Origin of the sequence: Allosphingosinicella sp., from assembly GCF_036403745.1 — a bacterium.
Taxonomy (GTDB): Bacteria; Pseudomonadota; Alphaproteobacteria; order Sphingomonadales; family Sphingomonadaceae; genus Allosphingosinicella.
In genome coordinates this window covers 1-52566 of record NZ_DASWQI010000054.1, presented here as the reverse complement: position 1 = coordinate 52566, position 52566 = coordinate 1, and the positions used below count along the sequence as shown (strand labels likewise).

Below are 52566 nucleotides of genomic sequence, written 5' to 3'. Positions count from 1 at the left end.
TGCTGCGCGCGATGGAGCCCGACGACCGCGCGGCGATCGAGGAAGCGCTCACTTACCCGGAGGAGTCCGCGGGCCGGCTGATGCAGCGCGACCTGATCGCGGTGCCCGAACATTGGTCCGTCGGCCAGGTCATCGACTATCTGCGCGCCGGCGACGACCTCACCAGCGATTTCTGGGAAGTGTTCGTCGTCGATCCGCAGCACCATCCGGTCGGCACCTGCATGCTGAGCTGGATCCTGCGCGCCCGCCGCAACGTCCGCGTCGCCGACGTGATGAAGCGCGAGCAGACCCTGATCCCGGTCGACATGGACCAGGAGGAAGTGGCGCTGCGCTTCCAGAAATATGCGCTGATCTCGGCCGCGGTGGTCGACCGGTCCGGCCGGCTGGTCGGCATGATCACCGTCGACGACGTCGTCCACATCATCCAGGAGGAAGCCAGCGAGGACATCCTCCGGCTCTCCGGCGCGGGCGAGGGCGACATCAACCAGCCGATCGGCATGACCGTCCGCACGCGGCTGCTGTGGCTCCTGGTCAACCTTCCGACGGCGATGCTCGCGGCCACGGTCGTAGGCCTGTTCGAGGGCGAGATCGCGCGCTTCGCATTGCTCGCCGCCCTCATGGGCATCGTCACCGGCATGGGCGGCAATGCCGGGACCCAGACGCTGGCGGTGATCGTGCGGGCGCTCGCCACCAACCAGCTGACAAGCTCGAACACGATGCGCATGATTGCGCGCGAGTTCCGGATCGCCGGCACCAACGGCCTCGCCCTCGGCCTGCTCATCGGCTGTGGCGCTTACCTGTTCTACGGACGGGCCGACCTCGCCTTGGTCTTCGGCCTCGCCATCCTGATCAACAACCTCGTCGCGGGCCTCGCCGGCATCCTCGTCCCGGTGACCCTGGAAAAGAGCGGGATCGATCCCGCCATCTCCTCGGCGGTGTTCGTGACGATGATGACGGACTGCTTCGGCTTCTTCTCGTTCCTGGGGCTCGCCACCCTGTTCCGGCTGCACGGCTAAACCGTTGATCCGGAGAGAAAGCTGCGGCATCGAGGGACCGCAATGTCCCGCCTCAGCATCTCAAAGGTCGCCGTCGGCTGCGCCAGCCTCGACGCGCTCGAGACCCGCCAGGCCGCCCGTGCCGCCGGGGGCGAGGTGCCGCTCGTCACACGGTTCATGCCCAAGCGCGCCGAAGAGCTGGTCGGCGGCTCGATCTACTGGATCCTGAAGCACCGCATCCAGGCCCGCCAGACCATCCTCGGCTTCACGGCGCGCGAGGAGGACCGCAAGACCATCATCCGCCTCGCGCCCGAACTGGTGCCGGTGCTCCCCGTCCCCCGCCGCGCCCACCAGGGCTGGCGCTATCTGGCGGCGGAGGATTGCCCGGTGGACCTTGGCGGCGTCGGCGGTTCAATGGTCCTACCGGCGAAGCTGCTTGGCGAGCTGACGGCGCTGCTCCTGATCTGACCTAGTGCCCCGCGCAGCGGACTTGGCCGGCGCCGGTGGCGGTGACGGTGCAGGCGGGGGATCCGCCGACCTCGACGTTGCCGGAGCCGCCGGACTTCACCTTGGCCGTCCGCCGCGCGGCGATGGCGATCGTGCCGGCCGTTTCCGCATTGAGCACCAGATCCTCGGCAACGAGGCCTGCGGCGGCGAGGTCCGCGCTGCCCTGGACGGTGGCCCTGACCTGCTTGGCGGCACCCGCGGCGGCGATGCGACCGGAGCCGATCACGCCGACATTCAACACGTCCGCATCGATGCGGCCGATTTCGATCCGGCCGCTGCCGGACAGCGAAACGTCTGCGCGCAGGCCGCGCAGGCGGTCGATCCGGAGCGTGCTGGCGCCGATCACCGTCGCCAGGCGAAGATCTCGGGTCGAGACGGCGATCTTCACCGGCCCCGCATTGCCGCCCGGATAGCCGCCCCAGGCGGAGCGGTTGGGATGGATGCGTAAGAGGCCGCTCTGGACCTCCACCGTCACCCGTTCCAGCGCCGCCTCCGAGCCGATGCCGCGCGCCGCCGATGCGCCGCCGGTGACCAAGGTGACCTCATAGGGGCCCTCGATCTGGACGCGGTCGAAATCGGTGACGGGATAGCTCCGCTCGGCGGCGGCGGCGGGCGCCGCGGCGGTGAGGAGGAGGGCGAAGAGGGCGATCCGGGTCATGGCGCCACCATGCCCGGACAAGGTTAACGCGCCCTCAAGGCCCATCCGCCTCGGGACGCTCAGCCGCAGTGGACGTCGCCGGAGCCCGCCTTGTGGATCTGGCAATTGGTGGTGCCGGCAACGTGGACGTCGCCCGATCCCATGATGGTGATGTCGGCGCTCTGCGTCACGCGGAGCTGGGCGCCGCCGGAGCCCATGATGGAGATGCTGGCGGTGCCGGCCTCCAAGCCGCCGGTGCGCATGTCGCCCGAGCCGGCGGTCGAGAGGTTCGCCTTGCCGACCTTGCCGGCCGCTTTGACGTCGCCGGAGCCTGCGATCGAGAAGCGCGCCTCGCCGACTTCGAGATGATCGACGGCGATGTCGCCCGATCCGGCGATCGACCCCTCGAAGCTGGGCCCGCCGACCTTGTCGATGTGGATGTCGCCGGAGCCGGCGAGCGACGCACCGGCGAGCGACGGCACCGTGACGGTGATGCGGATGCGGCGGTGGTGGCCCCAGCCGAAGCTCCAGCCGGAGCTCTTGCGGCCGATGTTGAGCGAGCCGTTGACGACCTGGATGTCGAGATCGTCCAGCGCCTTCTTGTCGCCCTCGGCATGAACCGAAGGCGCGCCGCCGACCCGGACGACCACTTCGGAGGAGCCGGCGGCATTGATCTTCTGGAAGGCGCCGACCTGAAAGTCGCGCGCGGCCTGCTGGCCGGAGCCCTGCCCGAAGGCGACATTGCAGCCGCCGAGCAGCAGCACCGGCAGCAGGATCATGGCCTTGTGCATCACGTCTCTCCCAAGTGTGTTGGAGAGATAATACAGTGGTTGTAACGGGTGCGCAAGGGGGTGGTGCTAGGGAGGTGCAGGCGCTCCCTCCGTCATCCCGGCCAAAGCCGGGATCTCGTGGGGTGAAGGGCGCCGGCTCGGGTTCCGCGCCTCCTTCGCGTGGAGATCCCGGCTTTCGCCGGGATGACGGGGAGGAGGAATCCTCGCTCTCGGGTCCCCGGCGCGGGGCACGCAACGAAAAGGGCGGCCCCGTTTCCGGGAGCCGCCCTCGTTCAAACCGCCACGCCAAAGGCGAAGGGGTCAGGCCGTCGCCTTTTCCCTATTGTAGATGGCGGCGGCCTTGTTGAGGATCTCGAGAATCTTGACCAGCGCGGTGGGCTCGTCGACCTGCTCCATCGCGGCAAGCTCGCGGGCGAGCCGGCTCGAGGCGGCTTCGAAGATCTGACGCTCCGAGTAGCTCTGCTCGGGCTGGTCGTCGGCGCGGAACAGGTCGCGGGTCACCTCGGCAATCGACACGAGGTCGCCCGAATTGATCTTCGCCTCATATTCCTGGGCGCGGCGCGACCACATGGTGCGCTTCACCTTCGGCTTGCCCTTCAGGCAGGCGAGCGCCTCCTGCATCGTCTTGTCGGACGACAGCTTGCGCATGCCGACGCTCTCGGCCTTGTTGGTCGGGACGCGGAGAGTCATCTTCTCCTTCTCGAACCGCAGGACGTAAAGTTCGAGCTGCATGCCCGCAATGTCGGTGCTCTGGAGTTCGATGACACGGCCGACGCCGTGCTTGGGGTAAACGACATAATCGCCAACGTCGAAGCTCAACGCTTTCGCTGCCATGTAATTTAGACCTTCCTATGGAGTCAGCCGCCCAACGCGCCCGCTCAGCCGCCCCCGATACGGCGTGAGCTGCGGCGATGTGCGGCGAGTCTTCGTGGACCACCTGATGGCGGATGCGCGACGCATCCGCTGCGATGGGTCTCATATAACCGAAAAAGTCCGGAAATGCTACCCTTTCGGATGAAGTGGGGCGTCATGGCGGCAAAAGGGAGTGGGATGGCCCGGACTCACCTCAGCCAAGACTAGTCTTCACCCCGGACTTGATCCGGGGTCCATGAACACGGACGGTTCGAGATTCCACAGGAGGTGTTCATGGACGCCGGACCTAGTCCCGGCTACGTCTGCTCGACCGCTGCGGCCACGGGGAGAGGCTAGGCCCTTAGTCCCCCTGGCCGGGCTCCGCCGAGAAATATTTGTCGAACTTGCCATCCTCGCCCTTGTGCTCGTCGGCATCGGCGGGGGATTCGCGCTTGCGGGTGATGTTCGGCCACTCCGCCGAGTAAGTGGCGTTGACCTCCAGCCACCTTTCGAGGCCGTTCTCGGTGTCGGGCAGGATCGCCTCGGCCGGGCATTCGGGCTCGCAGACGCCGCAGTCGATGCACTCGCTGGGGTTGATGACGAGCATGTTGTCGCCCTCGTAGAAGCAATCGACCGGGCACACTTCCACGCAGTCCATATATTTGCAGCGGATGCAGGCTTCGGTGACGACGTAGGTCATGGGCTTCTCCCTGGGCGCACGATTCCCTAGTCGCCGCTCTCGCCGCTCGTCAACACGCCGCGGCGCGCCGGGCTCCCGCGGGGGGTCAGGGGGCGAGGGTCGGCGCGGTGTTGGGCGCCCCCGCTTCTTCCGCGCCGCCGTCCTCCGGGAGGATCTCGCCGTCGAGCGCCAGCGGCGTGCCGATCCACATCCCGTCGTCGAGATGGTCGCGGCGCATGTTGCGTGTGTTGGGGTGGATCAGCACCGACAGGCCGCCGGCGTTCAGCATCAGCCAGGGCACGAAGCTTGCGAACAGCCCCGTTTCGAACGCGACCTGGTACATGGCGCGGCTGTGCGGGCCGACGGGCCGGTCCCACACGGTCCCGAGGCGGACGGCGAAGCGGTCGGCGATGGCGGCGCGAAGGGCGAGCGCTTGGCTCCGCTCAGAGTCCGCCTCGAAATAGATGTGGGCGTGGTAGCTCGCGATCTCGGCGACGGGCCTGACCGCGACGGCGTTCACTTGATCCAGCTCGCCCAGAAGGCCGAGGCGATCGTCGCGAGGCTGCCCAGCAGCACGAAGATTCCAACGTAGATCGGCCATCGCGGCCTGTCCTGCCTGTGCTCCGGTCTCTGCTCGTCCATATGTCGGCTCCTCGCTCAGACGGCCGGGTAGCGCAGCCGCCCGAGGAAGCGGCTGAGGGAGGGAAGGCGCTCGCGATTGCCGCGCCACTGCGCCTTGGTCTTCTCGAAGCGCATCACCTCGTCGATGCGGCGGTTGAGGAAGGCGCGGGTCAAAGCGAGGTCGTCGCTGTCGTCGTCGAGGAAGACGAGCGTGCTGGCGCCGTAGACGCCCATCAGGATGGCGCGCTTGGAATAATGGTTGAAGTCGGTGGCGCGGTCGCCGGCGAGGCGCCACATCCGGTCGGCGGCGCGCCAGGCCAAGCGGGCGGCGAGCGGCAGATTCTGCGGCTGGGCGAGGATCGCCAGCGCCCGGCGCAGCGCCTCGCGGTCCGGCTTCATCGCCTCGATCCGGTGCATGACGAGGCTGCGGATGCGGTCGCGGATCTTCATCGCCTCGATCCGCTCGAGCGGGAAGGCGAGCGCCATGTCGCGGTCGATCGCGTCGAACCATGCGTCGATCATCTCCGGCGCGCCGCGCGGGAAGCAGAGCCGGGCGCGGGGCGCGGGGACGCCGACCTCAGCCGCCGCTATCGCCAGCGCGGCATCGCTCCAGCCGTCGAACGCCGCATTGGGGGCGATATGGGGCGCGAGGGCGAGGCGGAGCTCGTCCAAAGTCATGTCCTGGGGCGTCGACACCGGCATCGCCCTCACAAATGATCCTCTGGGGGTATGGATGCAAGCGCGGCCTTCCGTTCCGGGAGGCGGATCAGCACCAGGGCGACCCCGATGAGGGCGGCGCCGGCCCAGTCGGCGGGGCTCAGGCGCTCGCCATAGACGAGGCTGCCGATCAGCGCCCCCGCCGCCGGCTGGGCCAGGAGGCCGAGGCCGACCACCACCGGCGAGAGATAGCCGACCGCGTAGACGAGCAGCCCCTGGCCGATCACCTGGCTGCCGAAGGAGAGGATGAGCAGGGGCGTCCAGTCGTCCGGCATGACCTGCTGCCCCAGCAGATTGGCGAAGACCAGGAGGGGGATGGCGCCCGAGGCGGTGGCGACGGCGAGAACCGGCATCGGCGCCATCGTCCGCCGCGCCTTGTCCACGACGACGAGATAGCCGGTGTAGAGCAGGCCGGCGAGGAGAGTGAAGAGGTCGCCGGTGAAGTTCTTGGGCGACATTTCGTAGCTCGATCCCATCAGCAGCCCGGTCCCTGCCGCGGCGCAGGCGAGAGCCAGCGCCTGCACCTTGCGCGGCAGGCGGCGGAGCAGGACGAACCCGTAGATCACCAGGATGAAGCTCGAGGCATTGCCGAACAGGCTGGCGTTGGCGAGCTTGGTCATGCCTATGCCGACATGCCAGGCGGCGAGGTCCGAGGCGAAGAACAGGCCGCCGATGGCGAGGCTGGCGAGCAGCGCGCCCGAGGGCGCCGGCTGCCCCCGCTGCTGGCGCCAGGCGAAAAGGGCGAGGAACGGGATCGCCAGCGCCAGCCGCCAAAAGCCGGAGGCGACCGGCCCGACGTCGGCGAGCCGCACCATCCACGGCCCGACCGCAAGGATTAGGTTGCCGATGATCAGGGCGGGAAAGGCGAAGCGGCCGGAGGTGCTGGGGGAGACGGCGGACATGGCCGCGCCCGTGCGGGAGGCACGGTCCCTCGTCAAGCGAGGCATGCGGCTGGACGCCGCCGCCTCGAGCCCCCATCTGGCGCGCTTATGAGTTTCGCTTTCCTTGCCGCCCTCGCGGCCGTCGCACAGCACCAGGACCATGGCGGCATGCAGATGCCCATGCCGCCCCCGGCGCCTGCCCAGCCGGCGCCTGCGACCACCGCCCCGCCTGCCCCTCCCGCGCCCGCGACCCCCGCTCCGTCTGCCCCTCCGGTCGCACCAGACCATCGCGGCATGGACATGGCCGGCATGGACCATGGCGCCGGGGCGCAGCCGATGCCCGCCGCGCTCGGGTCTTACCCCATGACGCGCGAGGCCTCGGGAACGGCGTGGCAGCCGGACGTGTCGGAGCACCAGGGCCTCCACGTCATGACCGGCCGCTGGATGCTGATGGCTCACGCCGTGCTGAACGGCGTCTGGGACCGCCAGGAGGGGCCGCGCGGGGACGACAAGGTCTTCGTCTCCGGCATGGCGATGGGTTCGGCGCGGCGCGTGCTGGGGCCCGGCACCATCCAGTTCCGGGCCATGCTGAGCCCCGACCCGCTGATGGGCGCGCGCGGCTATCCGCTGCTGCTCGCCTCGGGGGAAACGGCGAACGGCGTCACCCCGCTGATCGACCGGCAGCATCCGCACGATTCTTTCATGGAGCTGTCGGCGAGCTATTCCGTCGCGCTTTCCGATCGAGCCAGCGCCTTCGTCTACGGAGGGCTCCCCGGCGAGCCTGCCTTCGGGCCGCCGGCCTTCATGCACCGCCTCTCGATCCTCGATTCGCCCGAAGCGCCGATCAGCCATCACTGGCTCGATTCGACCCACATCAGTTTCGGCGTCGTCACCGGCGGCCTCGTGCTCGGAAACGTGAAGGTCGAAGGCTCCCGCTTCAACGGCCGGGAGCCCGACCAGCATCGCTGGAACATCGAGACCGGGCCGCTCGACTCCACCGCCCTGCGCGTCTCCTGGAACCCCGCCCCCACTCTTTCCCTGCAGGCAAGCTGGGGGCATTTCGTCAGCCCGGAGCAGCTGGAGCCGGGCGCGAACCAGGAGCGCTGGTCCGCCAGCGCGATCTACACACACCCGCTCGCCAACGGCTGGTGGTCGACCACCCTCGCCTGGGGCCGCCGCACGTCGGAAGGCCGCAGCCTCGACGCCTATGTCCTCGAAAGCGCCGTCCGGCAGGGCCTGTGGACCCTCTTCGCCCGCGCCGAGCGGACGGACAATGACGAGCTCGTCCCGGCCCTCGGCCATCACGGCCCGGCCTACACCGTCGGCAAGGCCTCGATCGGCGCCGTCCGCGATTTCCGGGTCGCGCCGCACCTTGCCCTCGGCCTCGGCGGCCTCGCCGCGCTGAACTTCGTGCCGCGGCCGCTCGATGCCTCCTACGGCGGCGGCGCCAAGGGGTTCATGGCGTTCGTCCGCCTGAAGCTGGACTGAGGAACCGCCGCCGCGCGGGAGCGGTTGAAGCCTCGAATACGCGACACGAGGCCCATCATGAGCAAGAACCAGCACAATCCCGATACGGACGATCGTCCGCTCAACCAGAACAACCAGATGTCCGACGATCCGCGCGACGGCAGCCGCAACTCCTCCACCCTCGGCCGCGACGGCGGCGCAACGGCGGCGGAGAAGAAGCCGAAGCACGACCGCCAGGACCAGTCCGCCATCGAAGCCTTCGGCCAGGAAGGCGCCGGCATCGCCCCTAAGGAGTGAGCGAGATGAGCGACACCGACACCCGCACCGACGCCCCCGCCCCGGAAGCACAGGTCGACGGCGATCCGCTGATCACCCAGGTCCATCTCGACGACCAGCCCGGCCACGAATCGCAGCTCGAGCCGAAGCCCGAATGGGCGCCGCGCTACCCCGGCTCGGGCCGCCTCCAGGGCAAGGTCGCTCTGATCACCGGCGCCGACAGCGGCATCGGCCGCGCCGTCGCCGCCCTCTTCGCGCGCGAAGGGGCGGACGTCGCCATCCTCTACCTTTGCGAGCATGACGACGCCCGCAAGACGCAGGAGATCGTCGAGGCCGAGGGCCGCCGCGCCATCGCCATCGCAGGCGACGTCGGCGACAAAGCGTTCTGCGAGCGCGCGGTCGAGGAGGCGGTTCAGCGGCTTGGGGGGCTCAACGTGCTCGTCAACAACGCCGGCGAGCAGCATTGGGCGAAGGAGATCGGCGACATTTCCGAGGAGCAGCTCCGCCGCACCTTCCAGACCAACTTCTTCGGCTATTTCTTCATGGTCCAGGCCGCCCGCCCGCACCTCAAGAAAGGCGATGCGATCGTCAACACGACGTCGGTGACCATGTACCAGGGCGCCGGCATCCTCCTCGATTACGCCTCGACCAAGGGCGCCATCACCGCCTTCACCCGCTCCCTCTCCGAAAATCTGATCGAAGACGGCATCCGCGTGAACGCCGTGGCGCCGGGTCCGATCTGGACGCCGCTCAACCCGTCCGGCGGCCAGCCCAAGGAGAAGCTGCCGGACTTCGGCAAGGACGTCTCGATGGGCCGCCCAGGCCAACCGAACGAGGTCGCGCCGTCCTTCCTGTTCCTGGCGTGCGAGGATTCGAGCTACATGTCCGGCCAGGTCCTCCACCCGAACGGCGGCGAGGTGGTGAACGGCTGAAGGGGCTCAGAGCCCTTTCGACATTGCCTTGATCGTCTTGGCGTTGGCCCGCGGCGCGGCGAGCACGGCGTCGAGCACCGCGATGCGGGCGGCGCAGCGCTCCTCCGCGCCGCCCTTGCCGACGATCGCCGCGCGGAAGGCGGCAAGGGAGAGGCCGGAGCGGCTCCGCGCCGCCGTCACGACCGGGGCGGACAGCATGTAGCGGATGGTGGACGGCCCCGGCGGGGCCTCGGTGGTTGCCGAGAGCATGGCGTCGGCGCGTAAGTGCGTGTCGCGGGCGTAGAGGTCTTCCGGAAACTTGGGGTGGGAGCCGCCAGCCTCATAGTCGCCGCAGGCGACCGGCGAGCGCGTTCGCAGCCAGCGCAATTTGTCGGCCTCCAGCGCCCAGTAGCGCGTCTGCAATTCCATCGTGCCGGTGCTCAGCCCCGCGCGCATGCGGGAGAGGAGGAAGTCCCGCTCGCGCTCGCGCAGCCCGTCGCTGTCGTCGCCGCGCGCCCTGGCGTCGGACCAGTCGGCGCGCAGGCGGTCCGCCAGATTGGGATTGTCCCGCTCCACCTCTTCGAAGGTCATGCCGGGAACCACCGCCTGGATCGCCGGGCGCAGGTCCGCGGCAGGGTCCGAATAAGCGGCGGGATAGGGCATCGTCACGGGCGCGGGATCGTGGGTGCCGAAGACCGGCGTCAGGATCCTCAGCGCGAGGAAGGCGATCCACAGCAGGCTGATGCCGCCGGCAATCGGCCAGCCGCGATTGTGGCGCTCTTCCCACAACGCGACACGGTAGGGGTCGAGCGACTGCTCCGCCGTCGGCGCCTGGGTGCGGATGTGGCCGAGGAGGGCACGGACCGTGCTCGACAGTGTGAATCGTTCGAGACCCAGCTTCGGCTTGCCGGATTCCAGATCGCGCCAGGCCTTGTGATAGGGATGGCTCGGGCTCTGCACCTGGTCGATGAAGCGCAGCGCCCCGAGCCGCTGGACGATGGCGACGATTTCGGCCGGCTGGTCATATTCGGTCCACCGCTCCTCCCAGTGGAAAGCGGCGGCGAGCGGCACAAGCATCGGGTCCGAGCGCGGAATGGCGGCGGCGGCGGTGCCCGCGAGCCACCGCTCGATGCCCGCCGCAGCGTCGATCTGCTCGAGGATCGGATCCGCGAGAATTTCCTCCGTCAATTGGAACAGGCGGTCCGGCGCGTCGGCGGCATCGCCTTCCTCGGAGAAGAGCAGCCGTTCGACCTCCTGGAAACGGCCGGCGCGTTCGGCGGCCTCCTCATCCACGGCTGAGTCGGGGAGCGGCTCCGGCAGAGGTAAAGGCGCCGACGCGTCGAGCATGTCGAAGTCGTCCCAGTCGGAGTCCGGCGTCCATTCCTCTCCCGCGCCGCCCTTATGGGCGACAGGTTCGGCTGGGGTCTCGTCGGCCTCTCCACCGCCCGACGCCGCGGCGTAAGCGGCGTGGGCGAGGGCGGCGTCGCGGGCGGCGCGCAGGGCGGCGAACGCCTGGGCATCGCCGTCGGCATCGGTGGCGCGGAGCTTATCGGCGTAGGCGCGGCGGATGACGCCGACATCGTCGGTCGGCTCGATGCCCAGCCGCTGCCAGATGGTGTGGCCCCTCACAGGAAGCGCTCGCCTTCGATCTCGTCGAGGGCGCGCTCCAATTCGGCGCGATAGGTTTCGATGCCGCGCGGGTCCTGGCGCTGGAGGACGGTCTCGAAACTGTCGATCAGCCGCCCGACGAAATCGCGCCGGTCGCCGAGCAAAGATTCGTAGCAGCGCTCGGCGCGGGCGAGGGCGGCGGCGTTCGGGGCCGCCTCGCGCGGGTGGACTTTGAGCGCGGCGAGCACCTCGCGCCGATTCGCGACGTCGGCGTCGGACGGGGCATCCTTGTCGTCGCAGATCAGCAGCTGCTTGGCGACGCCGGTCGAGGGGATGGTGACGTCGACCTCGAGCAAGCCGCTGACATCGTAGCTGAAGCGGCAATCGACCTGCACCTCGCCCGCCGGGCGCGGCGGCACCGGCACGGTCATTTCGCCGAGCTTCACATTCCCCGCCACGTGCCGCGCCTCGCCCTGGTAGATGCCGAAGCGGACGCGGCGCTGGTTGTCGGCCATGGTCGAGAAGCTGTGGATGCGGCTGGCGGGAATGACCGTGTTGCGCTCGATGATCGGCGCGAACAGGCCGGTGTGGAGAACGCCGAACTGGTCGCGCTCGGCGACATCGACGCCCAGCGTGAAGGGGCAGACGTCGGTGAGGCGGATCTCGTCGAGCGCGGCGTCGCGCATCTTCAGCCCCGCCTGGATCGCGGCGCCCAGCGCAACGGCATGGTCGGGGTGGACGGTCCCGGCCGGGAAGCGGCCGAACATGCGGGTGACGGCGCGGCGGACGACCGGCATGCGGGTGGCGCCGCCGACAAGGACGATCTCGCTCAGATCCTCGCTGCGGATGCCGCTGTCGCGCAGCGAGCGCAGGACAGGATCGCGGAGGCGCGCGACCAGCGGCGCGGCGGCCTCCTCGAACTCAGCGGCACTGATTTCGAGCCGGTGTTCTTCGCCTTCCCAGACGAAGGCGAGATCGGCGGCGCCGGCGTCGCTGAGGGCGCGGCGGGTGCGCTCGGCCGCCGCGCGCATCACCTCGCGCAGGCGGCTGTCGCTGCCCTTTTCGGCGACGGCCGGGAGGCGGCGGCGGACCAGCTCCACCAAGGCGTCGTTGAAATCCTCGCCGCCGAGCCGGTTGTCGCCGGCCGAAGCGCGGACCTCGACGATGCCCGAGAAAATCTCGACGATCGACACGTCGAAGGTGCCGCCGCCGAGGTCGAAGACCAGGAAGGGGTGCTTGTCCTCGCGCTCGTGGATGCCGTGGGCGAGGGCGGCGGCGGTCGGCTCGTTGATCAGCCGCTCCACCCGCAGCCCGGCAAGCTCGCCGGCACGGCGGGTCGCCTTGCGCTGGCGGTCGTTGAAGTAAGCGGGGACGGTGACGATCGCCGCTTCGACCTTCTCGCCCAGCCACGCCTCGGCATCGGCGACGAGGCTGCGCAGGACGAGGGCGGAGAGATCCTCGGCCGAGAAGCTCTTGCGGCCGAGCTGGACCTTCTTCTGGGTGCCCATCAGCCGCTTGAAGGCGGTGGCGGTGCGGTCGGGGTGGGTGGGCTGCCTGTCGCGCGCCGCCGCGCCGACCAGCAGGCGGCCGTCGTCGGCGAGGCTGACGGCGGAGGGGGTCAGGAGATCGCCGAGGCTGTTGGGAATCAGCACCGCTTCGCCGTCGCGCCAGATTGCGACGGCGCTGTTCGTCGTGCCGAGATCGATCCCCACCATCATACTTGGTCGCCCCTGTCGTGGGAGACTTTGTAACGCGGCTTAGCCGGTGGGAAAGAGGCGATTTTACGGGGCCTGCTGTGCCCCCAGCGCCGGAGCGTCAGCGCGAAGGCCGCCGCTCCGCCGCGGATGCGGCGGGAGCGACGGCCTTGCAATGGCCCATGGGACCGGGACCCCCGCCCTCAGGCGCGGGGTCCCAGGTGCCGTCGCGTCAGCGGCAGACGCGGACGCGGCGATGGTGGCGGTAGATCACCCGGCAATGGTTGCCGCGGCCGTTGCGCCAGCCATAATGATGGCCGCGGTTCCAGCCGGCGGCGTGGCCCCGGCCCCAGCGGCCCCGGTCGCCGCGCATGCCGTGGCCGTCGCGCATGCCGTGATCGCCATGCCGCGCGCCGCGGTCGCCATGATGCTCGCGCCCGTCGGGCCCGCCGCCATGCCCGCCGCGGTCGCCATGTTCGCCGTGCCGGTCGCCCTGGGGCGGCTGCGCGGAGGCGGTGCCTGCGGCCAGCCCGATGACGAGAAGGGCGGCGGCGGCAAGGGTTGGAATCTTCATATGTCTCTCCTGATGCAGGTTAAGTACGCTCCTGCTGAGGAGCGGAACCGTTGCGGAGGCGGAAGGTTCCGAAGACTAAAGGCCGGCGCGGCGACCACCCGCGCGCCGCACCGCCCACGCGATGGCGAGGACGACGCTCAGCGAGACGGTATCGGCGACCCAGTCCATGATGTCGCAATCGCGGTGGAGGGCGGGAATGGCCTGCACGATCTCGATAATGGCGCCGAAATAGGAGAGGGCGAGCCCGATGGCGGCATAGCGGCGCTCCGGCCACGCCAGCGCGGCGAGGGTGGCGAGGGAGGCGAAGGCGGCTATGTGCTCGACCTTGTCGCCCGGCGCGCCGGGGATTTCCGGCGGGTGCGGGTTGATCGCCATCGCAAAGGCAAAGGCGGCGGCGGCCCAGAAGAAGAGGCGCAGCCCGCGGCGGTGGCGGGCGAGGAAGGCGGCGGGTGCGCTCATGCGCTCGGCCCGCCGGAGCAGGCGGATTGGCGGGATGTCATCGCCGGACCCTGGCGGGTCGCGGTGCGCTGCGCAATGGCGGGGCGGTCAGGCGGCGAGGAGGCGGCGGCGCTCGAGCAGGCCGAGCCGCTCCTCGAAGAAGCGGCCGACGGTCGCAGCCTCGCTGCGGTAGAGCGCTTCGACGGCCTCGCAGCCGCCGCCCTCGACGAGACGGCGGGCGAAGGCGCGGTGGAAGTCGCGCCGCCGCCACAGCGCCGCCGCTTCGTCTTCGAACGCGTCGTGGAGCGCGGCGCCGGTGAAGTCGCGGCGGGCGGCGAGCGCGACCGCGGTGGCCGCGGCGTCCGCGGCATGCGAGCCGATGCCCAGGCCGAAGAAGCCGCCGCGGGCGCCGAGCTTGGCGACGCGGGCGCCGCCGATCCGCCAATAGCCGGCGAAGTCGCCGCCGAGTGGGACGGCGGTCGAGAAATTGTCCTCCGCCTCGGTCTCGGCGGCGGACCAGCCGCGGGCGGCGAGCCAGGCGTCGATGGAAGCGCTGCCCTCCGCGGCGTTGGTCTCGACCGCGCGGGCGTAGCGCACGTGCTCGACGACGAGGCGCTGCGGATCGAGCGGTACGCAGGTGAAGAGGGCGCAGCCGGCGGCGCTGCCGAGGCTGGTGTCGGCGGCAACGGGCAGATCGAGCCGGTGCGGCGCGGCGAAGCGCAAGGTGCGGCTGACGCCATGGCGCCAGCCGAGCTCCAGCGTCGTCTGGTGCGCCCAGCCGCGCGCATCGAGGACGCCGATGCCGCCGAGCACGTCGCCGCCGGCGATGAGGATATTGTCGTCGCGCACGGCGACGATCTTTGTGTCGAGCCGGAGTTGCTCGGGCCGCAGCGCCTCGCGCAGCGCCGCGTCGATCGCGCTTGCTTCGATCGCATGGCAGCGCAGCTTGAGCTTGCGGGGACGGCCGGGGAGGAGCGCGTAAAAGGCGTCCCAGCTGTGGCTGGCGAGCGGCGCCAGCAGGTTGCGCTCCGCCTCGCCGAGCGCGGCGTCGAGGACGAGGAAGGTGCCGCGGCCGCCCAGCATATCCCCCTCCGCGACGAGCAGCATCGGCACGTCGGGCCGCAGCCGCGCCATGGCGAGCGCGGCGAGGCTGCCGGCGAGGCCGCCGCCGGCGATGAGCAGTCCGTGATTGCGCCCCTTCGGCATGGCGGCTTCTCTAGCCCCGTGCGGCGGGCGAGGCCATAAGCGGCGCGCAAGCGCTCGGAAGAGCCCCATTTCGGCACCCTTTTCAACGGGTTTCGTAACGGAGGCGGAACCCTTGCCGGCCCCCGCGGCTTTAGCGGCAGCAATCGAAACTGGTCTGGTGCCCCATGAAAGCCGTTCACGCCGCGGCCGCCGCGCTCGCCGTCCTCGCCGCCGCGCCGGCCGCCGCCCAGAGCGCGACCGACGCCGGTCCCGCGCCTGTGGACGATGGCGCGCAATATCGCCGCAACACCGTGACGGTGGCGCTCGGGGGCGCGTGGCTGCCGGATTACGAAGGTTCGAACGATTATGCGCTGACGCCGATCGGGTTCACCTTCGGCCGGCTCGGCGGCCACGCCTTCGGCACGCGCGGCACGTCGCTTTACTTCAGCCTGCTGGCGAACGACCCGCGCGCGTCGCTGGATGTCGACTTCGGACCGGTCGCGAACCTCCGGCTCGACCGCAGCCGAGAGATCGATGACCGACGGGTGGCGGCGCTCGGCAAGATCGGGCCGGCGGTGGAGCTGGGCGGCTTCGTCGGCGTGACCAAGAACCGAGTGCTGCACGCGTATGACAGCCTCGGCGTCCGCGTCGCGGTGACGCAGGATGTCACCGACACCCACGACAGCATGATCGTCGCGCCGTCCGTCGATTACACGACGCCGCTGTCGCTGCGCACCGCGCTCAACCTTTCGTTCAACGCCGAGCATGTCGCGCGCCGCTATGCCCAGACCTATTTCGGAGTCGATGCGGCGGGGTCGCTGCGCAGCGGCCTTCCCGTCTATGCCGGGCGGGGCGGGTGGAAGAATTGGCGGGCGACGATGCTGCTCGCGCAGGTGCTGACAGGGGATCTGCGGAAACCCCGGCTCTCGGCCTATTTAGGCCTCAGCTACTCGCGGGAGCTCGGCGCGTTCGCACGCAGCCCGGTGGTGGCGATCGCCGGCAATGCCAACCAATATGTCGCGACCGGCGGCCTCGCCTACACCTTCTGATTTCCCTTCCGCCGCAGCGCCCGGCGGGTTAAGAACAACGTGTGAACGCGGTGCGCAAGATCATCCACGTCGACATGGACGCTTTCTACGCGTCGGTGGAGCAGCGGGACAATCCTGCGCTCAGGGGCAAGCCGCTCGCCGTGGGCGGCGGCGTGCGCGGCGTCGTGGCGGCGGCGAGTTATGAAGCGCGCATATTCGGCGTGCGGTCGGCGATGCCGGCGGTGACGGCGAAGCGGCGCTGCCCGGAGCTGATCTTCGTCAAGCCGCGTTTCGACGCCTATCGCGCCGTCAGCCAGCAGATCCGCGCCATCTTCCTCGACTACACGCCGCACGTCGAGCCGCTGTCGCTCGACGAGGCCTATCTCGACGTCACCGAGGATCTGAAGGGGATCGGCGTCGCGACGACGATCGCCGAGGAGATACGGGCGCGGATTCGCGCCGAGACCGGCCTCACCGCGTCGGCGGGCGTCTCGTACAACAAGTTCATCGCCAAGCTCGCCTCCGACCAGAACAAGCCGGACGGCCTCTGCGTGGTGACCCCGGCGCGGGGGCCCGCCTTCGTCGAGGCGCTGCCGGTGGCGCGCTTCCACGGCGTCGGGCCGAAGACGGCGGAGAAGATGGCGCGGCTCGGCATCGAGACGGGGGCGGATTTGAAGGCGCGCAGCCTCGAATTCCTCGCCGCCCATTTCGGCAGCTCCGCGCTCTACTATCACGACCTCGCCCGCGGCATCTGCCACCGGCAGGTGAAGGCGGACCGGCCGTACAAATCGGTGAGCGCCGAGGACACGTTCCTGACCGACCTCGCCGAACCGGAGGCGCTGCTCGCCGAGCTGGAGCGGATCGGCCGGCACGTGTGGACGCGCATTGAGGCGAAGCAATTGTCGGGGCGGACGGTGAACCTCAAGGTCAAATATGGCGACTTCCAGATCGTCACCCGCGCCAAGTCCCTCGACCGGCCGGTAAGCGGGGTGGCGGAGTTCCTGGAGATGGGCGCGGGCCTGCTGCGCTCGCTGCTCCCGCCGGTGAAGGCGATCCGGCTGCTCGGGCTGGGCCTCTCCGGCCTCGGCGAAGCGGAGCGGCCCCGCGACGAACGCGAGCTGGCGCTGCCACTTTGACATGGTTGAACGGGTGGGAGCGCCGGCGCGGCTGAACGAGCATTTCATGGACCGGCTCCTGGTCGACTGCCCCGCCTGCGGGGGGCTTGCCGTCATCGTGGCGGAGGAGGATGCCGGGACAGAGGCGATCGGCTGGGGCAGCGCCCGTCACCATGCGCCGCGCCGGCTGACCTGCACCGCCTGCTTCCACCAGCGGCGCGCCGCCCGGCAGGCGCTGGCCGATCCCACGATGGGCCTCCCGCTTCGCCTGCGCGGCGAAACGCGCCATGGCACCCTCTTCGCGATCAACGAGGCGCATCTCGGCTACATCGAAGACTATGTCCGCGATCCGCTTCGCCGCGAGACGGTGGAGCCCGGCGGGATCCGCAACCGGTCCGTCGCGTCGCGCCTGCCGCGGTGGGTGAAGGCGGCCAAGCATCGCGACGAAGTGCTGAAGCTCATCGAGCGCATGCGGGCGCGGCTCCGCTAGGCGGATCGACAATCGGTTTTGGTTGAGGAGCTCCCTCCTACCTCCCCATCGCCAGATGGGGAGGGGGACCAGCGAAGCTGGTGGAGGGGTAGCTGCCGCGGGATCAGAGTTTCCGGCGCGAGACGGCGACGGCAGCGTCCGCTCACCCCTCCACCACCCTTCGGGTGGTCCCCCTCTCCACCGCTGTGCGGCAGGGAGGCAGAGGGCCCCCGCGGGCCCTTCACCTGAGCGTGTCTCGATACCGCCGGGAGCCGTACCACTGCCTAGAGACGCAGGAGCCAGCTCACTCCGCCGCCTCGGCTTGGGCCTCCGCTTCGGCTTGCTGGCGGGTCCACATTTCGGCGTAGAGGCCGTTCCTGCGCAGGAGCTGCGCGTGGGTGCCGCGTTCGGCGACGCGGCCTTCGTCCAGAACGACGATCTGGTCGGCGTCGACCACGGTCGAGAGGCGGTGGGCGATGACGATGGCTGTGCGGCGCGAGGAGACTTGGCGCAAAGTCTCCTGGATCGCGGCTTCGGTGCGGCTGTCGAGGGCCGAGGTGGCCTCGTCGAAGATCAAAAGCGGCGGGTTCTTCAAGAGCGTGCGGGCGATAGCCACGCGCTGCTTCTCGCCCCCCGACAGTTTGAGGCCGCGCTCGCCGACCATCGCGCCATAGCCGTCGGGGAGGCTGAGGATGAAATCGTGGATCGCCGCGCCGCGCGCCGCGCCTTCCACGTCGTCCTGCGTCGAGCCGTTCTTGCCGTAGCCGATATTGTAGCCGATCGTGTCGTTGAACAGCACCGTGTCCTGCGGGACGATGCCGATCGCGGCGCGCAGGCTTGCCTGCGTCACATGGGCGATGTCCTGCCCGTCGATGCTGATCCGGCCCGAGGTCGGATCGTAGAAGCGGAACAGGAGGCGCGACAAGGTCGACTTGCCGGCGCCCGAGGGGCCGACGATGGCGAGGGTGGTGCCGGCGGGAACCTCGAAGGAGACGCCCTTAAGGATCTCGCGCTCGGGATCGTAGGCGAAGTGGACGTCCTCGAACCGGACGCTGGCCGCGCCGACGCGGAGCGGGACGGCGTCGGGCGCGTCGGTCACTTCGGCGGGCGTGTCGACGAGGGTGAACATCGCCTCCATGTCGATCAGGCCCTGGCGGATAGTGCGGTAGACCCAGCCGAGCATGTCCAGCGGCCGGAAGAGCTGGGCGAGGAAGGTGTTGACGAACACCACGTCGCCGGTGGTGAACCTGCCCCGGCTCCAGCCCCAGACGGTGTAGCCCATCGCGCCCGCCATCATCAAATTGGTGATGAGCGACTGGCCGATGTTGAGCCAGGCGAGCGACACCTCGTTGCGCACCGCGGCGTCGGCGAAGGTGCGCATGGCGGTGCCGTAGCGGGCGGCCTCGCGGTCCTCCGCGTTGAAATATTTCACCGTCTCGTAGTTGAGGAGCGAATCGACGGCGCGGGCGATCGCCTGGTTGTCCACCTCGTTCATCTTGCGCTGAAGGTGGGTGCGCCATTCGGTGACGACCCGCGTGAAGGCGATGTACGCGACGACCATCGCCAAAGTCGCGGCGACGATGCCGGCCCCGAACTTGACGCCGAAGATGATGCAGACGGCGGCGAGCTCGATCACCGTCGGCGCGATGTTGAAGAGGAGGAAATAGAGCATCATGTCGATGCTCTTGGTGCCGCGCTCGACGATCTTGGTGAGCGCGCCGGTGCGCCGCTCGAGGTGGAAGCGCAGCGACAGCTCGTGGATGTGGCGGAACACCGTCTCGGCGAGGCGGCGGGCGGCGTCCTGGCCGACCCGCTCGAAGATCGCGTTGCGCAGGTTCTCGAAGAGGACGCCGGCGAAGCGCGCGCCGGCATAGGCGACGACCAATGCGATCGCGAGGCCCGCGGCGGGGGTGACGCCGTGCGACATCCGGTCGATCGCGCTCTTGTAGGCGAACGGCATGACGAGCGTCGCCGCCTTGGCCGTGAACACCAACAAGACGGCGATCACGACGCGCGCCCTCAGCGCCGGCGCGTTGGCCGGCCAGAGGTAGGGCAGGAAGCGCCGCAGCGCCTTCCAGCCGCCGCCCTTCTTCCGCTCGTCATTTTCGAGGACTCGCATCGCCTCCCCATTTAGGCATGCGCGGGCCATTCCCCAAGAAACGCAGGCGAAACATTTGGAACAGGGCGGCTTGACATAGGTTTAGCAGCCCATGGGACCGGGCATCTTCCTCATCGCGATCATGGGCTGCAGCGACGGCGACGGGCCGTGCCGCACCGTGCGCACCCTCGACACGCCGTATCAGAGCCAGGCGGCCTGCACCGCGGCGACGACCGAAGCGCTTTCGAAGAGCACCGACGTCGAGGCGCCGGTGGTGGTCGCGCAATGCGTCGCGGCGGGGACGAAAGCCAGCCTCCGCACCGTCGACGTGAAGCTGCCGGGCGCCGGGCGTGCCAATCTGCGCGTGAGCCCGCTGAGGAGCTGAGCCTCGGCGCGCGGCGATCCGCTAACCTGTTTTCTGTGCGGGCGTCCGATCGGCCATCGCGTCGAGTGGCACCATCCTGTCCCGAAGAGCCGGGGCGGTCGCGAGACGGTGCCTATCCATCCGATCTGCCACCGCGTAATTCACCGTACCCTGACCAACAAGGAGCTGGAGCGAGGGTTCGCCACGGCGGAGGCGCTGCGCGCCCAGCCGGAGCTCGCGCGCTTCATCGCCTGGGTGGCGGATAAACCGCCCGACTTCCACGCCCCGACGCGGCGGCCGAAGCGCTAGACGAGGTGGAGGGCGTTCACGAGGACGACACCGCCTGCGATCAGGAAGACGGGGCCGAAGACGAGGCGGAGCGGCTTCAAAGGCGCGGCGCGGGTGAAGGCCGCGCCTCCGACGGCGGCGGGCATCGTCACCGCCAGGGTGCCCACGAAGGCGCCGGCGGCGACCAGCGGGACGTTGCCGTAATAGGCGGCCAGGGCGGCGACGAGATATTGGGTCTTGTCGCCCCATCCGGCGGCGAACAGCGACACGAGGGACGTGAGAAACGCGCCGGCGCGTTGGGTGGGCTGCTTCGCCCGCTCGCCGATCAGGCCGGCGACGCCGGCAAAGGCCAAGGCCACGGCGAGGAGCAGGGCGGCGGCGTGGGCGCTGATCTCGAGGCGGAGCAGCGACCCTCCGACGGCGGACGCGATGCTGTTGGCCGCGACGGCGAGGGTCAGGGCCGGGAGCAGGACGCGGCCGCGGTATCTCTCCGCCAGCATCGCCGCGACGGCCTGCGTCTTGTCGGCCCAGCCGCCGAGGAGGGCGGCGGCGAAGGCGGTGAGGAGCGGCTCCAACTCAGCCGCAGAGGCGCACGGAGACGGAGGCGAGCATCGCCTGGCTGGCTTCCTCGTCTAGCCGCTCGCAGCCGATCGCGTCCTTGAGCCGCGCCAGATAGAGCGACGGCGGGCAGGCGCCGGTGTCGCGCGAGGCCCGCGCCAAAGCCTCGGCGAGGCGCGCGACGGGGGTGAGGCCGTAGGCGCTGGCCAGCATGCGGATGGCTTCGGCCTGGGCGTCGACGTCCCGGCTGCGGCAGCGGGCGACGCTGCCCTGCAGGGTGGCGAACCGCTCGCACAGCTCGGCGCGCACCAGCAACATTCCTTCGTCCAGCGGCTGCATCGGCCGTCTCCAATGGGTTCACGGTGCGACGATGCGCGCTTATGGTTACCGGAAGGTTAAAGTGGTTGCGGCTTGACAGGCCGGCCGGTTCGCGGCAGAGGCGGCGGCGCATTTGAGCGGCGGGAACGCCGCTTTATTTTTTCGCGAAACCCCGATCCCGAGAGGCTGTCATGGCCAAGCCGACCACCGTCAAGATCAAGCTCGTCAGCAGCGCCGACACCGGCTTCTACTACGTGACGAAGAAGAATCCGCGCAACATCACCGAGAAGATGACCTTCCGGAAATACGATCCGGTGGTGCGCAAGCACGTCGACTTCAAGGAAGCCAAGATCAAGTAAGCCGACGCGCGGCTGCGGCCGCGCCTCGCTTCCACTGGAAGCGCCCCGCCGCGGAGGTTGGGGCGCTTTCTTGCGTGGTCAGGCCGCCGCGGGGGGCGCATTCTCGGCGAACGGGCGGAGCTGGTCGGCGAGCGCTTTCTGGAACGCCGGCCGCGATTCGCAGCGGGCGACGTAGGCCGACAAAGTGGGGCGCCGGTCGAGCAGGCCGCAGCTGTTGCCGATGCGCAGCACGCTGGTCATCATCAAGTCGCCGACCGTGAAGCCGCCCTCCTCCAGAAACGGCTTGTCGCCAAGGCGCTCGGCGAGCTGGTCGAGGCGGCGCTCGGCAATCTCCAGCGCGCTCGGCCGGCGCAGCTTCGCCCATTCCTCGTCCTTGTAGAAGCCGAGGATGAAGGCCATCTGCTGGACGTGCGGCTCGATGCTGTTGATCGCGGCGAACACCCATTGCATCGCCTTCGCCCGGGCCGCGCCGTCGTGCGGCATCAAAGCTTCCGAGCGGGCGGCGATGCGCAGCACGATGGCCCCGGATTCGAACAGGGCTAAGCCGTCTTCCTCATAGGCCGGAACCTGGCCGAAAGGCTGGAGCTCGCGATATTCGGGGCTGGCCTGGTCCGCTCCGAAGCCGATCAGCACCTCCTCATAAGGCTGCCCCGCTTCCTCCAGCGCCCAGCGAACGCGAAGGTCTCGGACCAGGCCCTGCGCGAAGGACGGCACCCATTTGAAGGCGTAGACGCGGATCATGGCTGGTCTCCCTGCGGTCCGAGGCGGGCGGCGAGCGCGTCGAGCAGCTGCGACCATCCGCGCGCGATCTGCTCCACGCCCGCCGGGGCGTCGTCGGCGCGCGTCTGGGTAAGGGTCAGCGTGCAGCCGTCCTCGCCGGGCGCGATGGCGATGTCGACCCGCTCCTCACCCTCGGCGTAGAGCGGCACCGCGAGCGTGAAGGCGAGCCGCTCCGGCCGTTCGATCGCCTCGTAAAGGCCGGTGTGGAGGACCTCCTCCTCGCCCCGCCGCTCGACCATCTCGTAGCGGCCGCCGACGATGGGATCGATCTCGCAGCGCATCAACTCGCCGTCGGCGGTGCGGAACAGCCACTCGCCCGCCGTCTCCGGATCGAGCCAGGCGTCGAAGACACGTTCGGGCGTGGCCGCGAAGGCGCGCTCGACCCGGACCTCCTCCTGCTCCTGCTCCTGCTCCTGCTGCTCCGGTTCGGGCGCGGGCTCCGGCGCTTGCGGCTCCGGCCGCGGGGCCGCCAGCAGGGCCCGCACTGCCTCGACGAAGCGGATCACCGAGATGGGTTTGGAGACATAGCCCTCCGCTCCCGCGTCGCGGATTCGCTCCTCGTCCCCCTTGGCGGCGTAGGCGGTGACGGCCATGATCGGGATCGGACGGAGCTCGGCGTCGGCCTTCAGCTGCTCGATCAGCTCGAGGCCGCTGATGTAGGGCATCTGAATGTCCATGACGACCAGATCGGGCTGGAAGGCGCGGGCGCGCGCCACCGCCTCGCGCCCGTCGCGCACCGGCTCGGCAGCGTAGCCGTGGGCGCGGAGCAGCTCGCAAAACAGCTTCAGGTTGAGCTCGTTGTCCTCGACAACCAGGATTTTTTGTCCCACGCGCCATCCTGTAGAAGATGCTCAAGGATCGCACAAACCCGCACGACCCGGAAGCTTTGGCGCTCTCCGCTCTGGGCTGGGTGCTGAGCGACGGCGAGCGCGCCCAGCGCCTCCTCTCGCTTACCGGACTCACCCCCGACGACCTGCGCGAGCGGCTCGGCAACCCCAGCGTGCTGGCGGCGATCCTCGGCTTTCTGGAGGCGCATGAGCCGGATTTGGTGGGATGCGCGGAGGCTCTGGAGGTGCGACCGGCAGACCTGGTGGACGCGCGGCGGAGGTTGGAGGCGTGAACCGCCCGCTGCTCATCACCGATTGCGACGAGGTGCTGCTGCATATGGTTGCGCATTTCGCCGATTGGGTGGCGGAGGTGCATGGCTTCAGCTTCGACCTCTCCGCGCCGGGCTTCCGCAACGCGCTGCTGCAGAAGGACGGGGAGCCGGTCCCGGCGGAGCGGATATGGCCGCTGCTCGACGACTTCTTCACCACCGAAATGCACCGGCAGAACATCGTCCCGGGCGCGGCGGAGGCGCTGCGGCAAATCGGCGAGATGGCGGAGATCGTCATCCTCACCAATATCGGCGACGAGTTCGAGGCGGGGCGGGTCGAGCAGCTGGAGCGGTTCGAAATCCGCCACCGCGTGCTGTGCAACCGCGGCGGCAAGGGGCCGCCGGTGGCCGAGCTGGTGGCGGACATGCAGCCGTCGGCGGTGGTGTTCGTCGACGATCTGCCGGTGCATCACCAGTCGGTGGCCGAGCATGCGCCGGAGGTCTGGCGACTGCACATGATCGCCGAGCCGCGCCTTGCCGCCCACACGCCGCCGGCGCCCGACGCGCATGCGCGGATCGACGACTGGGGTGCGGCGGTCGGCTGGATACGGGAGCGGCTGGCGCAAGGGCCGGCACCGGCGTGACCGCCCAGCTGTTCGTCCCGGACGCGCCGACGCTCGACGATCGGGCGGCGATCCTTGCCCCGCTCGCCGCCTACAACCGCGCGCAGGTGCCGGAGACGGTGCGGGAGCAGGTCGCGATCCTCTTGAAGGACGCGGCGGGGGCGACGACCGGCGGCCTCTGGGCCACGGTGGCGTTCGACTGGCTGGTGATCGAGCTGCTGGTGGTGCCAGAGGCCCTGCGCGGCCGCGACCTCGGCACTGCCATCCTCGCCCGCGCCGAGGAGATCGGCCGCGCGAAGGGCTGCGTCGGCGCCTGGCTCGACACGTTCAGCTTCCAGGCCCGCGGCTTCTACGAGAAGCAGGGCTACCGGATGGTCGGCGAGATACCGGACCACCCGGTGGGCGGCGCGCGCTACTTTCTCAGCAAGCGGTTCGGATAGGCTCCAATCCTTCCCGTGAGGCGCAGCCTCATGGGGAGGGGGACCCCCGTGAAACGCGGTGGAGGGGCCGTCCCGGAGTCCGCAAGGCCCCTTCACCATGTTTCGCATGGTCCCCCTCCCCATCCGGTGCGCGGCCGGGGAGGACTAACTACGCCCCGCCGATCTCGCGCCACACATTGGGCTTGATGCGGTGCTCGCCCCAGCGGAAGCCGTCGCCGCCGCCCCATTGGCCGTCGGCGAAGATGCGGACCGCGGCGAGGCTGCCGTAGCCGGGCGTCTGGCGGGGGTTGATCCACCAGCCGGCACTGGAGTCCCACAGCTTCACCTCGTCGTCGCCGACCAGCAGGGCATTGCCTTCATGGTAGATGACGTCGTCGCCGAGCCAATGGTCGGAGACCTTCTCGGCGCCCCATTTGGTCCGCCATTGCGCCATCGCATCGGCATCGTAGCGCTGAACGAACTGGGCGCGGAAGGCGGTGAGGCCGCGGGCCGTGAAGGCCTCGTGGGCGAGGGCGGAATGGGCGCCACAATCGATCACCTTGCGCTCGACCAGTTCGCACCAGTGCATCGGCCAGGCGGACGGGCCCCATTCGTAGCGCTTGCGCAGCCAGCGTGGTCCGGTCAGCAGCTCGCCGCCCGTCAGTTGCGACTGGTCCATCGCCACGATCCACTCTCGCGCGGTTTCGCAGCAGGTATCGCCGTGATGGCTGAGGCCGCTCGCGGGGAAATCCTGCCAGCGGGCGTGGCACGGTGCGGCGGGGACGCCGTCTTCAAGCGCCGCGGCGCTCTTCGGCTCAGCCGCAACCAAATACATAGGACATGCTCCTGTCATAACCGCCGGCATCGCAGAAGATGAGGAGGTCGCCGGCGCGGGTCCCCTCGGGCAGGTCGACATTGGCGGCGACGATGTCGTGCTCCATGCACAGCCGGCCCATCAAATGGGTCTTGCCGCGGCCGACCGGCTGCAGCGCCCCCGTCTCGCCGCAGCGGCGCAGCATGCGGTGGGGGTAGTGGAAATACATCGGCAGCTCGGCGATCGAGGCATCGACCACCGCCTCGACATAATCCTCCTCATGCTCCTGGATTTCGAGGATGCGCATGGCCAGCGCCATCGACGGCTGCGCCATCGCTTTGCCGGGTTCCGAGACGATCTGGCGGACGCCTGGGAGCATCGCCGCAATGGTCTGGACGGCGCGGGCGAAGGCGGTCTCGTCCTTATTATGCCAATCGTCGGGGAACCAGCCGCCGCCCATGTCGAGAATCTCGACGGTGCGGCCGGAGAGGCGCTCGATCGACTGGCACCAGCGCAGCATCGATTCGAACAGGCTCCACCAGCCGGCGACGCCGATGTTGGAGCTCGCCATGTGGAAGTGGATGCCGAAGGCGGTGTCGCCAGGCAGCGTCTTCACCGCCGCGATCAGCTTGCGGAAGGTGGCGGGGCTGTCGAGCGGGATGCCGAAGCGGGAGACGACGTTGGGGGTGCGGATGCGGACGCCGACATGCTTCGACGCCATCTCGCCAGCCTTCATCGCCGCAACGGCGCGGTCGAGATCGGCGACGCTGTCGCAGAAGACGGCGTGGAGCCGCTCCTTGGGCATCATGCCTTCGGGCCACCATTTGCCGGGGCCGTTCAGGACCACCTGGTCCGGGCGGAAGCCGACCTCCAGCGCCTTCTGCACCTCCGCGAGGCTGATCGCCTCGGCCAGAAAGCCATTGTCGAGCGCCAGCTTGATCAGCCGCGCGTCCGGGTTGGTCTTGATCGAATAGCCGCTCACCACCTGCACTGCATTGGTGCTGAGCCGGCGCGCGCGGTCGGCGGCGCGCTGGAAGAGGCCGGAAGCGGTCTTGTCCATGAACAGGAATTGCGGCGTCTGCACGCCGGCGAGGTCGATGCCGGCCAGATCGGCCTTGAAGCTCTCCGGGATGGTGGGGAGCCCGTCGCTCGTCGGCTCCAGCGCCTCCACCTCCAGCATGGCCGGGTTGGCCTTGTGCAGCTTCTTGGCGAGCGAGGTAAGTCCCGACGGGTGCTTCATCGAATGGCCGACGGCGCCGGCGAACGGCTCGGGGAGCGGGGGCAGCGGGAATTCGGCGCGGACGGGCACTTCGAGGACGATGCGGGTGAATTCCTCCGACTGCACCGGCGCCGGGCGGGCGCGGCGGCCGGTCGCGCCTTCGACGAGCAAGCCGGGGAGGTTATGCCCGGCGATGGTGGCGCCGTGCACCCAGGCCGGGAAGCGCGGGTTCATCTCGAGCAGCCAGAGCTGGCCGCTGGAATCGCGCACCATCTCGAGCTCGCCGCCGCCCGACCAGTTGAGGTCGCGGACCATATCGCGGAGCGGCGCGAGGAAGTCCGCCGGGACTTCGGAAATGTCGCCGGCCCAGGTCTTGCCCTCGGGCGTGATGTCGCGCTTGCGCATGCTGACGGCGCCGAGCAGTTCGCCCTGCCAGGCGCTCAGCATCACCGATTCCTCATAGCCGCCGACATGCTTCTGCAAATAGAGCCGCTCCGTCGACCAGACCTTCGAGAGAGCCGCGCGGATCGCCTCGAAGCTGTCCCAGGTCGGGGTGCGCGAGGCGTCGTAATAAGGGCCCTTCAGCCACACCCGCCAGTCGTTGGCGCGGCAGAAGGCGTGGAGATCCCAGTCGCTGCGGTCGGTGGCGATGAAATCGGGGATTTTGACCGGGAGCCCCTTGGCGCCTTCGACGGCCGGCTTCGTGATCCGCTTCAGCGCGCCCATCGGCGGCGCGAGCAGATTGCCGTGGCCTTCGGGGAAGAGGTCGGCGAGCCACATCGCCTCGAGGTCGCTCCCCGAGATCCACACTCCGCCGGCGTCGAGCGCCTCGCGCACCCGCTCGCCGTAGCTGGCAAGGTCGAGCTCGTCCCACGGGCGCTGCATCCACAGCTCGTCGATCTCGTCGAAATGGATGCCGGAGACGCGGTTGGAATATTCGACGCCCACAAGGGTGGCGTCGGGATAGGCCTGGCGCAGCGAGCGGACGATACCGACGCCGGGCTGCGGATTGCCTCCGCAGTAAAGGCCGCTGACGAATATCTTCATGGAACTCCAAGGTCGCAAAGAGGGCCGGCGCGGCGAGATGCCGCGCAGGAGGGGTAGGGAAGCTTCGAGATCCAAGGCCGGGCCACGGCGTGGGAAAGCCGCTGAAATTCGATGCCGGACCTGAAACTTAATCTGTGTTAAGTTGTTGAAGGCATTAATTTTATTTTGCCTTTAACGGCGAAATCCCGCGGTGGTTCCGTCCGTGTCACAAAGCGTTTTTTGGGTGATCCGAATGCCGTCTTGCGAGTTGCAGCGGCGTGAGCGCGATCCGCTATCCGAGCTACAAGAACCTCGATCCTTATTTGGACACCGCGCGCCTCGCCGCGCTCGACGACTATGTTCGCGCGCGGCTGGAGCGGCGGCTGGCGCGGGACCGAGACCTGTCTTTCTACACCGGCCCGTTCCTGCTCGACGCGGCGCAGCCGTCGTTGCCGGGTTCGCGAATGGTGGCCCTGTCGCGGTCGCGGGAGCCGGAGGATTATTACGACCTTGACCGCACCGATCTGTGGGAGCCGACGGAGGAAGCGCAGGAGTTCGCAGGCCTGATGGACTTCATCGCCACCCTGCCCTTCGCCGCGACCGGCCGGATCATCATCATGTACGACAACAGCGGCCGCGCCGTCTCCGCGCACCGCGACCATGACAGCACCGACCTGTGTCACGAATTCATCTGGTTCCGGACCAGCTTCGCCAAGCCCTTCTACATGCTGAACCCCGGCACGGGGGAGAAGCTCTACGTCCGCTCCCACGCCGCGTGGTTCGACACGGTGAACCAGTATCACGGCGCCGACGCCAGCCACGGCCTCGCCTTCAGCATCCGCGTCGACGGCCGGTTCACCGACGAATTCCGGCGGCAGATACCGTTTCCGACCGAGAATGCCGCCGCCGCGCCGTCGCTCTGGGCGCAGGCTTGACGCGCCGCCTCGCCCGCTCCACCGGCAGGGCGAGGGCGCGCAATGCGCCGTCAGGATGAGGGGCGGACGAGATGGGTAAGAGCTGGCGGATCGGACTTGCGGCGGCGCTCATGCTGAGCGGCGCGGCGCGGGCGGCTCTGCCGCAGGACCAGAAGGCGCATGAGGCCGCGCTCGACGCGCAGGTGAGCAGCGACGAGCAGATGGCGTGGCTGAAGACGATGACGTCGGAGCCCAACAATGTCGGCTCGCCCCACGACAAGGCCAATGCCGAATTCATCCTCGCCCGCTTCAAGGAATTCGGCTGGGACGCACATATCGAGAGCTTCCAGGTGCTCTACCCGACGCCGATCTCCACGACCGTCGAGCTGGTGACGCCGGAGCGCATCCGCCTCGGCGGCCAGGAGCCGCCGGTGGCCGGCGACGCCACCTCCGGCAATACAGCCACGGCGCTGCCGCCGTACGTCGCCTACCAGGGCGACGGCGACGTCACGGCGCCGGTCGTCTACGTCAATTACGGCATGCCGGCCGACTATGACGCGCTCGCCCGCCGCGGCATCGACGTCAAAGGCAAGATCGCGATCGCCCGCTACGGCGTCGGCTGGCGGGGCCTCAAGCCCAAGCTCGCGCAGGACCATGGCGCGATCGGCTGCATCATCTATTCAGATCCCGCCGACGACGGCTACGGCGCCGGCGACCCCTGGCCCAAAGGCCCGACGCGGCCGCCGCACGGCGTCCAGCGCGGCTCGGTGCAGGAGCTTCCGATCCGCCCCGGCGACCCGCTGACGCCGGATGTCGGCGCCACGGCGGCGGCAAAGCGCCTGACGCGGGCCCAGGCTGAGACCATCCTCAAGATCCCGGTGCTGCCGATGGCCTATGCCGACGCGCAGCAGATCCTCTCCCGCCTCGACGGTCCCGTCGCGCCCGGCAACTGGCGCGGGGGGCTGCCGATCACCTACCATATCGGCGGCGGCAGCGCGGTGCGGCTTCACCTTGCCGTCAAGTCCGACTGGTCGATGAAGACGGTCTACGACGTCATCGCGATGCTGCACGGCAGCCGCTATCCGGACGAATGGGTGATCCGCGGCAACCACCATGACGGGTGGGTATTCGGCGCCGAGGACCCGCTGTCGGGCAACGTCGCCATGCTGTCGGAGGCCAAGGGGCTCGGCGCGCTCTATCGCTCCGGCTGGCGCCCCCTTCGCACCATCGTCTACGCGAGCTGGGACGGCGAGGAGCCGGGCCTGCTCGGCTCCACCGAATGGGCCGAGGAGCATGCCGCTGAGCTCAAGCGCAAAGGCGTCATCTACATCAACACCGACGGCAACGGCCGCGGCAACTTGCAGGCCGAGGGCATCCAGACCTTCCAGCACCTGATCAACGCCGTCGCCGCCGACGTCCAGGACCCCGAGACCGGCGTCACCGCGGCGAAGCGGGTCCGTGCCAAGGTGCTCAGCCGCGCCTACGAATATGGCGACCGCGATCCCGAAGTGGCGTCGGCCGAAGGCGGGGCCGATTTCCCCATCGGCCCGCTCGGCTCGGGCTCCGACTACACGGCGTTCCTCCACCATCTCGGCGTGCCAGCGCTCAACATCGGCTATGGCGGCGAGGCGGAGAGCGGCGGCGTCTACCATTCGATCTACGACAGCTACGACCATTTCACCCGCTTCGACGATCCGGGCCTGAAGTACGGCGCGGCGCTGTCGAAGACGGTCGGGCGGCTCGTGCTCCGCATCGCCGACGCCGACACGGTGCCGCAGCGCTTCGGCGACTTCGCGACCACCGTCGAGCGCTATTTGCGCGAGGTGAAGCAGCTCGAGGAAACCCGCCGCACCCAGGATCGCCTTCGCGAGAAGATGATGCGCGAGGGCGACTTCCGCGCCGCTATGGACCCGCTGAAGCCGATCGGGCCGCCGGAAGCGCTGGCGCCCACCCCCTATGTCGAGCTCGCGGTGCTGGAGAACGCCGTCGACCGGCTGAAGGCGAGCGCCAACGGCTATGACGCGGCCTATTCCGACAAGTCGTCGGGCCTGACGCCGGAGCGGCGGGACCGGCTGAACGCGATGCTGCGTGACATCGACCAGCTGCTCATCCTGCCGCAGGGCCTGCCGTTCCGGCCCTGGTACCGCTATCTGGTGACGGCGCCGGGCCGCTTCACCGGCTACGGCGCCAAGACACTGCCGGGCGTGCGCGAGGCGATCGAGGAGCGCCGCTTCGCCGACGCCGCCACCTTCGCCCGCCTTACCGCCGCCGCGCTCGACGCCTATTCGGGCCGCCTCGACGCCGCCCGCCGCCTGCTGGAGGAAAAATGACACAGAAGACCGCTTTCATCACCGGAACCACCGCCGGCATCGGCGCCGCCGCCGCCCGCCGCTTCACGAGCGAAGGCTGGCGGGTGATCGGCACCGGCCGCCGCCGCGAGCGCCTCGACGCGCTGGCGGGGGAGCTCGGCGAGGCCTTCCACCCGCTGGAGCTCGATGTGCGGGACCTGAAGGCGATGGAGGCCGCGGTCGATGCTCTGCCCGAGGGTTTCCGGGACATCGACCTGCTCCTCAACAATGCCGGTCTCGCGCCGCCGCTGGCGACGGTCCAGGAATCGGAGCTGCCCGCTTCGCTCCAGGCGATCGACACCAACATCACTGCCCTCGTCGCCCTCACCCGCAAGCTCCTGCCGGGGCTGATCGCGCGCAAGGGCGCGGTCATCAACCTGAGCTCGGTGGCGGCGACCTACCCCTATCGCGGCGGCGCGGTCTACGGCGGCACCAAGGCATTCGTCCGCCAATTCTCGCTCGACCTGCGCGCCGACCTCCACGGCACCGGCGTGCGCGTCACCTCGATCGAGCCCGGCATGATCGAGACCGAATTCACCCTGGTCCGCAACGGCGGCGATCAGGCCGCATCGGACGCGCTCTATGCCGGCATCGATGCGATGACGGCAGAGGACACGGCGGAGGTGCTCCACTGGGTCGCCACGCTGCCTTCCCACGTCAACGTCAACGCGCTCGAGCTGATGCCGGTCAATCAGAGCTTCGCCGGCTTCGCGGTGGCGCGGCCAAGCTAGCGCCCGCCGCGAAACGATCCGGCTCTAGAAGCCCCCGGAGAAGCGGAGCGCCCCGCCGAGGTCGGGCGCCAGCGCCGCGATGTTGCCCGGCTGGCGGCGGGCGAAGGCGTTGGCGCTCACCTCCCCGCCGAACAGCGCCAGGCCGTAGGCGGCTTCCAGGTCGATCTCGCGGCCGGTCGGCGCCAGGTTGAAGAAGCGGTTGTCGTAGCCCGCCTTCATAGTCCCGTAATCGTAGGAGACCGGCACCGCGAGGTTGAGGCCGCCCGAGGCGACGCGGAGCGGCTGCATCAGGCGGAGCGCGAAGCGGTCGCCGGCGAACAAGGTCCCGCGCTTCGCCACGTCGAACGTCCAGGCCTCCGTGGCGAGCCGACCCTGCTGGGCGAGGCCGCCGCCGCCGGCGCGGATGGTCCAGCCGCGGCGGTAGGCGGCCGAGGCGCTCCAGCCGCGGCCGAGCCGCAAGGCGGCGCTGGCGTCGGCGAACCAGCTGGTCGCGCCGCCGCCGCCGAGGCTGTCGGAGAAGCGGGCGCCGAGCAAGGTCCGCTCCTCGGCGAGGCGCGTGCCCGTGACGGTGAGGAGGACGCGGCCGACCTGCCGATCGACGCTGAGGCTGCCGACATTGTAGCCCGGCTCGAGGATCGCGCGGTTGAACACCGGCTGGTAGACACGCCCACGCTCCGCCGTGGCGGTAAGGCCGAAGCGCCCGACCTGCTGGCGAACGCCGAGGCTTCCGGCCGAATCGCCATAGAAGCCCATCCGCGTCATCGGATCGCGGGCGACGAGGAATGCGCTGCCTTCGGCGCCGGCCAGCCGCTGCTGCAGTGTCTTGCCGCCCTCGGAAATGCCGAGCCCCACCGCGGTGCGCTTCGACAACCGGCTGATCGCGAGGCCCGACAGCACCCGTGCCTTGTGCGCATCCTCATAGGTGAGGCCGAGCTGAGCGAAGCCGACCTGCGGCTGGCCCACCATGTTGCAGTCGACGGTGATCGAAACGGCCATGCCGCCGCGCGCGGCCGTCCGCGTGTCCAGGCCGATCTGCAGGCCGGCCGAGAGCGGCTGCTCCTGCGCCGCGCGGCGCAGCATCTGCTCGTAGGTGAGGGCGTAGGCGCGGCCGTAGCCATCCAGCGCCACCATGCCGGCGACCTTGGGCGAAGCATCCCCCATGGGCGTCGAGGTCTGGCCGTTGATCGCCGCCACCGGCACCTTGCTGTCCGGCAGAGCGAGGGTGCCGACCGGCGCGAAGGCGCGGGTGATGTTGAGGATGCCGTGGCCGAACGTCGCATCGACGCCGCTCGCGCCGGCATCGTCGGCGGTGCGGAACAGGAGGTCGATGATCTGCTGCCCGGTGAGGTTCGGGAAGGCGCTGGCGAGCAAAGCCACGGCACCGCTGATCACCGGTGCCGAGAAGGACGTGCCGGACCAGAAGAAGTAGGTACCGCTATTGTCCGGCGCGAGGACGCGGTAGCCAGTCGCGGCCAGATAATATTGGGCCCCGGTGCCGGCCCGGTTCGAGAAGGTCGAGATCTGCTTGTAGTCCGCGTTCGCCGGATCGGACCCGACCTGCACGCCGACCGAGCCGGCGATGATGACGTTGCCGGCCGCCGCGGCGCCGAGCGCGAAGCCTTCGACATTAACGCCGTCCGCCGTCGCGCCGTCATTGCCCGCGGACATCACCACGACGATGCCGGCGGTGGCGGCGCGCGCGATCGCCTGGTTGACGGAGGTGCTCGAATCCTGGCCGCCGAGCGAGATGTTGATCACCTTCGCGCCGTTCTGCCGCGCGATGTCGATCGCCTTGGCGATGTCGGTGCTGCTGTGGGTGCAGCCGTCGGCGTCGGTGCAGTCGTTGGGGTCTGAGGTGTTGAGGGCGATGATCGTCGAGCTGAAGGCGACGCCCTCCATCTTGCCGCCGTCGCGATTGGCGGCGGCGACGGCGGCCGTGGCGGTGCCGTGGCCGTCGCTGTCGGCGATGCCGCGGTTGGCGACGAGGTCCTGGCTCGCCGAATCCACCTTGCCCGTAAATTCGTGGAGGGCCGGGTTCAGGCCGGTGTCGATGACGGCGATCTTGATGCCCTGGCCGGTCGCGCCCGCATCGTAGGCGGTGATGGCGCCGTGCACGCTGCCCGCCGAACGTTGATATTCGGCGTCGTTGTAGATGCTCCCGGCGGGGGGCGGCGGCGGCGGAGGTGCCGGGGGCGGAGGAGGGGGCGGTGGCGGCGTCGGCACTGTCGCGATCGGATCGGGCGTGGACGGACGCGACGTCGCACTGTCGCCGCCGCAGCCGCCCAGCGCCAGCGCGAGCGTGCAGACCGAGAGGACCAGCGCGGTCCTGCGATGCATGGGCTTCATCCGGACCATCCCGCCTAAACGTTTCTGCTTCTTAGGGAATTTTGGCAAGCCTAGCCCGCCAAAGCTTTCGTTTTGCTGAAGAAAACCGTTTCCGCTAGGGCCATTCAATGCTGCCCCCGGCCCTCCGTCATATCGACTGCTGGATCTTCGACCTCGACAACAGCCTCTACCCTGCCTCCGCCGACCTGTTCGCGCTGATCGACCGGCGCATGACCTTGTTCATCCAGCAGCTCGTCGGCTGCGATCCCGTCGCGGCGCGCAAGGTGCAGAAGGACTATTTCCGCGACCACGGTACCACGCTCGCGGGCCTGATGCGCGAGCACGGCACCGATCCGCACCACTTCCTCGACTTCGTCCACGACATCGATCTCGCCCGCATCGCCGCCGATCCGCGCCTCGTCGCCGCGCTCGACCGGCTGCCGGGACGCAAGCTGGTCTTCACCAACGGCGACGAAGCCTATGCCCGCCGCGTGCTGGAGAAGCTCGGTCTCGGCAACGCCTTCGACGGGCTCCACGACATCCACGCCATGGATTATGTGCCCAAGCCCGATCCGGGGGCCTACGCCCGCATGTGCGAACGCTGGCAGATCGATCCCGCCCGCGCCCTCTTCGTCGAGGACATGGCGCGCAACCTCGCGCCGGCGAAAGCGCTCGGCATGATGACGGTGTGGATCGACAACGGCTCCGAACAGGCCGAGGCGGAGGCGGATCCGGCCTTTATCGACTATCGCATCGCCGATATCGGCGACTGGCTCACCCAGATCACCGGCGGGGAACGATCATGACCGAGGCGCTGCAGCAGAGGATCGACGAAGCCTGGGAGCGGCGCGATTCGCTCGGCAGCGGCGACCGAGATGTGGCGGAGGCGGTGGCGAGCGCCATCGCCCTGCTCGATGCGGGCGAAGCGCGGGTGGCGGAAAAGGACCCCGACGGCTGGCACGTCAACCAGTGGCTGAAGAAGGCGGTGCTGCTCTCCTTCCGCCTGACGCCGATGGAAGCCATTCCCGGCGGCCCGGGCGGCGCGCATTGGTGGGACAAGGTGCCGTCCAAGTTCGCCGGCTGGGATGCGGAGCGCTTCGCCGCTGCGGGTTTCCGCGCGGTGCCGGGCGCCATCGTCCGCCGCGGCGCCTTCATCGCGCCCGGCGCCGTGCTGATGCCGAGCTTCGTCAACATCGGCGCCTGGGTGGGCGATGGGACGATGATAGACACCTGGGCGACGGTCGGGAGCTGCGCCCAGATCGGCCGCAACGTCCACATTTCGGGCGGTACCGGCATCGGCGGCGTGCTGGAGCCGCTGCAGGCGGGGCCCGTCATCATAGAGGACGATTGCTTCATCGGCGCCCGCTCCGAAGTCGCCGAGGGCGTGGTGGTCGAGCAGGGCGCGGTGCTGTCGATGGGCGTCTTCATCGGCGCCTCCACCAAGATCGTCGACCGCGCCACGGGCGAGACCTTCGTCGGCCACGTGCCGGCTTATTCGGTGGTCGTCCCGGGCACCCTGCCGGCCAAGGACGGCGGCCCGAGCCTCGCCTGCGCCGTCATCGTCAAACGCGTCGACGCCCGCACCCGCTCCAAGACCAGCATCAACGAGCTGCTGCGCGACTAGCGAAACGCCTCGGCGACCAGTGCCTTCGCCTGCGCGCTTTTCCAGTCGAGTTCGCCGCGCACCCGCCAGACCTCGTTGCCCTTCGCATCGAACAGAATGGTGGTGGGCAGATCGGTGACCTTCAGCGTATCCATCAGGCCGAGCTTCGGATCGGCCCAGCCTTCCAGCTTCGCGAACTTGGCGCTGGCGAGATAGGTCGCGGCCTTGCCGGCCTCGTCTTCGGCGATCGTCACCACCTGCAGCGTGTCGCCCTGCTCGGCCGCCAGCGCGTCGAGGGTCGGCAGCTCCTTCTTGCAGGGCGCGCACCAGGTCGCCCAGAAATTGACCAGCGCCGGCTTGCCGCCGAGTTCGGCCAGCGACGTCGGGTCGCCGTCCGGATCCTGGAAATCCGTGTCCGGCGCCGGCTGGCCGGCATGGCTGCGGTCGACCTTTCCGGCGACGCTCGCGGGCGCGGGGGTCGCGGCCGACCGGTTCTGCGCCGCAGGCTCCTTCTGGCAGGCGGCGAGGGCGAGCAGGGCGACGAGGCAGAGGGAAGCGCGCATGCGGCCGGGGTAGGAGCCGCCCCGCGCCTGCGCAAGCGCGGCTTTTTGCGCGTGACCCGTGCGGCGCCGCTGGGCTATGGCGCCGGCGATGAGATGCGTCCTTGCTCTCGCCTTTGTGCTCCTGCTCGCCGCCTGCGGCAGCCGGGAGGCGCTGCGCCCGGTCTCGGCCGATCGCGCACCGGCCAAGCCTGCGCTTGCTGCGCGGGCGCCGACCACCGAAGAGCTGCTCAAGCCCGCGCCGATCACGCGGCCGATCCGCCAGGACGAGGGGCTGCAGAAATCGGCGCCGCGCAAGGACGATCCGTTCGACCTTCCGCCGACCCGCTGATGCGCCGGCCGGCCTCGCTTTCGGAGACATGATGCAGAAAGTACGCAAGGCGGTTTTCCCCGTCGCCGGCCTCGGCACCCGCTTCCTCCCCGCCACCAAGGCGATGCCCAAGGAAATGCTGACCGTCGTCGACCGGCCGCTCATCCAGTACGCCGTCGAGGAGGCGCTGGAGGCGGGGATCGAGCAGATGATCTTCGTCACCGGCCGGGGCAAGACCGCGCTAGAGGACCATTTCGACATCGCCTACGAACTCGAGGCGGTGATGCGCGGCCGCGGCAAGTCGCTCGACATCCTCGATTCCACCCGCATCCCGGCGGGCGGCATCGCCTCGGTGCGACAGCAGGAGCCCTTGGGGCTCGGCCACGCTGTCTGGTGCGCGCGCGAGATCGTCGGGGACGAGCCCTTCGCCGTGCTCCTTCCCGACGACCTGATGGTCGGTACGCCGGGGTGCCTCGCCCAGATGGTCGCCGCCTATGACAAGGTCGGCGGCAATATCGTCTGTACCGAGGAGGTGCCGCACGAGCGCACCGCCAGCTACGGCATCGTCACGCCGGGCGCCCGCGACGGCCGCCTCACCGAGGTGAAAGGGCTTGTCGAGAAGCCGAAGCCGGAGGAGGCGCCGTCGAACCTCGGGATCGTCGGCCGGTACATCCTCCAGCCCGAGGTGATGCGAATCCTCGAATCGAAGGAAACCGGCGCCGGCGGCGAGATCCAGCTGACCGACGCGATGGCGAAGCTGATCGGCACCCAGCCCTTCCACGGTCTCACCGTCGATGCCGAGCGGCACGATTGCGGCGATAAAATCGGCTTCGTGAAGGCAAACGTGGCGCTCGCCCTCAAGCGCGACGACGTGGGGCCGGCGATCCGCGCCTACCTGCAAGGGCTCGCATGACCTGCGACGCCGTCCTCGTCGGCGACGGGCCTCCCCGGCACGTCACGGCGGAGGAGGCGTCCGCCTATCACGGCCCCGGCTTCGTCTGGATCCACGTCGACAGCGTCGACGACCCGGAGCTCGCGATGCTGGCCGGGAGCGACATGCCCGACGTCGCCGCCAACGCGCTCGTCGCCACCGAGACCCGGCCGCGCTGCGACCGCATCGAGCAGGGCGCGATCCTCAATTTGCGCGGGCCCGCGGCCGGCGAGGTCGATACCACCGACCGGCTGGTGTCGATCCGCATGTGGGTGCGGCGCGGCAAGGTCAATTCGCTGACCCGCCGCCCCCTGCTCGCCACCCAGGCCGTCCTCGCCGACATGAAGACGGGCAAGATCGTCGACCCGGGCGACCTCGTCGCCGCCTTCGCCCGCGAGATCAGCGCCGAGCTCGACCCCCAAGTCGCCGAACTGGGCGACATATTGGACGATTGCGAGACGGATCTGGAAGGCCGCAACGTCTATCGCCTGCGCAGCAACATCGCCCGCATCCGCGCCGAGGCGATCGCCTTCCGCCGCTTCGTCGCGCCGGACCGCGATGCGCTGCAGACGCTGGCGCTGCAGGATTTCGACTGGCTGGCGGAGGACGACCGCCTCCACATCCGCGAGGCCGCCGACCGCTTCGCGCGCATGGCCGAGGAGCTCGAGGCGGTGCGCGAGCGCTCGGCCCTCCTCCATGAGCAGCTCACCGATCTGCGCGGCGAGGAGATCGACCAGCGCTCGCTGCTCATCTCGATGGTCGCCTTCATCTTCCTGCCGCTGACTTTCATCACGGGCCTGCTCGGGATGAACGTCAAGGGCATCCCGTTCGCGGACGAACCGTGGGCGTTCTGGGGGGTGTGCGCCTTGTGCGTGGCGCTCGCGGTGGCCGTGATGGCCTGGTTCGCCCGCCGCCACTGGCTGCGGCGCTAAAGCCCCTCCCCTTCAGGGGAGGGGTTGGGGTGGGGACTGTTCGGAAACGCGGCGGTGCTCGGACATGCCCCACCCCCGGCCCCTCCCCTGAAGGGGAGGGGAGCTAAGCCCCGAACCGCTCCCGGAGCGCCAGCATGGCCAGCGCCGCCTTGGCCGCCTCGCCGCCTTTGTCCTTCTCGTCCGGGCGGGCGCGGGCGAGGGCCTGGGCTTCGTTCTCCACGGTGAGGATGCCGTTGCCGATGGCGAGGCCGTCCAGGGTCAGCGCCATGATGCCGCGGGCGCTTTCGCCTGCGACGATCTCGAAATGATAGGTCTCGCCGCGGATGACGACGCCAAGGGCGACGAAGGCGTCATAGTCTCCGGATTCAGACGCCATCGAGATCGCCGCCGGCACTTCCAGCGCGCCCGGCACCGTCACCGTCTCGTGGGCGTGGCCCGCCGCTTCGATCGCGGCACGGGCGCCGGCGAGCAGGAGGTCGTTCAGATGCTCGTAGAAACGCGCCTCGACGATCAGCACCCGCGCCATGTCAATTCTCCGAGGGGATCGGCCGCTCGCCGACGATCTTCAGCCCATAGCCTTCGAGCGCCACCGGCGTGTGGTGGGTGTTGGTCAGGAGCACCATGTCGTGGATGCCGAGCGCGGAGAGGATCTGCGCGCCGCCGCCATAATCGCGCAACTGGTCCATGTCCTTGGGCGTCTTGCCGGAGCGGGCGTTCAAGATGTCCGAGAAGGGCGCCTGGCGATCGAGGCAGACGATGACGCCCGAGCCTTCCGCGGCGATCGCCTTCATCGCGCCTTCCAGCAAGCCGCTGCGGGCGTTCGCCTCCGCAAGGGCGTCGGAGAAGAGGCTGAGCTGGTGCATGCGCACCAGTGTCGGATTCGACGGATCGATTGGCCCTTTGACCAGCGCCACAGTCTCCGTCCCCAACGCCTTGTTGAGGAACGCCTTGGCCGTCCAGGTCCCGCCCCAGCGGCTCTCGAACTGCGCTTCGGCGCGCTGGACGACGAGATGGTCCTTCTTCAACCGGTAGGCGATGAGGTCGCGGATCGTGCCGATCTTGAGGCCGTGGCGCTGTGCGAAGGCGACGAGGTCGTCCATCCGCGCCATCGTCCCGTCCTCGCGCATGATCTCGCAGATCACGCCCGACGGGTTGAGGCCGGCCAGCCGAGACACGTCGACCGCCGCCTCGGTGTGGCCGGCGCGGATCAGCACGCCGCCGTCGCGCGCCACCAGCGGGAAGACATGGCCGGGGGTGACGATGTCCTCGCGGCCCTTCGAGGCGTCGATCGCCACCGAGACGGTGCGGGCGCGATCCGCCGCGGAGATGCCGGTGGTGACCCCCTCCTTGGCCTCGATCGAGATGGTGAAGGCGGTCTCGTGGCGGGTGCCGTTGTGGCGGCTCATCAGCGGCAGGCCGAGCTGCTCGATCCGGCCCTTGGTCATGGCGAGGCAGATCAGGCCCTTGCCGTGGGTGGCCATGAAGTTGATCGCCTGGGGCGTCGCCATCTGCGCGGGGATGACGAGGTCGCCCTCATTCTCCCGGTCCTCGTCGTCGACGAGGATGAACATGCGGCCGTTGCGCGCCTCGTCGATCAGCTCCTCGGGCGAGGAGAGGAAGCCGCGTTCCAGGCTCGACGTCGCCATCAGCCGCGCATCTCGATCATGCGGCCGATGTAGCGGGCGAGGATGTCGATCTCGATGTTCACGCGGCTCCCCAATGCGAGGTCGGCGAAGCTGGTCTGCTGCGCGGTGTGCGGGATGATGTTAAGTTCGAAGCGCGCACCGTCGACGCCGTTCACCGTCAGGGAAACGCCGTCGACCGCGACCGAGCCCTTGCCCGCAATGTACGGCGCGAGGGCCTGGGGCGCTTCGATGACGACGCGCGTCGAATCCCCACTGGGCTCCAGAACCACGACCTCGCCGACGCCGTCGACATGGCCGGTGACGATGTGGCCGCCAAGCTCGTCGCCCAGCTTCAGCGAACGCTCGAGGTTGAGGCGCCGGTCTTCGCGCCACATGCCGGGCGCACTGCGGGAGACCGTCTCCGCCGAAAGGTCGACGTCGAACCAATCAGGCCCCTTGTCCACCACGGTCAGGCAGATGCCCGAGCAGGCGATCGAGGCGCCGAGGTCGACGCTCGCCATGTCGTAGCCGCAGGCGATGCGCAGGCGCAGGTCGCCCCGCTGCTCGGTCGCGACGATCCGTCCGACGTCCGTGATGATCCCGGTGAACATTAGCTCCGATCGCGCTCGTAGACTTCGAGCCGGTCGATTCCAAGCCGCCGCTCGTCGATCAGCGCCCAGCGGCGGTGGGCGTCGGCAAGGGCGGTCAGGCCGATATAGCCGATGGACGACTTGCCCTCGCCGATCAGGATCGGCGCGCGGTAGATGAGCAGGCGATCGACGAGGTCGGCCTGAAGGAAGGCCGAGGCGGTCGCCGACCCGCCCTCCACCAGCAGATCGTTGACGCCGGCGAGGCCGTGCACCTCCTCCGGGCTGCCGAGCCGGGTCCAGCCTTCGACCGCCTCGCCCCGGGTGAGGAGGGCGCGGCGCGGGCTCCATTCCTCGATACCGGGCAGGCGAACGTCCAGGCCGGGCTTGTCGGCTTCGTAGGTGCCGCGCCCGACGAGGATCATGTCCGCCCGGGCGCGCTCGAGATGGACGTGGGCGCGGGCGTCCTCGCCGGTGATCCAGCGGCTCTCGCCGGACGGGAGGGCGATCTTGCCGTCGAGCGACATGGCGAGCTTGAGCGTAACATAGGGCCGGCCAAGGCGCTGGCGGGTGAGGAACCCGGCCATCGACCGCCCAGCAGCCTCGGCGCCGGGGCCGATGTCCACGGCAATACCACACGCACGCAGGCGGGCGATGCCGCGGCCGTTCGTGCGCGGGTCCGGGTCGGTGAGCGCGACCGTCACAGCGGCGACACCGGCCTCGATCAGGAGGTCCGTGCAGGCGGCGCCGCGCGGGCTTTCGTGGGCGCAGGGCTCGAGCGTCACGAACGCGTGGGCGCCGCGCGCGGCCTCGCCGGCGTCGGCGAGCGCCATGGCCTCGGCATGGGGACGGCCGCCGGGCTGGGTCCAGCCTCGGCCGATGATTCGTCCCTCCCGGACGATGACGCAGCCGACATTGGGATTGGGCGCCGTCCGGCCACGGACCCGGGCGCCGAGTACAATCGCCGCCTCCATCCAGCCGGCGGCTGCCTCGCTCAAAGGCCGACCTTCTTCAGCCCCTGGTCGAGCTTCTTGAACTGGCGCTGGCGCTCCTTCTGCGCCGCCTCGCGCTTCGCCTGGTCGATCTTCTGTTGGACCTTGATCTCCTCGTCCGTCCGCGTCGCCGGCCAGGAATGTGCGTAGATGAGCTGCGGCCCCGGCTGGATGCCGTGCGACGCGTCGTGGGCGAAGCCGGCGATGAGCAGGACCGGCATGATGAGGGCGACGGCGAGGCCGCCCCATTGATAGGGGCTGCGCTGCGACGCGAACAGCCGCAGGTCGGCCAGGAGGGCCTTGGGTGAAGCGGGGCGCGGGAACCAGGACATGCCTTGCAAGATAAGGCCTGCCCGGCCCCCGCGCCACCCCTTCAGCCGTTGGGCAGCCGCCAGAGGATGCTGCTCGACACCATGTCGGTCGTCGGGTTGCCGCTCGTGTCGCGGGCCGGGGCGAAGCGGGCGCGGCTCTTCATCAGCCGGCACGTCGCCATATCCAGCGCCGCCGAGCCCGACGAGGCGGTGACGGTGCAACTGCTGACCCGGCCATCGGGGCCGACCGCCAGCTTGAACCGCGTCGCCCCCTGCTCCTCGCGACGGATCGCATCGGAGGGATAGTCCGCGTCCGAGACATAGGTGCCGAGATTGGCCTTGGCCCGCGCCGGCTCGATCCTGACCGCGGGCGGAGGCGGCGGCGGAGGCGCGGGGGTCGGCGGCGGGTCGATCGCCTTCGGTCCCGGCAGCGGATCCAGCTTCGGCGGATCGAGGAGCACCGGCCCCGGCGGGAGCGGGTCGGAAATGACGACCTTGATGAGCGGGTCCGTCCGCGTCAGCGCCTCGGGTTGCTGCGGGTGCGGCTTCGGCGGCTTGGGATCGGTGGGCGGCGGTTTGTCGAGAGGGACGTCGACCACGGTCGTATGGGTCAGGCGGTCGTGGGTGAAGGCACCCTCCTTCGCCATCACCAGCGCCGTGATCGCGGCGCCGTGGAGGAGGACGACGACGGCGACTGCGCCGGGGCTCATCCTCTTCCGCTCGTAAAAGCCTGTCTGCATCATGGCTCTTCTCCTTCTCGCTGCGGCCGCTGCTGCGACTCTGATACGTTACCTCATAACAGAAATGATACAACATATCGTAAAGCAGGAGAAGAGACTTTGTTCCACCCTCGCGAGACACGGGGCCTATCCTGCTGCGGGCCGCCTCTGCCTGGGCGCTAGAAGTCGGCGGCGAGGGTGAGAGCGGGGCCTGAGCCCGGGCGCGCATTGCCGGCGATCCGGAAACGCCAGTCGACGGAGAGGGAGGCGTTAGCGGGCCGCAAGGGGAGACGCAGCTCAGCGTGGGGGCCGAGATCGACTCGCGACAGCTGCGGCTGGGCCGCAGCCCAGACCCCTCCGCCGACGCGGACGGCCCCACCATGCAGTATCGGCAGCGCCAGGCGGACCGCACCGTCCGCGAACAGATCGCGCCGCTTCAACCCGACGATGCCCGCCTGCCCGTAGCCGTCGAGACGGAGCGGCCCGAGCTTCATCTCGCTGGCCCCGCCATAGAGCGTCGCCCCGAAAGCGGAGCGCCCGTTGGGGCCGAGCTTCTGCCGCCGCTCGACGAGGAGGTGGACCGGCAGGCGGGCGAGTGGCTTCCAGTCGAGACCTGCCGCGGCTTCCGCACCGCGCGCCTGCGCCAGCGGCGACGAGAGCCGCAGGCTGACGGCGAGCGGCGCCTGGCGCCCCAACAGGCGATAGGTCGCGCGCACGCCGGCCTGGCTCCCACCCAGCATCCCGCCGGGCGCCAAAGCGGCGTTGCCGCCGGCGCGCGCAAAGGCCCAGGCCGAGACACTCCACGCGCGCCCAGCGGGCGGCGGAATCAGCGCGGCGGGGACCGCAGCCCTCATTGCAGGCGTGGCCACGGCGGCAGTGCGCAAGAGACTCGGTATGACGGAGGGAGCCGAGGCAGTCGCCGGAGGTATCGTCTGCGGGGGTGGGGCAGCCAATGCCGACCGCGGCACGGCCATGCCCGCGAGGCGGCCTGCCAATTGGTCGACGCTCGCGGCCGCCGCTGATCGGGCCGCCCCAGGCTCGGATCCCACAGGCGCGATCACATTGGCCGGCGCGACTGCAGCGGTCGGAGGGGCGCCGAGGGGGATCGGGCCCACGGCCGCTGCAGCCGGCCCGACGCGCGCGAGGGGTCGCGGCGCCGAAGCAAGGGAGGTGTCGCCGCCCGCGCTAGCCTGCGCGAGCCACAGCAGGCCTGCGCGAGCGCAGGTCCAGCCGGCGCAGATGCCGACGAGGAAGCGCAAAGGGGGCGGGAGGCGCTTCACCGGGAATCATGCCCGGTGGGGAAACGGTGGTGGGTCTTGTCCCAGCGGGGGCGGCCGGTACGGCGCTGCGTGCGGTAGAGGCTGAGCGCCCGTACCGCCGCCAGCATCGCCACGACATTGCCGATTGCCGCGCGCGGCAGGGCGCGCAGGCCCTCGCGCCAGCCGTAGAGGGCAGCCGTGAAGGCGAAGCGCATCGCCAGCCGCCATCCGAGCAGGACCATGTTGGCGGCGATCAGCCAGCGCAGCACCGGCGGGAGCGGGGCGGGCGCCGCACCGCCGAGCACGCCCCGCGCCGCGAGCAGCAGCCAGAGCAGGAAGCCGAGATACCCCATGGCGAGCAGCAAGGCGGCGAGCGGCGCCTGGCGGTCGCGAAGGCGCATCCAGCGCTCCGCCACACCGCCGCGCCAGCCGAGCCGGTCCCAGCCCAGCAGCGCGATGCCGGCCATCCATCGCGCCTTCTGGCGGACGGCGGCGGAGAGGGTGGCGGGGAAATATTCGCGGGTGGCGACGACGGGTCCGCCCGGCCGCTCGACGATGCGGACGAAGCGGGCGTTGCAGCCATGCTCGCCGAGCCGCAGGCCCATCTCATAATCCTCGGTGAGGCTGTCTTCGACGAACGGGCGGTCGTCTTCATAGGCGATGAGCTCGAGCGCGACTCGTTCGAAGGCGCAGCCGACGCCGGCGCCGGGCAAGGAGGCGCGGAGCGACTGGCGGACGAGCAGCTCCTTGCCGTGGGATTCGGCGAACTCGTCCGCATAGTGCCCGCCGATCCAGCGCGACTGACGGTCGACAAGGGGCACGACTGGAAGCTGGACGAAATCCCAGCGCTCGCAGAGGGTGGCGAAGATGCGCAGGGCGAGCGGATGGACGACGTCCTCGGCGTCGTGGAGCACCACCGCCTTGGCCTGCCGCCCGTCCGTCCTTTCCGCCTCGACCATGGCCCGCCACATGGAGTTGAGGCAGTGGGCCTTGGTCGTCGGACCGTCGCGATCCCCCACGACGAGGCGGACGCGCGGGTCGGCGACGGCAGCGACCTCGGCGATCGTCGCCGGATCGTTGGGATAACAGCCGACATAGAGGTGCACGTCCTCGTCGGCCCAGGCCGCGAGCGTGCGCCGAAGCATCGGCCCGATCACCCCCGCTTCGTCCCAGGCGGGAATGAGTACCGCTATCGGCCCGGGCGCGAGCGGCGGCGGCAGATCGGAGACGGCAAGCGGCGGCTCGCCGCGCTCGCGCAGCTTGATGCGGACCCAGAGGAGATCGACGACAAGGTCGCTGAGCCCGAGCAGCAGGAATCCCGCCGCCGCGAACAAGGCCGCCTCGCGCATCACGACTTCAAGGACGCCGAACAGCGACCCAACCACGTTCATTCGATTCGCCCCCGAATCGGAGACTCTATCATCCATTTCGGATGAACGGAGCGCAAGGGCTTTTCGAAAGCGGTGAGCGTCCTCCGTTTCGGATCAGAAACATAGGCCGCCGGAGCCGCTTCGCTCCGAAGCGGACGAGCCTCTCCACCACCTGCCCCTCTTAGGCGCGCAGCCTCCCCGCGAGGGGGACTCAACCATGCGCAAACTCATGCTCTTCGCGGAAGGCGCGTCAGACCGGCTGGGGATGGGGGCGCGGCGCTTCGTCGTTCTCCTGCTGGCGCCGGTGCTCTGTCTGGCGCCCTCTGCGCCGGCCTTAGCGGCGCCGAGGGCCCATCATGGCGCCGCCCTGGCCGTGCACGCAAAAGAGAAGCCCTGCTCAAAGGCCGAGGCCAAGGCCGCGGACAAGGTGCTCCTCGCACTCGACCACGATCCGGCGGCACTGAGCGCGGCGGCCGCACGGCACCTCCCGTGGGGCGCGCCCGACGCCGGGCCCAACGAACGGCGGCTCGTCCAGCCCGATTACGTCGTCGATTACGACAGTGCGCTCAAGGTGCCGATCTGGACATCGGAGCAGATCGTCGCCTCGAACCTCAATGACAAGATCAAGCGGCAGGACTGCTTCCGCGCCGATCCGCGCCTCGATGCCGACGCGTCTTCGAACCCGGCCGATTATAAGGAGCCGATCTACGACCAGGGGCACATGACCCCGTTCGCCGACCAGCGCTACTCGAAGGTCGCGGGCATGAACTCGTTCGTCATGACCAACATGGCGCCGCAGAACTGCCAGCTGAACCGCGGCATCTGGCAGATCCTCGAGCAGATCAGCCGCCGCTGGGCCGCCGCCCACGAACCGCTCTACATCTTCAACGGCAGCGTGTTCGACCGGGACGGCGACGGCACCAGGGACCCCGACGCGGCCGCGATGCGGATGCAATCGGCCAACCACCAGGCGCGGGTCGCCGTCCCCTCCGCCTTCTACAAGATCGCGGCCTATGTGCGTCCCGACGGCGGGGTGGAGACGGTGACCGTGCTCCTCCCCCATGATACGGCCAATCCCGCGGGGTCGGCGGCGCTCGACTATTTGAACGCCCACGTCACCGGCCTCGCGACGGTCCAGAAGCTGACCGGCCTGCGGATCTTCCCGCAGGCCACGAACCTGCATGAGAGCAAGACGCTGTGGGCGTTCGAGGGATACAAGCCGCAATCCCTCTGCCACGCGAAAGCCCCGGCGCCGACGGGGCACCGCTGAGATGCGCGCACTGGCCCTCCTCGCCGCCGCCGCGACGCTGGCGCTTGGCCCGTCGGCTTATGACAGCTGCGCCGCCCGCGGAGGCTGCTGCCGGATCTGCTCGGCCGGGAAGGCGTGCGGCAACAGCTGCATCGCCCGCTCGAAGACATGCCACAAGGGCAAGGGCTGCGCCTGCAACGGCTGAGCTTGGAGTGGGTGAAGGGGCGGACTAGGTTGCGGCATGCCCGTGCCGTCACCGAATGAAGAGCTCGCCGCGGCGCTCGCTCACGCGGCGGCGGCGGCGGGCGGGGCGCGTGATCCCTGGTGGATCATCGGCAGCGCGGCGGCCTTTCTGCACGGCGCACGGACACCCGTTGCCGACATCGACCTTCTGATGAGCCCCTGCGACGCGCTGGCCGTCCTGGATCCGGAGGATATCGCCGCGTCGGGTGGCCGAGGGTCGGACCTGTTCCGCTCCGAAGTGTTCGGCACAATCTGCGGCACCGACCTGCGGATCGAGGTCTTCGGCGGGTTTCACCTTCGTGCCGGCGAGCACTGGCGCCCGGTCGTGCTCGAGACGCGCGTGGCGGTGATGGTCGGCGGCTGCACGGTCTGGGTCCCGGCGCGGGACGAACTCGCCGCCCTCTTCCGGAGCTTCGGCCGACCCAAGGATCTGGCGCGTGCGGCCTTGCTCGAGGGCCTCGCCGGCGGCTAGCGCGGCACCGGCAAGGAGTGCCGATGCGGATATTCTGGGACGAGAGACAGCGGCTGCATGCCCCTGAGAAGGAGCTGCACAACGGCGCCTTCGTGCCGTTCGCGGAAACCCCGGCGCGGGCCGATGCGATCCTCGCCGCGCTCGGCCCGGCGGAAACGCCTCGCGACCGCGGCGAGGCGCCTCTGCTGCGGGTGCACCCGCGCGACTATCTCGATTTCCTCAAGACGGCGCATCGCGACTGGCGGGCAGCGGGCCGGGACGGCGACGCGGCGGGCTATGTGTGGCCGGTGGTGCGGCGGCGAGCGCTGAGGCTCGAGCGGATCGACGCCAAGCTGGGACGCTACAGCTACGACGCCTCGACGCCGATCGCGGCGGGGACCTGGGAGGCGGCCTATGCGTCGGTCCAGTCCGCGCTGGCGGCGACCGAGGCGGTGCTGGCAGGCGAGCCCGCTGCATTCGCCCTCTGCCGCCCGCCCGGCCACCATTGCGGCGCCGATTATATGGGGGGCTATTGCTATCTGAACGCTACCGCCGTCGCCGCCGAAGCCGTGATCGCCGCGGGCCGCCGCCGCGTCGCGATCCTCGACATCGATTATCACCACGGCAACGGCACACAGGACATCTTCTACGGCCGCGGCGATGTGCTGTTCGTCTCGATCCACGCCGATCCGGCCACCGACTATCCCTTCTACTGGGGCCATGCCGACGAGACGGGCGAAGGCGCGGGCGAAGGCGCGACGCTGAACCTGCCGTTGCCCCGCGGGACCCGGGTGTCGGAGTTCGAGCGGGCGCTGGCGACCGCGCTGGAGCGCATCGCCGCCTTCGAGCCGGACGTCCTTTTATGCTCCTACGGCGCCGACACCTTCGCCGGCGATCCGATCAGCTTCTTCAAGATCGAGACGGCCGATTACGCCGTGATCGGCCGCCGCATCGCCGCCCTCGGCCTCCCCACCGCGATCCTGATGGAGGGCGGCTATGCCGTCGATGCGCTCGGCGCTAATGTCGCCGCCTTCCTCTCCGGCTTCTGAAAAGGCCTGTAACATGAGACGCTTCGCCCCGATCGCCGCACTGGCGCTGCTCGCCTGCTCGTCCGCCGCCCCCGCCGCCGGCACCCTCGCCGCCGACTGGCCGGACATGGCGCAGGCGCAGATGATGCTGGTGTCGAGCCCCGCTTTCTCCCCCGGCGGGCCGATTGCGCTCGGCTACAGCGCCTATGGAAAGAACGAGATCCCGCCGCTCAGCTGGTCCGCTCTGCCGACAGGGACGCAGAGCCTGGCGCTGATCGTCGAGGATCCCGACGCGTCGACGCCGCAGCCCTTCGTCCACTGGACCGCCTGGAATATCTCGCCGACCGCCCACGGCGTGCCGGACGGCCTTGCCGGCGCCGTGCAGGGCGCGAACGGGTCCGGCAAGCCGGGCTGGCGCGGTCCGCATCCGTCGGACGCGAAGCCGCACCATTATCATTTCCAGCTCTTCGCGCTCGACCGCAAGCTGGCCCTCCCGGCGACCGCCGGGCGCGACGAGCTGCTCGCGGCGATGAAGGGGCATGTGATCGGCAAGGGCCGGCTGGTCGGGACCTTCACCAAGCCGAAGGGCTGAGCCCTCAGCTTTCGCCGTCCGCTTCCTCCTGCCGCTTCGCCCGCATGCCAAGGGCGGCCAGCATCATCGCGAGGAGCGCGGCGACGAAGGTCTTGGTGCCGAAGCCGTGCCGCCCCGCCTGGGCGACGAAGGCGATGGCGAAGAGGCCGGCGGCGACGAAGTAGAAGACCGCCTGCCGCCGCCGCTCCATCACAGTTTCTCGGTCAGCTCGGGGAGAATCTTGAACAGGTCGCCGACAAGGCCGATGTCGGCTACCTGGAAGATCGGCGCCTCCTCGTCCTTGTTGATCGCGACGATGAGCTTGGAATCCTTCATGCCCGCAAGGTGCTGGATCGCGCCGGAAATGCCGACCGCAACATAGACTTCGGGCGCGACGATCTTGCCGGTCTGGCCGACCTGATAATCGTTGGGCGCGTACCCCGCATCGACCGCCGCGCGGCTGGCACCCACCGCGGCGCCGAGCTTGTCGGCGAGCGGGTCTATGTACTGGTGGAACTGCTCGGAGGAGCCGAGGGCGCGGCCACCGGAGACGATGATCTTGGCGCTGGTCAGCTCGGGCCGCTCGGACGCCGCAATCTCAGAGCCGACGAAGCTGGAGAGGCCGGCATCGCCGCCGCCCGAATACGGCTCGATGGCCGCCGAGCCGCCCTCGGCGGCTGCCTTTTCGAAGGCGGTGCCGCGCACTGTCAGCACCTTCTTCGCGTCCGATGACTTCACCGTGGCGATGGCGTTGCCCGCGTAGATCGGCCGCACGAACGTGTCCGGACCCTCGACGCCGATCACGTCGGAAATCTGCATGACGTCGAGCAAAGCGGCGACCCGGGGCGCCACATTCTTGCCGGTGGTGGTGGAGGCGGCGACGAAATAGTCGCAATGATCGCGCACCAGGTCGACCGCGACCGGCGCCACGTTCTCGGCGAGCTGGTGGCCGTAAGCGGCGGCGTCGGCGACATGGACGCGGGCGACGCCGGCGATCTTCGCGGCGGCGTCCGCGACCGCGCCGACGCCTTCGCCGGCGACGAGCAGGTGGACTTCGCCGAGCTTCGAGGCGGCGGTGACGGCGGAGAGGGTGGCGTCCTTCAGGTGGCCGCCTTCATGTTCGACGAGAACGAGCGCGATCATCCGACGACTCCTGCAGTGCGAAGGCGGTCGATCAGCTCGTCCACCGATTGGACCTTGATACCCGCCTCGCGCTTCGACGGCTCGCGGACGCTCAGCGTCTCGACTCGTGGCGCGATGTCGACGCCGTAATCGGCGGGCGTCTTCTGGGCCAGCGGCTTGGACTTGGCCTTCATGATGTTGGGCAGCGAAGCGTAGCGCGGCTCGTTCAGGCGGAGGTCGGTGGTGACGATGGCGGGCAGCTTCAGCCGCACCGTCTCGAGCCCGCCGTCGACCTCGCGGGTGACGCTGACGGCCTCGCCGTCCACCTCGACCTTCGAGGCGAAGGTGCCCTGGCCCCAGCCGAGCAAAGCGGCGAGCATCTGGCCGGTCTGGTTCGAATCGTCGTCGATCGCCTGCTTGCCGAGGATCACCATCCCCGGCTGCTCCTCCGCTGCGATCTTGGCCAGGATCTTGGCAACGGCGAGCGGCTCGACGGCGTCGTCGGTCTGGACGAGGATCGCGCGGTCGGCGCCCATCGCGAGCGCCGTGCGCAGCGTCTCCTGCGCCTTGGCGGGGCCGATCGAGACGGCGACGATCTCGGTCGCCACCCCCTTTTCCTTCAGCCGGATCGCCTCCTCGACGGCAATCTCGTCGAAGGGGTTCATGCTCATCTTGACGTTGGCGAGGTCGACGCCCGTGCCGTCCGCCTTCACCCGCGGCTTCACGTTGTAATCGATCACCCGTTTCACCGGGACGAGAAGTTTCATGCTCGCTCCTTGATCTTCATTCGGCGGCGGAGGGGAAGCCCCCCGTGCCGATCCCATTCAGTGCGACATCTCCAGGCGCCGCTCGATGCGATCGAGCCGCCGGCTGACATTGTCGATGGCGAGTTGCTGAGCGGCATCGGCGGCCGTGAGGTTGGTGAGATGCTGCATGAGGGAGGCGATGCCGCTCTCCAGATTCGCGACGCGGCCGACCAGCTCGTCCTGCTTGCGCTCGAACCGGTCGAGCGTGGCCTGAAAACGCTTCATGTGCTCCAGCAGCAGGTTCTCGACATCGCCGGTCATGCCGCATGCCTATCACAATCGCATGCTGCCCGCATCACGCCGCGTCCTTCACCGCTGCCACGATCTTCTTCGCCGCGTCGCCGAGGTCGTTGGCGGGGACGATGGCGAGGCCGCTGTCGGCGAGGATGCGCTTGCCCTCCTCGACGTTGGTGCCCTCGAGGCGGACGACCAGCGGCACGGTCAAATTCACCTCGCGCGCCGCCGCGACGATGCCGTCGGCGATGATGTCGCAGCGCATGATGCCGCCGAAGATGTTGACGAGGATGCCCTTCACCGCGGGATCGGAGAGGATGATCTTGAACGCCGCCGTCACCTTCTCCTTCGATGCGCCGCCGCCGACATCCAGGAAGTTGGCCGGGAAGGCGCCGTTCAGCTTGATGATGTCCATGGTCGCCATGGCGAGGCCGGCGCCGTTCACCATGCAGCCGATGTCGCCGTCCAATTTGATGTAGGCGAGGTCGTATTTGGAGGCCTCCACCTCCATCGGGTCCTCCTCCGTCTCGTCGCGCAGCGCCTCGACGTCCGGGTGACGATAAAGGGCGTTCGAATCGAAGCTCATCTTCGCGTCGAGGACGAGCAGCTTGCCGTCCTCGCTCTCGACCAGCGGATTGATCTCCAGCATCGCGCAATCGTAGGCGAGGAAGGCGTCATAGAGTTGGGCGGCGAGGGTTTGGGCCTGCTTGTTCATGTCGCCGGTGAGCTTCAGCGCATGGGCGAGGGCGCGGCCGTGATGGGGCATGAAGCCCTGCGCCGGATCGATGGTGATGGTGGTGATCCGCTCGGGCGTCTCGTGGGCAACGGTCTCGATGTCCACGCCGCCCTCGGTCGAGGCGACCATGGCGATGCGGCCGCTGCCGCGGTCGACCAACAGCGCGAGATAATATTCCTTCGCGATGTCGACGCCGTCGGTGATGTAGAGGCGGTTGACCTGCTTGCCGTCGGCGCCGGTCTGGATCGTCACCAGCGTGTTGCCGAGCATCTCCTCGGCGTTGGCGCGCACCTCCTCGATGCTCCTGGCGAGCCGGACGCCGCCCTTGGCGTCGGGCCCGAGCTCCTTGAACTTGCCCTTGCCGCGCCCGCCGGCGTGGATCTGCGCCTTGACGATGTAAAGCGGCCCGGGAAGCCGCTCGGCCGCCTGCACCGCCTCGGCGGGGCTCATTGCGGCGAATCCGGCGGGGACCGGCACGCCCTTCTTCGCGAGCAGTTCCTTGGCCTGATATTCGTGGATGTTCATGGGATTTGCGCATGCCCTCGGCAGAAGGAGTGTCGCGGCGCCCTTAAGCACAGGGGGCCGGGGAATCCAAGGCCGCGGCGGGGGGTGGGGACAGTCACGGCGACTGTCCCCTCCTCTCAGAGCACCAAGTCGGTATTCACCAGCGCGTGGTTGTTCGCCGTCGTGACGAGCAGGGTGAAGTCGGCCGCGCCGTCGCCGTCCGTGTCGCCCTGGATCGTCCAGACGCCGTTCGCGAGGTCGGCGCGCAGCTCGCCGGCATGGTGGCCGAAGGCGCCGGCGCCGATCCAGGCGAACGCCTGGTCGCCGGCCTGGGTCGTGTCGGCGTCGATCTGCGAGAGGTCGATTTTGTCGCCCAAGTCGAAATCCAGGATGTGGTCCGTCTTCGCCGCCGTCGACTGCGCCGCGTCGGTGTAGAGGAACACGTCGTTCCCCGTGCCGCCGGTGAGCGTGTCGGCGCCCAAGTTCCCGTAGAGCGTGTCGTTGCCGTGACCGCCGGTCAGCGTATCGTCGCCGGTGCCCGAGAGGATGCGGAAGGTGCCGTCGGTCTCGGCCGCGCCGTCGAACACCAGGTTCGAGCTCACCGGCGTACCGAAGATGGTGAGGAGCTTGCCCGCCGCCACCGCGGCGTCGTTGGTGACGATATTGTAGCTGGTGTCGCCGGCGTAGAGGACGATGGT

General features: G+C 69.4%; 61 protein-coding genes and 3 pseudogenes (1 of these 64 only partly in view). 27 read left to right on the top strand and 37 right to left on the bottom strand.

The annotated features are described in order from the left end of the window. Positions 1-1016: pseudogene (gene mgtE / locus VGC56_RS10280) on the top strand (magnesium transporter); its annotated part reaches 196 nt to the left of the window's first position; the annotation flags it as partial. 42 nt (positions 1017-1058) lie between these two features. Beyond that, positions 1059-1463, top strand: coding sequence for a DUF1489 family protein (locus tag VGC56_RS10275; RefSeq protein ID WP_464124806.1), 405 nt, complete (start codon positions 1059-1061; stop codon positions 1461-1463). A gap of 1 nt (position 1464) precedes the next feature. Here VGC56_RS10275 and VGC56_RS10270 read toward each other — a convergent pair whose 3' ends face one another. The 8 genes from VGC56_RS10270 to VGC56_RS10235 all read right to left on the bottom strand — a co-directional run bounded on the left by VGC56_RS10270 (position 1465) and on the right by VGC56_RS10235 (position 6701). After that, entirely contained in the window at positions 1465-2160 is a 696-nt protein-coding gene (locus VGC56_RS10270) for a GIN domain-containing protein (RefSeq protein ID WP_464124805.1), read from the bottom strand. Between the two features lie 59 nt (positions 2161-2219). Further along, positions 2220-2930, bottom strand: a complete 711-nt coding sequence (locus tag VGC56_RS10265) for a head GIN domain-containing protein (RefSeq protein ID WP_464124804.1) — start codon at positions 2928-2930, stop codon at positions 2220-2222. 300 nt (positions 2931-3230) lie between these two features. Next, a complete protein-coding gene (locus VGC56_RS10260) occupies positions 3231-3764 on the bottom strand; it encodes a CarD family transcriptional regulator (RefSeq protein ID WP_464124803.1) in 534 nt (177 codons plus the stop codon). Between the two features lie 379 nt (positions 3765-4143). Then, positions 4144-4482 (bottom strand): ferredoxin FdxA, encoded by a 339-nt coding sequence (fdxA, locus tag VGC56_RS10255; RefSeq protein WP_464124802.1) that lies wholly within the window; start codon positions 4480-4482, stop codon positions 4144-4146. Between the two features lie 85 nt (positions 4483-4567). Then, the gene (locus VGC56_RS10250; protein WP_464124801.1) at positions 4568-4981 is read right to left on the bottom strand and encodes a DOPA 4,5-dioxygenase family protein; all 414 of its coding nucleotides are present in this window, start codon (positions 4979-4981) and stop codon (positions 4568-4570) included. Next, a complete protein-coding gene (locus VGC56_RS10245) occupies positions 4978-5103 on the bottom strand; it encodes a hypothetical protein (RefSeq protein ID WP_464124800.1) in 126 nt (41 codons plus the stop codon). Before VGC56_RS10245 ends, VGC56_RS10250 begins: the two co-directional genes overlap by 4 nt. Before the next feature lie 15 nt (positions 5104-5118). Further along, a complete protein-coding gene (locus tag VGC56_RS10240) occupies positions 5119-5760 on the bottom strand; it encodes a COQ9 family protein (protein WP_464124809.1) in 642 nt (213 codons plus the stop codon). Between the two features lie 29 nt (positions 5761-5789). Continuing rightward, positions 5790-6701 carry a DMT family transporter gene (locus VGC56_RS10235; RefSeq protein ID WP_464124799.1) on the bottom strand — a complete coding sequence of 304 codons (912 nt, stop codon included), beginning with the start codon at positions 6699-6701 and terminating at the stop codon, positions 5790-5792. Between the two features lie 87 nt (positions 6702-6788). On the opposite strand from VGC56_RS10235, the gene VGC56_RS10230 reads away from it, so the two are divergent. Genes VGC56_RS10230 through VGC56_RS10220 form a run of 3 tightly spaced genes read left to right on the top strand, consistent with a single transcriptional unit; the run spans position 6789 to position 9355 of the window. Further along, a complete protein-coding gene (locus VGC56_RS10230) occupies positions 6789-8168 on the top strand; it encodes a hypothetical protein (RefSeq protein ID WP_464124798.1) in 1380 nt (459 codons plus the stop codon). Positions 8169-8225: 57 nt separating this feature from the next. Further along, complete coding sequence (locus VGC56_RS10225) at positions 8226-8444, top strand: hypothetical protein (RefSeq protein WP_464124797.1); 219 nt, start codon at positions 8226-8228, stop codon at positions 8442-8444. A 5-nt stretch (positions 8445-8449) separates the two neighbouring features. Further along, positions 8450-9355, top strand: coding sequence for an SDR family oxidoreductase (locus VGC56_RS10220; protein ID WP_464124796.1), 906 nt, complete (start codon positions 8450-8452; stop codon positions 9353-9355). Between the two features lie 6 nt (positions 9356-9361). On the opposite strand, the gene VGC56_RS10215 is transcribed toward VGC56_RS10220, so the two are convergent. The 5 genes from VGC56_RS10215 to VGC56_RS10195 all read right to left on the bottom strand — a co-directional run bounded on the left by VGC56_RS10215 (position 9362) and on the right by VGC56_RS10195 (position 14854). Further along, a complete protein-coding gene (locus VGC56_RS10215) occupies positions 9362-10963 on the bottom strand; it encodes a hypothetical protein (protein WP_464124795.1) in 1602 nt (533 codons plus the stop codon). Next, positions 10960-12660 (bottom strand): Hsp70 family protein, encoded by a 1701-nt coding sequence (locus VGC56_RS10210; protein WP_464124794.1) that lies wholly within the window; start codon positions 12658-12660, stop codon positions 10960-10962. Before VGC56_RS10210 ends, VGC56_RS10215 begins: the two co-directional genes overlap by 4 nt. A 208-nt stretch (positions 12661-12868) precedes the next feature. Next, positions 12869-13210: a hypothetical protein gene (locus VGC56_RS10205; RefSeq protein ID WP_464124793.1), complete on the bottom strand. Its 342-nt coding sequence runs from the start codon at positions 13208-13210 to the stop codon at positions 12869-12871. A gap of 75 nt (positions 13211-13285) precedes the next feature. Further along, positions 13286-13669, bottom strand: a complete 384-nt coding sequence (locus tag VGC56_RS10200; RefSeq protein WP_464124792.1) for a VanZ family protein — start codon at positions 13667-13669, stop codon at positions 13286-13288. 87 nt (positions 13670-13756) lie between these two features. Continuing rightward, positions 13757-14854, bottom strand: a complete 1098-nt coding sequence (locus VGC56_RS10195) for a lycopene cyclase family protein (RefSeq protein WP_464124791.1) — start codon at positions 14852-14854, stop codon at positions 13757-13759. A 164-nt stretch (positions 14855-15018) separates the two neighbouring features. On the opposite strand from VGC56_RS10195, the gene VGC56_RS10190 reads away from it, so the two are divergent. Genes VGC56_RS10190 through VGC56_RS10180 form a run of 3 tightly spaced genes read left to right on the top strand, consistent with a single transcriptional unit; the run spans position 15019 to position 17466 of the window. Beyond that, on the top strand, positions 15019-15882 hold the full coding sequence (locus VGC56_RS10190; RefSeq protein WP_464124790.1) for a MipA/OmpV family protein: 864 nt from the start codon (positions 15019-15021) through the stop codon (positions 15880-15882). 41 nt (positions 15883-15923) lie between these two features. Next, a complete protein-coding gene (gene dinB / locus VGC56_RS10185; protein WP_464124789.1) occupies positions 15924-16997 on the top strand; it encodes a DNA polymerase IV in 1074 nt (357 codons plus the stop codon). 46 nt (positions 16998-17043) lie between these two features. After that, positions 17044-17466 carry a hypothetical protein gene (locus VGC56_RS10180; protein WP_464124788.1) on the top strand — a complete coding sequence of 141 codons (423 nt, stop codon included), beginning with the start codon at positions 17044-17046 and terminating at the stop codon, positions 17464-17466. A gap of 283 nt (positions 17467-17749) precedes the next feature. Here the strand turns inward: VGC56_RS10180 and VGC56_RS10175 are convergent, their stop codons facing one another. Then, a complete protein-coding gene (locus VGC56_RS10175) occupies positions 17750-19564 on the bottom strand; it encodes an ABCB family ABC transporter ATP-binding protein/permease (protein ID WP_464124787.1) in 1815 nt (604 codons plus the stop codon). 91 nt (positions 19565-19655) lie between these two features. Between VGC56_RS10175 and VGC56_RS10170 the strand changes: the two genes are divergently transcribed. Continuing rightward, positions 19656-19928, top strand: a complete 273-nt coding sequence (locus VGC56_RS10170; RefSeq protein WP_464124786.1) for a hypothetical protein — start codon at positions 19656-19658, stop codon at positions 19926-19928. Between the two features lie 33 nt (positions 19929-19961). Further along, positions 19962-20216, top strand: coding sequence for an HNH endonuclease (locus VGC56_RS10165; protein ID WP_464124808.1), 255 nt, complete (start codon positions 19962-19964; stop codon positions 20214-20216). Here the strand turns inward: VGC56_RS10165 and VGC56_RS10160 are convergent. Both VGC56_RS10160 and VGC56_RS10155 read right to left on the bottom strand, forming a co-directional pair. After that, a complete protein-coding gene (locus VGC56_RS10160; protein WP_464124785.1) occupies positions 20213-20770 on the bottom strand; it encodes a TMEM165/GDT1 family protein in 558 nt (185 codons plus the stop codon). The genes VGC56_RS10165 and VGC56_RS10160 overlap by 4 nt on opposite strands. Position 20771: 1 nt before the next feature. Further along, positions 20772-21092 (bottom strand): hypothetical protein, encoded by a 321-nt coding sequence (locus VGC56_RS10155; RefSeq protein ID WP_464124784.1) that lies wholly within the window; start codon positions 21090-21092, stop codon positions 20772-20774. A 170-nt stretch (positions 21093-21262) separates the two neighbouring features. On the opposite strand from VGC56_RS10155, the gene rpmG reads away from it, so the two are divergent. After that, a complete protein-coding gene (gene rpmG / locus VGC56_RS10150) occupies positions 21263-21430 on the top strand; it encodes a 50S ribosomal protein L33 (RefSeq protein ID WP_464124783.1) in 168 nt (55 codons plus the stop codon). A 78-nt stretch (positions 21431-21508) separates the two neighbouring features. Here the strand turns inward: rpmG and VGC56_RS10145 are convergent, their stop codons facing one another. From VGC56_RS10145 to VGC56_RS10135, 3 genes and pseudogenes are all read right to left on the bottom strand, one after another. Beyond that, positions 21509-22171, bottom strand: coding sequence for a glutathione S-transferase family protein (locus VGC56_RS10145; RefSeq protein ID WP_464124782.1), 663 nt, complete (start codon positions 22169-22171; stop codon positions 21509-21511). Beyond that, positions 22168-22563: pseudogene (locus VGC56_RS10140) on the bottom strand (SRPBCC family protein); the annotation flags it as partial. The pseudogene VGC56_RS10140 and the gene VGC56_RS10145, both read right to left, overlap by 4 nt. Before the next feature lie 117 nt (positions 22564-22680). After that, positions 22681-23040, bottom strand: a pseudogene (locus tag VGC56_RS10135) (response regulator); the annotation flags it as partial. A 17-nt stretch (positions 23041-23057) separates the two neighbouring features. Here VGC56_RS10135 and VGC56_RS10130 point away from each other — a divergent pair. Genes VGC56_RS10130 through VGC56_RS10120 form a run of 3 tightly spaced genes read left to right on the top strand, consistent with a single transcriptional unit; the run spans position 23058 to position 24369 of the window. Next, positions 23058-23330 carry a DUF3572 domain-containing protein gene (locus tag VGC56_RS10130; RefSeq protein WP_464124781.1) on the top strand — a complete coding sequence of 91 codons (273 nt, stop codon included), beginning with the start codon at positions 23058-23060 and terminating at the stop codon, positions 23328-23330. Continuing rightward, positions 23327-23950 carry an HAD family hydrolase gene (locus VGC56_RS10125; protein ID WP_464124780.1) on the top strand — a complete coding sequence of 208 codons (624 nt, stop codon included), beginning with the start codon at positions 23327-23329 and terminating at the stop codon, positions 23948-23950. Before VGC56_RS10130 ends, VGC56_RS10125 begins: the two co-directional genes overlap by 4 nt. Then, positions 23947-24369 (top strand): GNAT family N-acetyltransferase, encoded by a 423-nt coding sequence (locus VGC56_RS10120; protein ID WP_464124779.1) that lies wholly within the window; start codon positions 23947-23949, stop codon positions 24367-24369. Before VGC56_RS10125 ends, VGC56_RS10120 begins: the two co-directional genes overlap by 4 nt. A gap of 148 nt (positions 24370-24517) precedes the next feature. Here the strand turns inward: VGC56_RS10120 and VGC56_RS10115 are convergent, their stop codons facing one another. Both VGC56_RS10115 and VGC56_RS10110 read right to left on the bottom strand, forming a co-directional pair. Next, positions 24518-25183 carry a hypothetical protein gene (locus tag VGC56_RS10115; protein ID WP_464124778.1) on the bottom strand — a complete coding sequence of 222 codons (666 nt, stop codon included), beginning with the start codon at positions 25181-25183 and terminating at the stop codon, positions 24518-24520. After that, positions 25164-27428 carry an ATP-grasp domain-containing protein gene (locus VGC56_RS10110; protein WP_464124777.1) on the bottom strand — a complete coding sequence of 755 codons (2265 nt, stop codon included), beginning with the start codon at positions 27426-27428 and terminating at the stop codon, positions 25164-25166. Before VGC56_RS10110 ends, VGC56_RS10115 begins: the two co-directional genes overlap by 20 nt. 257 nt (positions 27429-27685) lie before the next feature. Between VGC56_RS10110 and VGC56_RS10105 the strand changes: the two genes are divergently transcribed. The 3 genes from VGC56_RS10105 to VGC56_RS10095 all read left to right on the top strand — a co-directional run bounded on the left by VGC56_RS10105 (position 27686) and on the right by VGC56_RS10095 (position 31400). Next, positions 27686-28342, top strand: a complete 657-nt coding sequence (locus tag VGC56_RS10105) for a hypothetical protein (RefSeq protein ID WP_464124776.1) — start codon at positions 27686-27688, stop codon at positions 28340-28342. Positions 28343-28413: 71 nt separating this feature from the next. Next, positions 28414-30651, top strand: coding sequence for a M28 family peptidase (locus tag VGC56_RS10100; protein ID WP_464124775.1), 2238 nt, complete (start codon positions 28414-28416; stop codon positions 30649-30651). Next, complete coding sequence (locus VGC56_RS10095; RefSeq protein WP_464124774.1) at positions 30648-31400, top strand: SDR family NAD(P)-dependent oxidoreductase; 753 nt, start codon at positions 30648-30650, stop codon at positions 31398-31400. Before VGC56_RS10100 ends, VGC56_RS10095 begins: the two co-directional genes overlap by 4 nt. Positions 31401-31424: 24 nt before the next feature. Here VGC56_RS10095 and VGC56_RS10090 read toward each other — a convergent pair whose 3' ends face one another. Beyond that, the gene (locus VGC56_RS10090) at positions 31425-33746 is read right to left on the bottom strand and encodes a S8 family peptidase (protein WP_464124773.1); all 2322 of its coding nucleotides are present in this window, start codon (positions 33744-33746) and stop codon (positions 31425-31427) included. Positions 33747-33853: 107 nt separating this feature from the next. Here VGC56_RS10090 and VGC56_RS10085 point away from each other — a divergent pair, with 107 nt between their 5' ends. Both VGC56_RS10085 and dapD read left to right on the top strand, forming a co-directional pair. After that, entirely contained in the window at positions 33854-34531 is a 678-nt protein-coding gene (locus tag VGC56_RS10085; protein WP_464124772.1) for a pyrimidine 5'-nucleotidase, read from the top strand. Then, complete coding sequence (dapD, locus tag VGC56_RS10080) at positions 34528-35349, top strand: 2,3,4,5-tetrahydropyridine-2,6-dicarboxylate N-succinyltransferase (protein WP_464124771.1); 822 nt, start codon at positions 34528-34530, stop codon at positions 35347-35349. Before VGC56_RS10085 ends, dapD begins: the two co-directional genes overlap by 4 nt. Here dapD and VGC56_RS10075 read toward each other — a convergent pair. After that, positions 35346-35891: a TlpA family protein disulfide reductase gene (locus tag VGC56_RS10075; protein ID WP_464124770.1), complete on the bottom strand. Its 546-nt coding sequence runs from the start codon at positions 35889-35891 to the stop codon at positions 35346-35348. The genes dapD and VGC56_RS10075 overlap by 4 nt on opposite strands. 88 nt (positions 35892-35979) lie before the next feature. Between VGC56_RS10075 and VGC56_RS10070 the strand changes: the two genes are divergently transcribed. Genes VGC56_RS10070 through VGC56_RS10060 form a run of 3 tightly spaced genes read left to right on the top strand, consistent with a single transcriptional unit; the run spans position 35980 to position 38061 of the window. Further along, positions 35980-36219 (top strand): hypothetical protein, encoded by a 240-nt coding sequence (locus VGC56_RS10070; RefSeq protein ID WP_464124769.1) that lies wholly within the window; start codon positions 35980-35982, stop codon positions 36217-36219. Between the two features lie 28 nt (positions 36220-36247). After that, entirely contained in the window at positions 36248-37111 is an 864-nt protein-coding gene (gene galU / locus VGC56_RS10065; RefSeq protein WP_464124768.1) for a UTP--glucose-1-phosphate uridylyltransferase GalU, read from the top strand. After that, complete coding sequence (locus tag VGC56_RS10060) at positions 37108-38061, top strand: zinc transporter ZntB (RefSeq protein ID WP_464124767.1); 954 nt, start codon at positions 37108-37110, stop codon at positions 38059-38061. Before galU ends, VGC56_RS10060 begins: the two co-directional genes overlap by 4 nt. 103 nt (positions 38062-38164) lie before the next feature. Here VGC56_RS10060 and ribH read toward each other — a convergent pair whose 3' ends face one another. The 8 genes from ribH to VGC56_RS10020 all read right to left on the bottom strand — a co-directional run bounded on the left by ribH (position 38165) and on the right by VGC56_RS10020 (position 44945). Next, the gene (gene ribH / locus VGC56_RS10055) at positions 38165-38587 is read right to left on the bottom strand and encodes a 6,7-dimethyl-8-ribityllumazine synthase (protein WP_464124766.1); all 423 of its coding nucleotides are present in this window, start codon (positions 38585-38587) and stop codon (positions 38165-38167) included. A 1-nt stretch (position 38588) separates the two neighbouring features. Continuing rightward, positions 38589-39707, bottom strand: coding sequence for a 3,4-dihydroxy-2-butanone-4-phosphate synthase (gene ribB / locus VGC56_RS10050; protein ID WP_464124765.1), 1119 nt, complete (start codon positions 39705-39707; stop codon positions 38589-38591). Beyond that, positions 39707-40297 carry a riboflavin synthase gene (locus VGC56_RS10045; protein WP_464124764.1) on the bottom strand — a complete coding sequence of 197 codons (591 nt, stop codon included), beginning with the start codon at positions 40295-40297 and terminating at the stop codon, positions 39707-39709. Before VGC56_RS10045 ends, ribB begins: the two co-directional genes overlap by 1 nt. Beyond that, positions 40297-41247: a bifunctional diaminohydroxyphosphoribosylaminopyrimidine deaminase/5-amino-6-(5-phosphoribosylamino)uracil reductase RibD gene (gene ribD, locus VGC56_RS10040; protein WP_464124807.1), complete on the bottom strand. Its 951-nt coding sequence runs from the start codon at positions 41245-41247 to the stop codon at positions 40297-40299. Before ribD ends, VGC56_RS10045 begins: the two co-directional genes overlap by 1 nt. 20 nt (positions 41248-41267) lie before the next feature. Continuing rightward, on the bottom strand, positions 41268-41597 hold the full coding sequence (locus VGC56_RS10035; protein WP_464124763.1) for a hypothetical protein: 330 nt from the start codon (positions 41595-41597) through the stop codon (positions 41268-41270). A 41-nt stretch (positions 41598-41638) separates the two neighbouring features. Continuing rightward, positions 41639-42319: an energy transducer TonB gene (locus VGC56_RS10030; protein WP_464124761.1), complete on the bottom strand. Its 681-nt coding sequence runs from the start codon at positions 42317-42319 to the stop codon at positions 41639-41641. 155 nt (positions 42320-42474) lie between these two features. Further along, positions 42475-43149 (bottom strand): hypothetical protein, encoded by a 675-nt coding sequence (locus tag VGC56_RS10025; protein WP_464124760.1) that lies wholly within the window; start codon positions 43147-43149, stop codon positions 42475-42477. A gap of 422 nt (positions 43150-43571) precedes the next feature. Beyond that, complete coding sequence (locus VGC56_RS10020; RefSeq protein WP_464124759.1) at positions 43572-44945, bottom strand: glycosyl transferase family protein; 1374 nt, start codon at positions 44943-44945, stop codon at positions 43572-43574. A 196-nt stretch (positions 44946-45141) separates the two neighbouring features. On the opposite strand from VGC56_RS10020, the gene VGC56_RS10015 reads away from it, so the two are divergent. From VGC56_RS10015 to VGC56_RS09995, 5 genes are read left to right on the top strand one after another with little or no spacing between them, the layout of a single operon-like run. Continuing rightward, the gene (locus VGC56_RS10015) at positions 45142-46194 is read left to right on the top strand and encodes a DNA/RNA non-specific endonuclease (RefSeq protein ID WP_464124758.1); all 1053 of its coding nucleotides are present in this window, start codon (positions 45142-45144) and stop codon (positions 46192-46194) included. A gap of 1 nt (position 46195) precedes the next feature. Continuing rightward, on the top strand, positions 46196-46378 hold the full coding sequence (locus tag VGC56_RS10010) for a hypothetical protein (RefSeq protein WP_464124757.1): 183 nt from the start codon (positions 46196-46198) through the stop codon (positions 46376-46378). A gap of 36 nt (positions 46379-46414) precedes the next feature. After that, positions 46415-46888 carry a hypothetical protein gene (locus VGC56_RS10005; RefSeq protein ID WP_464124756.1) on the top strand — a complete coding sequence of 158 codons (474 nt, stop codon included), beginning with the start codon at positions 46415-46417 and terminating at the stop codon, positions 46886-46888. A gap of 23 nt (positions 46889-46911) precedes the next feature. After that, entirely contained in the window at positions 46912-47916 is a 1005-nt protein-coding gene (locus tag VGC56_RS10000) for a histone deacetylase family protein (protein ID WP_464124755.1), read from the top strand. Positions 47917-47929: 13 nt separating this feature from the next. Further along, positions 47930-48487, top strand: coding sequence for a YbhB/YbcL family Raf kinase inhibitor-like protein (locus tag VGC56_RS09995; RefSeq protein WP_464124754.1), 558 nt, complete (start codon positions 47930-47932; stop codon positions 48485-48487). 4 nt (positions 48488-48491) lie between these two features. Here VGC56_RS09995 and VGC56_RS09990 read toward each other — a convergent pair whose 3' ends face one another. From VGC56_RS09990 to VGC56_RS09965, 6 genes are all read right to left on the bottom strand, one after another. Further along, positions 48492-48677 (bottom strand): hypothetical protein, encoded by a 186-nt coding sequence (locus VGC56_RS09990; protein WP_464124753.1) that lies wholly within the window; start codon positions 48675-48677, stop codon positions 48492-48494. Beyond that, positions 48677-49609 (bottom strand): electron transfer flavoprotein subunit alpha/FixB family protein, encoded by a 933-nt coding sequence (locus tag VGC56_RS09985; protein ID WP_464124752.1) that lies wholly within the window; start codon positions 49607-49609, stop codon positions 48677-48679. The genes VGC56_RS09990 and VGC56_RS09985 overlap by 1 nt, the downstream gene beginning before the upstream one ends. Beyond that, positions 49606-50355: an electron transfer flavoprotein subunit beta/FixA family protein gene (locus VGC56_RS09980; protein WP_464124751.1), complete on the bottom strand. Its 750-nt coding sequence runs from the start codon at positions 50353-50355 to the stop codon at positions 49606-49608. Before VGC56_RS09980 ends, VGC56_RS09985 begins: the two co-directional genes overlap by 4 nt. Positions 50356-50412: 57 nt before the next feature. Beyond that, positions 50413-50655, bottom strand: a complete 243-nt coding sequence (locus VGC56_RS09975) for a hypothetical protein (RefSeq protein WP_464124750.1) — start codon at positions 50653-50655, stop codon at positions 50413-50415. 34 nt (positions 50656-50689) lie between these two features. Continuing rightward, entirely contained in the window at positions 50690-51889 is a 1200-nt protein-coding gene (sucC, locus tag VGC56_RS09970; RefSeq protein ID WP_464124749.1) for an ADP-forming succinate--CoA ligase subunit beta, read from the bottom strand. A gap of 116 nt (positions 51890-52005) precedes the next feature. Next, positions 52006-52566, bottom strand: a 561-nt coding sequence (locus tag VGC56_RS09965) for a calcium-binding protein (protein WP_464124748.1), incomplete at its 5' end; no start/stop codon positions are given.

Bases quoted from the DNA above. Each gene is read 5' to 3' on its own strand.
- VGC56_RS10240 (WP_464124809.1), bottom strand. From the start codon at position 5,760: ATGACTTTGGACGAGCTCCGCCTCGCCCTCGCGCCCCATATCGCCCCC.
- VGC56_RS10025 (WP_464124760.1), bottom strand. From the start codon at position 43,149: ATGAGGGCTGCGGTCCCCGCCGCGCTGATTCCGCCGCCCGCTGGGCGC.
- VGC56_RS10220 (WP_464124796.1), top strand. From the start codon at position 8,450: ATGAGCGACACCGACACCCGCACCGACGCCCCCGCCCCGGAAGCACAG.
- ribD (WP_464124807.1), bottom strand. From the start codon at position 41,247: ATGGAGGCGGCGATTGTACTCGGCGCCCGGGTCCGTGGCCGGACGGCG.
- VGC56_RS10095 (WP_464124774.1), top strand. From the start codon at position 30,648: ATGACACAGAAGACCGCTTTCATCACCGGAACCACCGCCGGCATCGGC.
- fdxA (WP_464124802.1), bottom strand. From the start codon at position 4,482: ATGACCTACGTCGTCACCGAAGCCTGCATCCGCTGCAAATATATGGAC.
- VGC56_RS10210 (WP_464124794.1), bottom strand. From the start codon at position 12,660: ATGATGGTGGGGATCGATCTCGGCACGACGAACAGCGCCGTCGCAATC.
- dapD (WP_464124771.1), top strand. From the start codon at position 34,528: ATGACCGAGGCGCTGCAGCAGAGGATCGACGAAGCCTGGGAGCGGCGC.
- VGC56_RS10170 (WP_464124786.1), top strand. From the start codon at position 19,656: ATGGGACCGGGCATCTTCCTCATCGCGATCATGGGCTGCAGCGACGGC.
- VGC56_RS10020 (WP_464124759.1), bottom strand. From the start codon at position 44,945: ATGAACGTGGTTGGGTCGCTGTTCGGCGTCCTTGAAGTCGTGATGCGC.
- VGC56_RS10005 (WP_464124756.1), top strand. From the start codon at position 46,415: ATGCCCGTGCCGTCACCGAATGAAGAGCTCGCCGCGGCGCTCGCTCAC.
- VGC56_RS09985 (WP_464124752.1), bottom strand. From the start codon at position 49,609: ATGATCGCGCTCGTTCTCGTCGAACATGAAGGCGGCCACCTGAAGGAC.
- VGC56_RS10010 (WP_464124757.1), top strand. From the start codon at position 46,196: ATGCGCGCACTGGCCCTCCTCGCCGCCGCCGCGACGCTGGCGCTTGGC.
- VGC56_RS10190 (WP_464124790.1), top strand. From the start codon at position 15,019: ATGAAAGCCGTTCACGCCGCGGCCGCCGCGCTCGCCGTCCTCGCCGCC.
- sucC (WP_464124749.1), bottom strand. From the start codon at position 51,889: ATGAACATCCACGAATATCAGGCCAAGGAACTGCTCGCGAAGAAGGGC.
- VGC56_RS10085 (WP_464124772.1), top strand. From the start codon at position 33,854: ATGCTGCCCCCGGCCCTCCGTCATATCGACTGCTGGATCTTCGACCTC.
- VGC56_RS10230 (WP_464124798.1), top strand. From the start codon at position 6,789: ATGAGTTTCGCTTTCCTTGCCGCCCTCGCGGCCGTCGCACAGCACCAG.
- VGC56_RS10200 (WP_464124792.1), bottom strand. From the start codon at position 13,669: ATGAGCGCACCCGCCGCCTTCCTCGCCCGCCACCGCCGCGGGCTGCGC.
- VGC56_RS10205 (WP_464124793.1), bottom strand. From the start codon at position 13,210: ATGAAGATTCCAACCCTTGCCGCCGCCGCCCTTCTCGTCATCGGGCTG.
- VGC56_RS10155 (WP_464124784.1), bottom strand. From the start codon at position 21,092: ATGCAGCCGCTGGACGAAGGAATGTTGCTGGTGCGCGCCGAGCTGTGC.
- VGC56_RS09995 (WP_464124754.1), top strand. From the start codon at position 47,930: ATGAGACGCTTCGCCCCGATCGCCGCACTGGCGCTGCTCGCCTGCTCG.
- VGC56_RS10075 (WP_464124770.1), bottom strand. From the start codon at position 35,891: ATGCGCGCTTCCCTCTGCCTCGTCGCCCTGCTCGCCCTCGCCGCCTGC.
- VGC56_RS10110 (WP_464124777.1), bottom strand. From the start codon at position 27,428: ATGAAGATATTCGTCAGCGGCCTTTACTGCGGAGGCAATCCGCAGCCC.
- VGC56_RS10265 (WP_464124804.1), bottom strand. From the start codon at position 2,930: ATGCACAAGGCCATGATCCTGCTGCCGGTGCTGCTGCTCGGCGGCTGC.
- VGC56_RS10060 (WP_464124767.1), top strand. From the start codon at position 37,108: ATGACCTGCGACGCCGTCCTCGTCGGCGACGGGCCTCCCCGGCACGTC.
- VGC56_RS10180 (WP_464124788.1), top strand. From the start codon at position 17,044: ATGGACCGGCTCCTGGTCGACTGCCCCGCCTGCGGGGGGCTTGCCGTC.
- VGC56_RS09980 (WP_464124751.1), bottom strand. From the start codon at position 50,355: ATGAAACTTCTCGTCCCGGTGAAACGGGTGATCGATTACAACGTGAAG.
- VGC56_RS10115 (WP_464124778.1), bottom strand. From the start codon at position 25,183: ATGTATTTGGTTGCGGCTGAGCCGAAGAGCGCCGCGGCGCTTGAAGAC.
- VGC56_RS10000 (WP_464124755.1), top strand. From the start codon at position 46,912: ATGCGGATATTCTGGGACGAGAGACAGCGGCTGCATGCCCCTGAGAAG.
- VGC56_RS10245 (WP_464124800.1), bottom strand. From the start codon at position 5,103: ATGGACGAGCAGAGACCGGAGCACAGGCAGGACAGGCCGCGATGGCCG.
- VGC56_RS10030 (WP_464124761.1), bottom strand. From the start codon at position 42,319: ATGATGCAGACAGGCTTTTACGAGCGGAAGAGGATGAGCCCCGGCGCA.
- VGC56_RS10235 (WP_464124799.1), bottom strand. From the start codon at position 6,701: ATGTCCGCCGTCTCCCCCAGCACCTCCGGCCGCTTCGCCTTTCCCGCC.
- VGC56_RS10145 (WP_464124782.1), bottom strand. From the start codon at position 22,171: ATGATCCGCGTCTACGCCTTCAAATGGGTGCCGTCCTTCGCGCAGGGC.
- VGC56_RS10035 (WP_464124763.1), bottom strand. From the start codon at position 41,597: ATGTCCTGGTTCCCGCGCCCCGCTTCACCCAAGGCCCTCCTGGCCGAC.
- VGC56_RS09975 (WP_464124750.1), bottom strand. From the start codon at position 50,655: ATGACCGGCGATGTCGAGAACCTGCTGCTGGAGCACATGAAGCGTTTT.
- VGC56_RS10015 (WP_464124758.1), top strand. From the start codon at position 45,142: ATGCGCAAACTCATGCTCTTCGCGGAAGGCGCGTCAGACCGGCTGGGG.
- VGC56_RS10130 (WP_464124781.1), top strand. From the start codon at position 23,058: ATGCTCAAGGATCGCACAAACCCGCACGACCCGGAAGCTTTGGCGCTC.
- VGC56_RS10090 (WP_464124773.1), bottom strand. From the start codon at position 33,746: ATGAAGCCCATGCATCGCAGGACCGCGCTGGTCCTCTCGGTCTGCACG.
- rpmG (WP_464124783.1), top strand. From the start codon at position 21,263: ATGGCCAAGCCGACCACCGTCAAGATCAAGCTCGTCAGCAGCGCCGAC.
- galU (WP_464124768.1), top strand. From the start codon at position 36,248: ATGATGCAGAAAGTACGCAAGGCGGTTTTCCCCGTCGCCGGCCTCGGC.
- VGC56_RS10070 (WP_464124769.1), top strand. From the start codon at position 35,980: ATGAGATGCGTCCTTGCTCTCGCCTTTGTGCTCCTGCTCGCCGCCTGC.
- VGC56_RS10195 (WP_464124791.1), bottom strand. From the start codon at position 14,854: ATGCCGAAGGGGCGCAATCACGGACTGCTCATCGCCGGCGGCGGCCTC.
- VGC56_RS10275 (WP_464124806.1), top strand. From the start codon at position 1,059: ATGTCCCGCCTCAGCATCTCAAAGGTCGCCGTCGGCTGCGCCAGCCTC.
- VGC56_RS10100 (WP_464124775.1), top strand. From the start codon at position 28,414: ATGGGTAAGAGCTGGCGGATCGGACTTGCGGCGGCGCTCATGCTGAGC.
- VGC56_RS10225 (WP_464124797.1), top strand. From the start codon at position 8,226: ATGAGCAAGAACCAGCACAATCCCGATACGGACGATCGTCCGCTCAAC.
- ribB (WP_464124765.1), bottom strand. From the start codon at position 39,707: ATGGCGACGTCGAGCCTGGAACGCGGCTTCCTCTCCTCGCCCGAGGAG.
- VGC56_RS10270 (WP_464124805.1), bottom strand. From the start codon at position 2,160: ATGACCCGGATCGCCCTCTTCGCCCTCCTCCTCACCGCCGCGGCGCCC.
- ribH (WP_464124766.1), bottom strand. From the start codon at position 38,587: ATGGCGCGGGTGCTGATCGTCGAGGCGCGTTTCTACGAGCATCTGAAC.
- VGC56_RS10260 (WP_464124803.1), bottom strand. From the start codon at position 3,764: ATGGCAGCGAAAGCGTTGAGCTTCGACGTTGGCGATTATGTCGTTTAC.
- VGC56_RS09990 (WP_464124753.1), bottom strand. From the start codon at position 48,677: ATGGAGCGGCGGCGGCAGGCGGTCTTCTACTTCGTCGCCGCCGGCCTC.
- VGC56_RS10045 (WP_464124764.1), bottom strand. From the start codon at position 40,297: ATGTTCACCGGGATCATCACGGACGTCGGACGGATCGTCGCGACCGAG.
- VGC56_RS10175 (WP_464124787.1), bottom strand. From the start codon at position 19,564: ATGCGAGTCCTCGAAAATGACGAGCGGAAGAAGGGCGGCGGCTGGAAG.